The 57,671-nt window shown below is 44.4% G+C and carries 55 protein-coding genes, 1 other RNA gene and 1 pseudogene (2 of these 57 cut by a window edge); 38 read left to right on the top strand and 19 right to left on the bottom strand.

Translation table 11 applies throughout. The features are described 5' to 3' along the window. Both adh and WCV65_RS20405 read right to left on the bottom strand, forming a co-directional pair. Positions 1–1,334 carry the 5' portion of an aldehyde dehydrogenase gene (adh, locus tag WCV65_RS20410; RefSeq protein ID WP_338778999.1) on the bottom strand. It extends 184 nt beyond the left edge of the window, so the window shows 1,334 of its 1,518 coding nt (coding positions 1–1,334); the start codon lies at positions 1,332–1,334; its stop codon lies beyond the left edge, outside the window. Positions 1,335–1,483: 149 nt separating this feature from the next. Then, positions 1,484–2,947, bottom strand: a complete 1,464-nt coding sequence (locus WCV65_RS20405; protein WP_338778997.1) for an aldehyde dehydrogenase family protein — start codon at positions 2,945–2,947, stop codon at positions 1,484–1,486. Positions 2,948–3,110: 163 nt separating this feature from the next. Here WCV65_RS20405 and WCV65_RS20400 point away from each other — a divergent pair, with 163 nt between their 5' ends. Then, positions 3,111–3,770, top strand: a complete 660-nt coding sequence (locus tag WCV65_RS20400) for a TetR/AcrR family transcriptional regulator (RefSeq protein WP_338778995.1) — start codon at positions 3,111–3,113, stop codon at positions 3,768–3,770. 26 nt (positions 3,771–3,796) lie between these two features. Here the strand turns inward: WCV65_RS20400 and WCV65_RS20395 are convergent, their stop codons facing one another. Continuing rightward, on the bottom strand, positions 3,797–3,973 hold the full coding sequence (locus tag WCV65_RS20395; RefSeq protein WP_338778993.1) for a hypothetical protein: 177 nt from the start codon (positions 3,971–3,973) through the stop codon (positions 3,797–3,799). A gap of 357 nt (positions 3,974–4,330) precedes the next feature. Between WCV65_RS20395 and WCV65_RS20390 the strand changes: the two genes are divergently transcribed. The 3 genes from WCV65_RS20390 to WCV65_RS20380 all read left to right on the top strand — a co-directional run bounded on the left by WCV65_RS20390 (position 4,331) and on the right by WCV65_RS20380 (position 6,996). Continuing rightward, positions 4,331–5,176 (top strand): YitT family protein, encoded by an 846-nt coding sequence (locus WCV65_RS20390; protein WP_035410337.1) that lies wholly within the window; start codon positions 4,331–4,333, stop codon positions 5,174–5,176. A 96-nt stretch (positions 5,177–5,272) separates the two neighbouring features. Continuing rightward, the gene (locus WCV65_RS20385) at positions 5,273–5,962 is read left to right on the top strand and encodes a GntR family transcriptional regulator (RefSeq protein ID WP_035410334.1); all 690 of its coding nucleotides are present in this window, start codon (positions 5,273–5,275) and stop codon (positions 5,960–5,962) included. Between the two features lie 167 nt (positions 5,963–6,129). Beyond that, positions 6,130–6,996, top strand: coding sequence for an AraC family transcriptional regulator (locus WCV65_RS20380; protein WP_338778990.1), 867 nt, complete (start codon positions 6,130–6,132; stop codon positions 6,994–6,996). A gap of 218 nt (positions 6,997–7,214) precedes the next feature. Here the strand turns inward: WCV65_RS20380 and WCV65_RS20375 are convergent, their stop codons facing one another. Continuing rightward, positions 7,215–7,832 carry an NAD(P)-binding oxidoreductase gene (locus WCV65_RS20375; protein ID WP_338778988.1) on the bottom strand — a complete coding sequence of 206 codons (618 nt, stop codon included), beginning with the start codon at positions 7,830–7,832 and terminating at the stop codon, positions 7,215–7,217. 135 nt (positions 7,833–7,967) lie between these two features. Between WCV65_RS20375 and WCV65_RS20370 the strand changes: the two genes are divergently transcribed. The 6 genes from WCV65_RS20370 to WCV65_RS20345 all read left to right on the top strand — a co-directional run bounded on the left by WCV65_RS20370 (position 7,968) and on the right by WCV65_RS20345 (position 14,155). Then, positions 7,968–8,951 carry a DUF3231 family protein gene (locus WCV65_RS20370; RefSeq protein ID WP_338778985.1) on the top strand — a complete coding sequence of 328 codons (984 nt, stop codon included), beginning with the start codon at positions 7,968–7,970 and terminating at the stop codon, positions 8,949–8,951. A gap of 620 nt (positions 8,952–9,571) precedes the next feature. Next, the gene (locus tag WCV65_RS20365; protein WP_338778983.1) at positions 9,572–10,741 is read left to right on the top strand and encodes an ABC transporter substrate-binding protein; all 1,170 of its coding nucleotides are present in this window, start codon (positions 9,572–9,574) and stop codon (positions 10,739–10,741) included. Positions 10,742–10,831: 90 nt separating this feature from the next. Beyond that, entirely contained in the window at positions 10,832–11,710 is an 879-nt protein-coding gene (locus WCV65_RS20360; RefSeq protein WP_035410320.1) for a branched-chain amino acid ABC transporter permease, read from the top strand. A gap of 9 nt (positions 11,711–11,719) precedes the next feature. Next, a complete protein-coding gene (locus WCV65_RS20355; RefSeq protein WP_035410317.1) occupies positions 11,720–12,694 on the top strand; it encodes a branched-chain amino acid ABC transporter permease in 975 nt (324 codons plus the stop codon). Further along, positions 12,669–13,448, top strand: coding sequence for an ABC transporter ATP-binding protein (locus WCV65_RS20350; protein ID WP_035410313.1), 780 nt, complete (start codon positions 12,669–12,671; stop codon positions 13,446–13,448). The genes WCV65_RS20355 and WCV65_RS20350 overlap by 26 nt, the downstream gene beginning before the upstream one ends. Then, positions 13,448–14,155: an ABC transporter ATP-binding protein gene (locus WCV65_RS20345; protein WP_338778977.1), complete on the top strand. Its 708-nt coding sequence runs from the start codon at positions 13,448–13,450 to the stop codon at positions 14,153–14,155. Before WCV65_RS20350 ends, WCV65_RS20345 begins: the two co-directional genes overlap by 1 nt. A gap of 61 nt (positions 14,156–14,216) precedes the next feature. Here the strand turns inward: WCV65_RS20345 and WCV65_RS20340 are convergent, their stop codons facing one another. Continuing rightward, positions 14,217–15,758, bottom strand: a complete 1,542-nt coding sequence (locus WCV65_RS20340) for a cation acetate symporter (protein ID WP_035410307.1) — start codon at positions 15,756–15,758, stop codon at positions 14,217–14,219. Between the two features lie 9 nt (positions 15,759–15,767). Next, positions 15,768–16,106, bottom strand: a complete 339-nt coding sequence (locus WCV65_RS20335; protein ID WP_338782386.1) for a DUF485 domain-containing protein — start codon at positions 16,104–16,106, stop codon at positions 15,768–15,770. Positions 16,107–16,435: 329 nt separating this feature from the next. On the opposite strand from WCV65_RS20335, the gene WCV65_RS20330 reads away from it, so the two are divergent. Then, positions 16,436–17,566 carry an endonuclease gene (locus WCV65_RS20330; protein WP_338782384.1) on the top strand — a complete coding sequence of 377 codons (1,131 nt, stop codon included), beginning with the start codon at positions 16,436–16,438 and terminating at the stop codon, positions 17,564–17,566. A gap of 39 nt (positions 17,567–17,605) precedes the next feature. Here WCV65_RS20330 and WCV65_RS20325 read toward each other — a convergent pair whose 3' ends face one another. Further along, positions 17,606–18,460, bottom strand: a complete 855-nt coding sequence (locus WCV65_RS20325) for a helix-turn-helix domain-containing protein (RefSeq protein ID WP_338778974.1) — start codon at positions 18,458–18,460, stop codon at positions 17,606–17,608. A 131-nt stretch (positions 18,461–18,591) separates the two neighbouring features. Between WCV65_RS20325 and WCV65_RS20320 the strand changes: the two genes are divergently transcribed. Together WCV65_RS20320 and WCV65_RS20315 are read left to right on the top strand one after the other, a co-directional pair. After that, positions 18,592–21,819, top strand: a complete 3,228-nt coding sequence (locus WCV65_RS20320; RefSeq protein WP_338778972.1) for an efflux RND transporter permease subunit — start codon at positions 18,592–18,594, stop codon at positions 21,817–21,819. Between the two features lie 57 nt (positions 21,820–21,876). After that, positions 21,877–22,206: a hypothetical protein gene (locus tag WCV65_RS20315; protein ID WP_338778971.1), complete on the top strand. Its 330-nt coding sequence runs from the start codon at positions 21,877–21,879 to the stop codon at positions 22,204–22,206. On the opposite strand, the gene WCV65_RS20310 is transcribed toward WCV65_RS20315, so the two are convergent. From WCV65_RS20310 to WCV65_RS20300, 3 genes are all read right to left on the bottom strand, one after another. After that, on the bottom strand, positions 22,173–22,964 hold the full coding sequence (locus WCV65_RS20310) for an endonuclease/exonuclease/phosphatase family protein (protein WP_338778970.1): 792 nt from the start codon (positions 22,962–22,964) through the stop codon (positions 22,173–22,175). The two genes, WCV65_RS20315 and WCV65_RS20310, sit on opposite strands and share 34 nt — an antisense overlap. 1 nt (position 22,965) lies before the next feature. After that, positions 22,966–24,603, bottom strand: a complete 1,638-nt coding sequence (locus WCV65_RS20305) for a PTS transporter subunit IIBC (RefSeq protein ID WP_338778969.1) — start codon at positions 24,601–24,603, stop codon at positions 22,966–22,968. 489 nt (positions 24,604–25,092) lie between these two features. After that, positions 25,093–25,308 carry a hypothetical protein gene (locus WCV65_RS20300; RefSeq protein WP_338778968.1) on the bottom strand — a complete coding sequence of 72 codons (216 nt, stop codon included), beginning with the start codon at positions 25,306–25,308 and terminating at the stop codon, positions 25,093–25,095. 378 nt (positions 25,309–25,686) lie between these two features. Between WCV65_RS20300 and qoxA the strand changes: the two genes are divergently transcribed. The 4 genes from qoxA to qoxD are packed head-to-tail and all read left to right on the top strand — an operon-like array spanning position 25,687 to position 29,626. Then, complete coding sequence (gene qoxA / locus WCV65_RS20295) at positions 25,687–26,640, top strand: cytochrome aa3 quinol oxidase subunit II (RefSeq protein ID WP_338778967.1); 954 nt, start codon at positions 25,687–25,689, stop codon at positions 26,638–26,640. Positions 26,641–26,656: 16 nt separating this feature from the next. Next, the gene (gene qoxB, locus WCV65_RS20290; protein ID WP_051860776.1) at positions 26,657–28,609 is read left to right on the top strand and encodes a cytochrome aa3 quinol oxidase subunit I; all 1,953 of its coding nucleotides are present in this window, start codon (positions 26,657–26,659) and stop codon (positions 28,607–28,609) included. Between the two features lie 14 nt (positions 28,610–28,623). Continuing rightward, positions 28,624–29,238, top strand: coding sequence for a cytochrome aa3 quinol oxidase subunit III (gene qoxC / locus WCV65_RS20285; RefSeq protein WP_035410281.1), 615 nt, complete (start codon positions 28,624–28,626; stop codon positions 29,236–29,238). Between the two features lies 1 nt (position 29,239). Next, positions 29,240–29,626 carry a cytochrome aa3 quinol oxidase subunit IV gene (gene qoxD, locus WCV65_RS20280; RefSeq protein ID WP_035410278.1) on the top strand — a complete coding sequence of 129 codons (387 nt, stop codon included), beginning with the start codon at positions 29,240–29,242 and terminating at the stop codon, positions 29,624–29,626. 801 nt (positions 29,627–30,427) lie between these two features. Here qoxD and WCV65_RS20275 read toward each other — a convergent pair. Beyond that, positions 30,428–30,718 (bottom strand): spore morphogenesis/germination protein YwcE, encoded by a 291-nt coding sequence (locus WCV65_RS20275; RefSeq protein WP_035407889.1) that lies wholly within the window; start codon positions 30,716–30,718, stop codon positions 30,428–30,430. A gap of 212 nt (positions 30,719–30,930) precedes the next feature. On the opposite strand from WCV65_RS20275, the gene WCV65_RS20270 reads away from it, so the two are divergent. Further along, the gene (locus WCV65_RS20270; protein ID WP_338778964.1) at positions 30,931–31,554 is read left to right on the top strand and encodes a flavodoxin family protein; all 624 of its coding nucleotides are present in this window, start codon (positions 30,931–30,933) and stop codon (positions 31,552–31,554) included. 88 nt (positions 31,555–31,642) lie between these two features. On the opposite strand, the gene WCV65_RS20265 is transcribed toward WCV65_RS20270, so the two are convergent. Continuing rightward, positions 31,643–32,155, bottom strand: a complete 513-nt coding sequence (locus WCV65_RS20265; RefSeq protein WP_338778962.1) for a DinB family protein — start codon at positions 32,153–32,155, stop codon at positions 31,643–31,645. A 210-nt stretch (positions 32,156–32,365) separates the two neighbouring features. Here WCV65_RS20265 and WCV65_RS20260 point away from each other — a divergent pair, with 210 nt between their 5' ends. The 3 genes from WCV65_RS20260 (at position 32,366) to nfsA (ending at position 35,520) form a co-directional block, all read left to right on the top strand. Beyond that, positions 32,366–33,577, top strand: coding sequence for an MFS transporter (locus WCV65_RS20260; protein ID WP_338778960.1), 1,212 nt, complete (start codon positions 32,366–32,368; stop codon positions 33,575–33,577). Positions 33,578–33,748: 171 nt separating this feature from the next. Next, positions 33,749–34,585, top strand: a complete 837-nt coding sequence (locus WCV65_RS20255; RefSeq protein WP_338778958.1) for a YitT family protein — start codon at positions 33,749–33,751, stop codon at positions 34,583–34,585. A 188-nt stretch (positions 34,586–34,773) separates the two neighbouring features. After that, positions 34,774–35,520, top strand: coding sequence for an oxygen-insensitive NADPH nitroreductase (gene nfsA, locus WCV65_RS20250; protein ID WP_338778956.1), 747 nt, complete (start codon positions 34,774–34,776; stop codon positions 35,518–35,520). 1,598 nt (positions 35,521–37,118) lie between these two features. On the opposite strand, the gene WCV65_RS20245 is transcribed toward nfsA, so the two are convergent. Continuing rightward, the gene (locus WCV65_RS20245) at positions 37,119–37,931 is read right to left on the bottom strand and encodes a bifunctional hydroxymethylpyrimidine kinase/phosphomethylpyrimidine kinase (RefSeq protein ID WP_338778954.1); all 813 of its coding nucleotides are present in this window, start codon (positions 37,929–37,931) and stop codon (positions 37,119–37,121) included. A 164-nt stretch (positions 37,932–38,095) separates the two neighbouring features. Between WCV65_RS20245 and WCV65_RS20240 the strand changes: the two genes are divergently transcribed. The 4 genes from WCV65_RS20240 (at position 38,096) to WCV65_RS20225 (ending at position 41,911) form a co-directional block, all read left to right on the top strand. Next, the gene (locus WCV65_RS20240; protein ID WP_338782383.1) at positions 38,096–38,677 is read left to right on the top strand and encodes a TetR/AcrR family transcriptional regulator; all 582 of its coding nucleotides are present in this window, start codon (positions 38,096–38,098) and stop codon (positions 38,675–38,677) included. Between the two features lie 75 nt (positions 38,678–38,752). Then, the gene (locus WCV65_RS20235; protein WP_338778952.1) at positions 38,753–39,688 is read left to right on the top strand and encodes an NAD(P)H-binding protein; all 936 of its coding nucleotides are present in this window, start codon (positions 38,753–38,755) and stop codon (positions 39,686–39,688) included. Positions 39,689–39,989: 301 nt separating this feature from the next. Continuing rightward, positions 39,990–41,582: a solute:sodium symporter family transporter gene (locus WCV65_RS20230; RefSeq protein WP_338778950.1), complete on the top strand. Its 1,593-nt coding sequence runs from the start codon at positions 39,990–39,992 to the stop codon at positions 41,580–41,582. Positions 41,583–41,677: 95 nt separating this feature from the next. Beyond that, positions 41,678–41,911 carry a hypothetical protein gene (locus WCV65_RS20225; protein WP_035407915.1) on the top strand — a complete coding sequence of 78 codons (234 nt, stop codon included), beginning with the start codon at positions 41,678–41,680 and terminating at the stop codon, positions 41,909–41,911. 2 nt (positions 41,912–41,913) lie between these two features. Here the strand turns inward: WCV65_RS20225 and WCV65_RS20220 are convergent, their stop codons facing one another. Then, positions 41,914–42,795: an AraC family transcriptional regulator gene (locus tag WCV65_RS20220; RefSeq protein WP_338778947.1), complete on the bottom strand. Its 882-nt coding sequence runs from the start codon at positions 42,793–42,795 to the stop codon at positions 41,914–41,916. Positions 42,796–43,029: 234 nt separating this feature from the next. Between WCV65_RS20220 and WCV65_RS20215 the strand changes: the two genes are divergently transcribed. From WCV65_RS20215 to WCV65_RS20190, 6 genes are all read left to right on the top strand, one after another. Further along, positions 43,030–44,202, top strand: coding sequence for a galactokinase (locus WCV65_RS20215; RefSeq protein ID WP_338778945.1), 1,173 nt, complete (start codon positions 43,030–43,032; stop codon positions 44,200–44,202). A gap of 12 nt (positions 44,203–44,214) precedes the next feature. Then, a complete protein-coding gene (gene galE / locus WCV65_RS20210; protein WP_035407921.1) occupies positions 44,215–45,198 on the top strand; it encodes a UDP-glucose 4-epimerase GalE in 984 nt (327 codons plus the stop codon). A gap of 33 nt (positions 45,199–45,231) precedes the next feature. Beyond that, positions 45,232–46,767 (top strand): UDP-glucose--hexose-1-phosphate uridylyltransferase, encoded by a 1,536-nt coding sequence (gene galT, locus WCV65_RS20205; RefSeq protein WP_338778941.1) that lies wholly within the window; start codon positions 45,232–45,234, stop codon positions 46,765–46,767. Between the two features lie 20 nt (positions 46,768–46,787). Beyond that, positions 46,788–48,782 (top strand): beta-galactosidase, encoded by a 1,995-nt coding sequence (locus WCV65_RS20200; RefSeq protein WP_338778939.1) that lies wholly within the window; start codon positions 46,788–46,790, stop codon positions 48,780–48,782. 136 nt (positions 48,783–48,918) lie between these two features. Continuing rightward, a complete protein-coding gene (locus tag WCV65_RS20195; protein WP_035407927.1) occupies positions 48,919–49,176 on the top strand; it encodes a GlsB/YeaQ/YmgE family stress response membrane protein in 258 nt (85 codons plus the stop codon). Between the two features lie 364 nt (positions 49,177–49,540). Then, entirely contained in the window at positions 49,541–49,810 is a 270-nt protein-coding gene (locus tag WCV65_RS20190) for a GlsB/YeaQ/YmgE family stress response membrane protein (protein WP_035407930.1), read from the top strand. Between the two features lie 81 nt (positions 49,811–49,891). Here WCV65_RS20190 and WCV65_RS20185 read toward each other — a convergent pair whose 3' ends face one another. Continuing rightward, a complete protein-coding gene (locus WCV65_RS20185; RefSeq protein WP_338778936.1) occupies positions 49,892–50,215 on the bottom strand; it encodes a general stress protein in 324 nt (107 codons plus the stop codon). A gap of 139 nt (positions 50,216–50,354) precedes the next feature. On the opposite strand from WCV65_RS20185, the gene WCV65_RS20180 reads away from it, so the two are divergent. Both WCV65_RS20180 and WCV65_RS20175 read left to right on the top strand, forming a co-directional pair. After that, on the top strand, positions 50,355–51,176 hold the full coding sequence (locus WCV65_RS20180; protein WP_035407934.1) for a glycosyltransferase family 2 protein: 822 nt from the start codon (positions 50,355–50,357) through the stop codon (positions 51,174–51,176). A gap of 17 nt (positions 51,177–51,193) precedes the next feature. Next, a complete protein-coding gene (locus WCV65_RS20175; protein ID WP_338778933.1) occupies positions 51,194–51,862 on the top strand; it encodes a uracil-DNA glycosylase in 669 nt (222 codons plus the stop codon). 54 nt (positions 51,863–51,916) lie between these two features. On the opposite strand, the gene WCV65_RS20170 is transcribed toward WCV65_RS20175, so the two are convergent. Continuing rightward, positions 51,917–52,264 carry a general stress protein gene (locus WCV65_RS20170; protein WP_035407938.1) on the bottom strand — a complete coding sequence of 116 codons (348 nt, stop codon included), beginning with the start codon at positions 52,262–52,264 and terminating at the stop codon, positions 51,917–51,919. A gap of 165 nt (positions 52,265–52,429) precedes the next feature. On the opposite strand from WCV65_RS20170, the gene ssrS reads away from it, so the two are divergent. The 4 genes from ssrS to WCV65_RS20150 all read left to right on the top strand — a co-directional run bounded on the left by ssrS (position 52,430) and on the right by WCV65_RS20150 (position 54,843). Beyond that, positions 52,430–52,626, top strand: a non-coding RNA gene (gene ssrS / locus WCV65_RS20165) — 6S RNA. Positions 52,627–52,746: 120 nt separating this feature from the next. Further along, positions 52,747–53,046: a YwdI family protein gene (locus WCV65_RS20160; RefSeq protein WP_035407940.1), complete on the top strand. Its 300-nt coding sequence runs from the start codon at positions 52,747–52,749 to the stop codon at positions 53,044–53,046. A gap of 42 nt (positions 53,047–53,088) precedes the next feature. Beyond that, entirely contained in the window at positions 53,089–54,378 is a 1,290-nt protein-coding gene (locus WCV65_RS20155) for a purine/pyrimidine permease (protein WP_338778929.1), read from the top strand. A 93-nt stretch (positions 54,379–54,471) separates the two neighbouring features. Continuing rightward, complete coding sequence (locus WCV65_RS20150) at positions 54,472–54,843, top strand: DUF423 domain-containing protein (protein ID WP_035407945.1); 372 nt, start codon at positions 54,472–54,474, stop codon at positions 54,841–54,843. A 351-nt stretch (positions 54,844–55,194) separates the two neighbouring features. On the opposite strand, the gene gerQ is transcribed toward WCV65_RS20150, so the two are convergent. Together gerQ and WCV65_RS20140 are read right to left on the bottom strand one after the other, a co-directional pair. After that, positions 55,195–55,671, bottom strand: coding sequence for a spore coat protein GerQ (gerQ, locus tag WCV65_RS20145; RefSeq protein WP_338782381.1), 477 nt, complete (start codon positions 55,669–55,671; stop codon positions 55,195–55,197). A gap of 161 nt (positions 55,672–55,832) precedes the next feature. Beyond that, a pseudogene (locus WCV65_RS20140) lies at positions 55,833–56,242 on the bottom strand (cell wall hydrolase). 136 nt (positions 56,243–56,378) lie between these two features. On the opposite strand from WCV65_RS20140, the gene WCV65_RS20135 reads away from it, so the two are divergent. Continuing rightward, positions 56,379–56,996, top strand: a complete 618-nt coding sequence (locus tag WCV65_RS20135) for a hypothetical protein (protein ID WP_338778927.1) — start codon at positions 56,379–56,381, stop codon at positions 56,994–56,996. A 35-nt stretch (positions 56,997–57,031) separates the two neighbouring features. Here WCV65_RS20135 and hemQ read toward each other — a convergent pair whose 3' ends face one another. After that, positions 57,032–57,671, bottom strand: the 3' portion of a protein-coding gene (gene hemQ / locus WCV65_RS20130; protein WP_338782379.1) for a hydrogen peroxide-dependent heme synthase. 110 nt of this gene lie beyond the right edge of the window; only the last 640 of its 750 coding nucleotides appear in the window; its start codon lies beyond the right edge, outside the window; the stop codon is at positions 57,032–57,034.

Here is a 57,671-nt window from a genome sequence, read left to right as displayed (position 1 = left end):
CCAAAATGGAAGGCAGTGTTCATATCGCGGGTCCAGACACCAGCCCCAAGGCCATATAATGTGTCATTCGCCATGGACAGGGCATCATCTGCGTCCTTAAACGTCGTGACGGATAGGACCGGTCCGAAGATCTCTTCCTGAAAAATTCTCATTTTATTATTTCCTTCAAAAATTGTCGGCTGAATATAGTACCCCTCAGAAAGGTCGCCATCCAGCTGATTCCGTTCGCCCCCGACCAGGCACTTGGCTCCCTCCGACTTCCCGATTTCCAAATAAGAAAGGATTTTTTCCATTTGCTCTGAGGAGGCCTGGGCTCCCATCATAACGCTTGGATCGAGAGGGTTGCCCGTTTTAATCGCTTTTACCCGCTCAATAGCGCGTTCGATGAATTTATCATAGATGGACTCCTGTACGAGAGCACGGGAAGGGCAAGTACACACTTCGCCCTGATTCAGGGCAAACATGACGAAGCCCTCTACGGCTTTATCGAGAAAAGCATCATCTTCCCTCATGACGTCTTCAAAGAAGATGTTTGGAGACTTTCCTCCAAGTTCGAGTGTAACAGGTATAATATTTTGGGATGCGTACTGCATGATTAAGCGGCCTGTAGTAGTTTCGCCGGTAAAGGCAATTTTGCTGATTCTCGGGTTAGACGCAAGGGGTTTTCCGGCTTCCAGTCCATAGCCATTCACAACGTTCAATACTCCATCAGGCAGAAGATCGCCGATCAGGTCCAGCATAAACATAAGGGAGGCAGGAGTTTGTTCTGCAGGTTTTAAGACAATGGTGTTTCCGGCAGCAAGTGCAGGAGCGATTTTCCAAGTGGCCATCAGAATAGGGAAGTTCCAGGGGATAATTTGTCCGACCACGCCGAGCGGCTCGTAAAAATGATAGGCAACCGTATCCTGATCGATCTGGCCGATGCTGCCTTCCTGGGCGCGGATGACGGAAGCGAAATAACGGAAGTGATCAACGGCTAACGGAATGTCTGCGTTCAGTGTTTCTCTAACCGCTTTCCCGTTTTCCCACGTTTCGGCAAGGGCAAGCTTTTCAAGATTTTCTTCCATTCGGTCTGCGATCCGGTTAAGAATGAGAGAGCGCTCCGTTACAGACGTTCTGCCCCATGAATCCTTGGCTTTGTGCGCAGCATCGAGAGCAAGCTCAATATCCTCTTCAGTCGAACGGGCCACCTGACAAAAAACCTTGCCGGTTACAGGCGTAATATTTTCAAAATACTCTCCCTTTACAGGAGGTGTCCATTTTCCTCCGATAAAGTTGTCATAACGGTCTTTGAACTGAATAATGGATCCTTCCGAATTTGGAAATTTGTACATGCTTCATTTCTCCTCCCGTATATGTAGTTTAACGGACTGTAATCGCTTACAACCTAACTTTAGAGAAACATGTATTTGTAAAATTGTCAATTATTAGACTTATAGAAAATACCGGCTCCACTAAGGAGCCGGTACCCGGTTCATTTCTATTATGATTTAAAGAATGGACCATAGTTTCTGCGGTTATGCTGCACGGATACCCATTTAACCGTTGTGAATTCTTCTAAAGCCCATTCGCCATTGAATCGGCCAATCCCGGAATCCTTCTCTCCTCCGAATGGCATGTGCGGTTCTTCATTTACTGGCTGGTCATTGACGTGAATCATGCCAGTGTGAATTTCATGGGCAACAAGTGTTGCATGCTCAATGGAAGAAGAGTGCACAGCACCGCTTAATCCGTATGGCATTGCATTTGCCATTTCAATTACTTCCTCTTCTGAATCAAAGGAAATTAAAGCGGCTGCCGGTCCGAAAATTTCGTTCACGGCAATCGGCATATCATTTGTAACGCCTGTCAAAACGGTAGGTTCAAGAACATTTCCGTCCGCTTTACCGCCCAGACGCAACTCTGCACCTTGTTTCACGCTCTCGTTTACATCTTCTAAAATGCGGTCAACCTGGCCGCGGTTAATCAGCGGACCAACTTTTGTATCGGCTTCAGCAGGGTTTCCATATTTCAATTCTTTTGCTTTTTCAATGAAACGCTCAGCAAATTGATCATAAATGCTGCTGTGAACAAAAATACGGTTGATGGCCATGCAAATCTGCCCTTGGTGATAAAATTTTCCAAAGACAGCCGACTCTGCTGCCTGCTCAATGTCCGCATCTTCAAGCACGATAAATACATTGTTTCCGCCAAGCTCAAGAGCAGTTTTTTTCAATTCGCCGCCAGCAAGCTTGCCGATCCGGCGCCCTACTTCTGTGGAACCGGTAAATGAAATGAGGCGGGGTGTTTTATGTGTCACCATATCATCCCCGATTTCTGAACCGCGTCCTACAACCGTGTTAACCAATCCTTTAGGCGCACCTGCCGCTTCGAAGAGACTTGCGAATATAAGCCCTCCTGTAACGGGAGTTTCAGTAGCCGGTTTAATGACTACACTATTGCCAGTAGCAATGGCAGAAGCGATGGATCTCATCGCTAAGTGAAGCGGGAAATTCCAAGGGCTGATCACTCCGACTACACCAAGCGGTTCGCGGTACACCCGATTCTCCTTGCCAGGCGTTTGTGAAGGGAGAATTTTGCCTTCCATTCTGTAAGGGAAGGTCGCGGCTTCCTTCAGTACGTTCATGGCTGCACGGTATTCTGCTTCTGCTTTAAAAACAGTGCTGCCTGATTCTTTAACAAGCCAATCTGTGAAGATCTCCTTTTGTTCATCCATAATTTGGACAGCCTTTTCAAGCAAAGCCCGTTTCACTTGCGGCAATTCTTTAGCCCATTTTACTTGAGCCAGCTCTGCCGCTTTATACGCATCGTCCAAATCCTGTTTTAAAGCTGGCTTAATCTCTAAAATGTCCTCTTGATTGAAAGGATTTATATTTTTAATCGACCGGTCGCCGGAACCTGATTTCCATGCTCCATTGATATAAATTTTGCTGAAATCTGTATTCATCTAAAACCGCTCCTTTATTTTGTACTATTTTTTTGAAACTAGTCTAAAATGTTGATGCCCTCACTCTACCATTGATGAGGAAACATTGTAAACTAACTAGACTTATATGGTCTAAAATGTTGTAATAGGAACAGCTCACTTTTACAGAAAGGCGTGTGGAAGAATGCGAAAAATAGATGACGAACAGCGCGATGTAATGAGAACGTCTTATGCAAAGAAGCTGATGAACGTGATGCGGACACAAGGCTTCAGCAAGATGACCATCCAGGATATGGCTCAGCTCATGAATGTCAGCAAAGCCACTTTGTACAATTATTTCTCATCAAAGGAAGAAATTATTCAAAAGGTAGGGGAAGTGTTCACCGATTATATGCAAGAGGTGGATGAAACCCTTCTAAATATAGAGTTCAGCTACACATACCGGTTTCAGAAAGTATTTCAGCAGGGAGCACTTTCTGCTATTTATACTTCCGGAATCTTCATGAGGGATTTAAGACAAAGCTGTCCGGATATTTATGAGGAGATTACAGCTGGAAGAAAACGGAGACAGGGGCACATAAAGAAATTTTACGAGGAGGGAATAAAGGAAGGCGTTTTCCATTCCATCAATCCTGCGCTTCTCATTATGCAGGATGAAACGGCCTTTAAACGCCTGCTCGATCCAGCCTTCCTTATGGAAGAAGGATTATCGGTTAAGAAAGCCTTGTATGATTATTACGAAATGAAAAAAATCCAGCTCGTTAAGCCGGAAATCCTTCAGACAATGGATGATGGTCCGATGGAGGAATTGATCGGGTACATTTTGAAAAAGATGCAAGCGTAAGAAGCTGCCTGTGATGGGCGGCTTTTTTAATTGAATAAAAGTCCAATCAAAGATACAGCCAGCGGGCCAATGATCATAAAACCGAGAATGAGAGCGAGTATTTTCATAGGAGCGGATAATCCTTTTCCACTTTCCAGCTTCTCAATCCTCTCATTCATACTCTTTAATCCCCTTAAAACTTCTTGATTGATGTCATCCGGCAATTTAATCCCCCCATATTGGCCTGTTATGTTAGCGCAGCCGGCAATCCATAAGGTCTGTTCTTCACTTATTTAAATACCAGCTGGAATTCTGGGATAAATCAACCTGAACTTTGATTATGGCTACATATACTCATTGCATTGCATGCTGCATTTATTTTCAACAGAACATAGCTTCCATTTTCTACTAATACCATTCGTCAGGGGGGTTAACGGTTCCTTTTTTCTTTTTCAAAAAATAAATTTCCCAATGTAAGGGCTTAACCGGGAAATTATCATTTACATCCTGGTTTCAGGCCGATATAATCTGGATTGTTGAACAATTTCGAACGACAATAATCCTGAAAAGGAGGTCTCCGAATGAGTCCAAAAATCTTATCATTTTTGAAAATAAATATCGGATTGATCTTTGTAGCCATTAATATTCATTTCTTTTTGTCTGCCAATAATATTGCTGCTGGAGGGACAGGCGGTTTATCGATTGTCATTCAGCACTTCCTGCCGCTTCCTGTAGGCCAAATAATGCTGATGCTGGATGGCATTCTGTTTGTGATCGGATTTCTCATTATTGGGTCTGCATTCGGAGCCGTATCCCTTTATTCAAGTATTACCCTGAGCCTGCTCGTTTGGGGTTTCAGTATATTTTTCCCGATGGACAAGCCGATGAGCGATGATGCTTTGATCGAGCTGATTATAGGCATGATTATCGGTTCATTCGGAAGCGCTCTTGTTTTCAGCCAAAACGCATCCACCGGGGGAACAGACATTGTTGCCAGGATCATTAATAAATTTACTCATATGGAGATGGGCAGGGCCGTTCTGCTTGCAGATATTTCGATTGTTGCCTCATCTGCGGCCGTTTTTGGCATTCAAACCGGGATGTATGCCTTGCTGGGCCTTTTAATAAAAGGCTTTTTAATCGACTATGCCATGCAGATGATGAACGAAAATAAAGAAGTGGTGATTATCAGTGCGGAAAGTGAAAAAATTAAGCAGTTTATTCTCCTGAACCTGAACAAAGGAGCGACTGTGCATACAGCAAAAGGGGCTTTCTCAAACGATGAAAAGGAAGTCATCACGACGATCCTGGCCAGAAGAGAGTTCCATCGTTTGAAAGTGTATATTCAATCAGTTGATGAGGATGCTTTCGTGACCATCCACAACATGAATGAAATCATGGGCCGGAATTTCAAATCGTTTGCTTAATATGCCAGGACCTCTTTTGCCCCATCGGTTTTTCGTTTATGATGAAAGAAGGAAAATTATTCTATGTGCGGTAATTAAGGCTGAAGGGTGAGGGATTTGAAAGAAAAACAAACAACAGAGCAGCGGGTGTACAGCAATCTCAAAGAAGCGCTATTGGCCAGAAAAATTGCCCCCGGAACCCAGCTTGTGGAACAGACGATTTCGGAAACTTTGAAAGTAAGCAGAACGCCAATCAGACAGGCATTCCAAAAGCTGGAGGCAGAAGGGTTAATCGAAATCATCCCCAATAAAGGATCCTATGTTGTCCATCCATCTAAAGATGAGATTCTGTCTTTTTTTGATATGAGAAGAGAATTTGAGCATATGGCTGTGAAGTACGGACTCGACAAACTGGAAGCTGCCGATATTGAAAAATTGAAAAATCTGCTTGAAAGAGAGCAGGAGACCTATAAAAGCAAGGATTTGAACGGATATGTTCATTTGAACAAAGAGTTTCATTTGTATTTGGCAAGAAAAAGCGGAAATAAGTTTCTTATACGCTACATGGAACAGCTGTTGAATCAAAACAACGTGTACTTATTTTTACTTGATGTGTTTTATCAGGTTGAGACGGAACACAATGCGCGGGCTGCCGAACATGAAAAAATGGTCCAGGCTATGGAAGAAAAGAATGCAGAAGACCTTCACATTCTGATTGATCAGCATATGAAGAGAAGCATAAATGACCTGCGCCTGGAGGATGAAGGGTTTAAGCCATTATCAAAAATATTATCTGCAGAAAAATAGATCAGCAAAAGGCTGGTCTTTTTTGCGTTTGTCATTTTTCATTTCAGAAGGGTCTCTTTCTTAAAGAACGGATGTATAAGAAGCTGAACGGGTTACTTAAGAGCAAGAAATGACAGGCAGGAACAATTCCCGGCTGATAAAATCAATAGAGAGAAGGAGGTACGGGGATGGAAGCATTGAGCCGAATGAACGACAGTATCGATTATCTGGAAAAGAGATTGGATTCCGTTATCAGTATGGAAGAAGCAGCGGCGGCTGCCTGCATGTCCAAATTTCATTTTCACCGGATGTTTCAAATGGTCACAGGGGTTACCCCGGGTGAATACGTAAGAAAGCGAAGATTGACTTTGGCTGCACAGGAGCTTACCCATTCTCAAGCGAAGGTCATAAATATTGCCTTGAAATATGGCTACGAAACGCCAGAATCGTTCTCAAAAGCGTTCCGGAAAGCACATGGAATGAGTCCCACTGAAGCTAGACAGACCGGCCGCATCCTTAAAGCCTATCCCCGGCTTTCGTTTCAAATTCAGCTGAAGGGAGAAAAAGAAATGAACTATCATATTGTAGACAAGGAAAGCTTTAAAGTGGTTGGAAAATCAATCAAGGCATCAATGGTAAATGGAGAGCAGCATGGGGCTATCAGCCAGTTTTGGGAAGAATCCAATCAAATCAACGGGCTGAGTGAGAGACTGGCTCCTTTAACCGGGCCTATGGGCTTTCTCGGTATTTGCTTGGATTTTGACCAGGAAAAAGAAGAAATGAGATACATGATTGGAGCGGAGAATCCGTCGCATGCTGAAGCAGAGGATCTAGAGGTCCGTACGATTCCTTCTCTCACATGGGCAGTGTTTGAATCGATCGGACCGATGCCGGGGGCGATTCAGGAGGTTTGGTCGAGAATTTACACGGAATGGTTCCCCTCCACTGGATACGAGCATGCAGCGGGTCCTGAAATGGAAGTTTACCCTAAGGATGGAAATCCCTTTGCCGCTGACTACAGGTCAGAGGTATGGGTGCCGATTATTAAAAAGTAGGGCTTTGCAAATAATGAAATTTACACATAAGTTTATAGAGAAGGGCAGTTGGGAATGGTATAGATAAATGAGGAGGGATCCACATGGGTAAACTAATTAGACGAGTAATGAAATGGGCCCCCATTATCTACCCGATTGTAAAGAAAATGATGAATAAACGTAGAAGAAGCGTTCGATAAGACGCTTCTTTTTTTTGTTCCATGTGAAACATTCCCGTTTTAATATGCGAGCCCTGCTGATTCCCGAATGTGGGTACCATTATCAATTGAGGAGAGGATGAAATGAGCGACATCCGCCCGGCTGATTTTTTGGCCGTCTTTCGGCACGCTGTCCATAGATGTGCGGTAGGTTCCGGTAAGCGGTTCGTCCATCAATCGCATCGGACGGGCTATCGTCCATTCTAGATCCGACTCTTTCATGAGCTCAGCAGCTCTAAGGTGATCGTCCAGAACATTTCGAAGAACCATGGCAGCCATTTTTCCTCTTAAACCGGGAATTTCCCGATGTATTCCAGCCGATGCCACGTACCCCAGGCGTTTTACTCCATTCTGTTGCATTGCCCTGATAATATGACCGGTCATTTCTGAAAGTACAGTGGTTTTCCCCAAGCCATCCGCACCAAGACAGGATACAACCGCATCACTGCCGCTAACGGCTTCCATAACAGCGGAAAACTGCAATGCATCTCCAACAATCATCGTTACATTCGGTGTTTGCTGAAAGGGAAATTTGGAAGGAGTTCTGACGAATGCTTTAATTTCATGTCCCTGTTCTGCCGCCTGCCGCACAAATTCTTTTCCGGTTCCTCCGCTTGCTCCAAATACGGTTATCTTCAACTCTCATTCCTCCTTCGTTTATAAGTGAAATTCTAAACAATGATGAAAATGATATCCAGAACAAACACTTTGTCTAATGAATAAAAAAGGACCTTTTGCACATAGTAAGAAAAAAATGGGTGGAGGTACATTCGTTTGGTCCAGCATAATATCAATTTAACCACTCCGGAAATTTCTGCTCTGTGGACAGCCTATATGCAGGAGACTGCCTCTTCCTGTTTTCTCAAGCATTTCCTCATTTACATGGAGGATGAACAGATAAAACCAATCGTGCAGGAAGCTTATGATTTGTCAGTTTCCTCAATCAATCAATTGAAAAAAACGTTCAAAGAAGAGAATTTTCCCATTCCATTTGGTTTTGGTGAGGGAGATCTGGATGAACAAGCACCTCCTCTGTTTACGGATCTATATGCCCTCAGCTATGTATACCGTGTCAGCCAGCTTGGAATGATGGGGTATGCGTATTCATTTATTACAGTGGCCCGGAAGGATTTGCTTGATTTCTTTGAACAAACAAAAGAAGCTGCCACAAAGATTTACAGGAAAGCGGTAGACTTGATGCTCTCAAAAGGAATTTATGACCGCCCTCCCAAAATTCCGTATCCTGAACGGGCTGAGTTAGTTCAAAAAAATTCGTTTATGAACGGTTGGCTGAAGGAGCGGCCTTTAAACGCTTTTGAATTAGGTGAGGCATTTTTCATTATTGAGCGGAATTACATTGGAATGATTCATTTGATCGGCCTCATTCAAACGTGCAAGGATCACGATGTGAAGGAGTTTTTTGTAAAAGGGCGGAAGCTTGCCCAAAAACAAATCGATACCTTTAATGATTTGCTCAAAGAAGAAGGCCATTTAGGAACGCTGCCTGTTTCATTAGAGGTGACGGATACAACGGTCAATCCGTTTTCTGACAAACTTAACATGTTTATGATTACCACCTCTACCTCAACTGCAATATGGCTTTTGGGAAGGTCTCTCTCCGCTTCAATGAGAAGAGACGTCAGTATGCATTACATGCTTCTCATGAAAGATATTCTGCTGTTTGTGGAAGAGGGAGCAAAGCTTATGATCGACCGGGGATGGCTCGAACAGCCCCCTCATGCTCAAAGAAGGATATAGGAATAAGGGATTGTCCGGAGAAGCTCCTTTCTCTTTTTGAAATTGGATTGGTGTTGGCTGGTTTCCGCTCCAATCATCGATTCTTGTTCAAAGTGCCTTATAAACCCCCGGGAATGCACACACAGCTACCCGGGGGTTTCAATTTTAATCATTTCTTTTCAGCAGGACTGTTTGGGCAGCCCATTTTGCTTTATAAAATTAACTCATATTAAAAGGATGGCTTCATTTATAATCGTCTCCTTTTCTGTTTTGTTGATTCTCGAAGAGGGCTTACTTATATGATTTCAAAAGTGATTCTATGAATCTCTTATGAAAGTTAGCGTTCTGTTTGCCTTTTTCTGCGCTAAAAACCGCCTCCTGTTAGCATGTTTTTCCAGTAAAATAGGTCATATTCGTAGAAAAACAGTGAAAATACGTGTAAAACGGTCAATAAGACCTAAAAAATATGTCGTATTTTGTAGGAATAAAGTGGAGGAAAGACGACCAATACTACTAGACGGAATAGAATCTATTATGTAAAATATTTTCAGAATATTAATTTTATTGTAATTATTCGAAATACTAACAGAGAGGGAAAGAATCTACCATTCTAAGCAAGTAAAAACGGGGGGCAATGACTGATGAACAAGAAAAAATTTGCTGGAATTTTTCTATCTTTATCCTTATTAACTGGAATAGCGGCAGGATGCGGTGCGCAGACAGGAGGTTCTGCTGAAGATACGATTAAGATTGGAGCGAATCTTGAGCTTTCAGGCGGGGTGGCTTCCTATGGGCAATCTGTTTCAGAAGGATTGGAGCTTGCGCTGGAAGAAATCAATAAAGAAGGCATTGATGGGAAAAAACTGCAGCTTGTTAAAGTTGATAATAAATCAGAAGCAGCCGAAGCAACTTCAGGAGCGCTTAAACTTGTGAGCCAGGATAAGGTAGCAGCTGTAGTAGGAGCTGCTACAAGTACAAATACACTGGCGCAGGTAGAGATTCTTGCGAAAAATAAGGTTGCTCTTATTACGCCGACCGGCACGAACCCGGCAATCACAAATAAAGATGGCAAGGTTAATGAATACGCGTTCAGAACATGTTTCATCGACCCATTCCAGGGGACGGTGGCGGCTAACTTCGCAGCAGATGAGCTGAAAGCGAAAACAGCGGCCGTATACATCGATTCTGCCAGTGACTATTCTAAAGGTTTGGCTGCTGCTTTTAAAGAGTCCTTTACAAAAGCGGGCGGAAAAATTGTGATTGAGGAAGCGTATATTGCAAAAGATACGGATTTCCGCGCTACTCTTACAAGAATTAAATCATCTAAACCCGACTTTGTTTTCCTTCCGGGGTATTACGAGGAAGTGGGTCTGATCATTAAGCAGGGCCGTGAGCTTGGCATTGATGTGCCATTTATGGGCGGAGACGGCTGGGATTCTCCTAAGCTGGCTGAAATTGCAGGCGGCGATGCTTTGAACAATACATTTATCACAAATCACTACTCAGCTGGAGATCCAGATGAAAAAATTCAGAAATTCGTCAATGCATTCAAAGCGAAATACAAAGATAAATCCCCTGATGCTTTTGCAGCCCTGGGATATGATACGGCTTACTATTTAGCAGATGCTATTAAGCGTGCAGGAAGCGCAGATCCTGTGAAGATTCAAAAGGCGCTGGCAGATACAAAAGATTTGGCGCTTATCTCCGGAAAACTGACGCTGGATAAAAACCATGATCCGGTTAAATCGGCTGCTATTCTTGAATACAAAGACGGACAGCAGCAGTTTAAAACAAACGTAGAGCCGGAATAAGGAGTTCCTTTATGGAACGGGGGTCTGTCCCCCTTTCCTTTTTTCGCTTTTATCCAAACAAAATAAGAAGCACGATAAGGAGAGTTAGCGATGGAATATATCCAGCAGCTGATTAACGGCATATCGCTTGGCAGTATATACGCTTTAATCGCGTTAGGCTATACGATGGTTTACGGAATTGTAAAATTAATTAACTTCGCTCACGGTGATGTTTTCATGGTTGGAGCGTTTGTCGGTTTTTATTCCATTACAGTTTTGAAGCTTCCATTTTTCCCGGCTCTTATTCTTGCTATGACAGTTTGTGCCTTGTTCGGGATGATGATCGAAAGAATTGCGTACAAGCCCCTTCGAAATGCCACCAGGATCGCTGCCTTGATTACGGCCATCGGAGTTTCGTTATTTATTGAATATGGAATGATTTATGTCCGCGGTGCCCAGCCGGAAGCATACCCAGGCACTGTCCTGCCTAAGGAAACGATTGAACTGTTCGGATTAAGCGTAAGCTCGCAATCATTGTTTATTTTAGGCATTTCCGTTCTTTTGATGATTTTGCTTCAATTTATCGTGCATCGTACGAAAATCGGCAAAGCGATGCGAGCTGTGTCCCATGATGCAGAAGCAGCAAAGCTAATGGGGATTAACGTTGATAATACAATATCCGCCACATTTGCCATTGGCTCCGCACTCGCGGGAGCAGCCGGTGTCATCTTTGGGGTGTATTACATAAAAATTGAACCATTAATGGGGATTATTCCCGGGCTTAAGGCATTCGTAGCAGCTGTTCTGGGGGGGATCGGCATTATTCCCGGAGCGATGGTCGGCGGCCTTGTCCTTGGAGTCATTGAATCCTTAGTAAGCGCTATGGGATTCTCGCTTTGGCGCGACGGAGTAGCATTTATCGTTCTCATTCTCATTCTCATTTTCCGTCCATCTGGGTTGTTCGGGAAAAATATGAGAGAGAAAGTGTAGGGGTGAGCCATGGCTAAACAAAAAAACAGATTAGGTTTTTGGCTTTCTATTGGAAGTGCACTCGCTGGTTTTGTCCTCTTTCAAATTCTTATTTCCGGGGGAATATTAAATCCGTTTTACGTGAATGCCATCTACACCATTGCCATCAATATTATTCTTGCAGTCAGCCTGCACTTAATTATCGGGATTACTGGACAGTTTTCCATTGGCCATGCCGGATTCCTCGCAGTTGGTGCTTATGCATCCGCAATTTTTTCGATGAATTTGCAGCTGCCATTCGGTTTAGCTCTGCTGGCTGGAGGACTGGCCGCTGCTGTTGCCGGTTTAATTATCGGGATTCCGACTCTTAGGCTAAGGGGCGATTACTTGGCCATCGCGACACTCGGGTTTGGAGAAATTGTGAGAATTATGCTCTTGAACATGGATTATGTAGGCGGAGCAAGCGGAATGCAGGTTTCCAATTTGACAACATGGCCATGGATTTTCGGCTGCCTCCTTCTGACGATTATCGTGATCCGCAATTTTACAAATTCTACTCACGGAAGAGCCTGTATTTCCATCAGGGAAGATGAAACGGCTGCGGACGCCATGGGGATCAATACGACTTATTACAAAGTCGTTGCGTTTGTCATCGGGTCATTTTTTGCAGGTATCGCAGGGGGATTGTTTGCCCATAATTTCTACATTATTCAGCCATCAAACTTCGGATTTCTGAAATCCTTTGATATTTTAATTTTTGTTGTACTTGGCGGTTTAGGAAGCATGTCGGGGGCGGTAATTGCCGCAATCCTCCTGACGATTGTATCAACCTTCCTTCAGGATTATCCGGAAACAAGGATGATTATTTATAGCCTTGTCCTGATTGTAATGATGCTCTACCGTCCGCAAGGAGTTATGGGGACAAAGGAAATTACATCCTTCTTCAAAAAGCAGAAACCTGCACAAGGAGGCCAAACAGATGAAAAACACAACACCCCTGCTTAAGGTAGATTCGGTGAGCATCCAATTCGGAGGCCTGAAGGCGGTGTCAGGAGTAAATATGGAGCTTCACGAAGGAGAACTGGCTGGCTTAATCGGTCCGAACGGAGCGGGGAAAACTACATTTTTCAACCTGCTTACAGGTGTATATGTTCCAACAGAGGGAAGCATTTCTTTAGAGGGAAAGGTGCTGAAAAATCTGGCACCTTATAAAATTACGAAAAAAGGAATCAGCCGCACCTTCCAGAACATCCGTCTGTTTGGGGAACTATCTGTAATTGATAACGTAAAGGTGGCCTATCATTCTTTATCAAAGCACTCCATTGCTGAATCCATATTCAGGCTGCCGCGCCATTTCACCGGCGAGAAGGAAATGGAAGAAAAAGCACTGGAGTTCTTGAAAATATTTAAATTGGACGGGTATCGGGATGAGAAGGCTAAAAACCTCCCATACGGACAGCAGCGGAGGCTGGAGATTGCCAGAGCCCTTGCAGCCCGCCCAAAGCTTCTTTTGCTCGATGAGCCGGCTGCCGGAATGAATCCGCAGGAAACGAGAGATTTAATGGAGCTAATCCGGTTTATCCGAACAGAATTTAACCTGACCGTTTTATTAATTGAACATGATATGCCGCTTGTGATGGGAGTTTGCGAGCGTATTTACGTACTGGATCATGGTCAAATGATTGCATCAGGAAGCCCGGAAGAAGTTCGGAACAATCCTAAAGTCATCGAGGCCTATCTGGGCGAGGAGGTTTCATAATGCTGAAAGTAGAAGGAATCAACGTGTATTATGGCCACATTCAGGCTCTGAAGGAGGTTTCCCTTGAAATCCGCCAGGGAGAGATTGTGACACTGATCGGAGCAAACGGTGCGGGGAAAAGCACGCTGTTAAAAACCATTTCAGGGCTTTTAAAGGCTAAAAAAGGCGAGGTCCAGTTTGAAGGAAAGAATATTAACGGAAAGGCCGCACAGACCATCGTAAAACAGGGAATATCCCATGTTCCTGAAGGCAGAAGGATCTTTGCCAACATGTCCGTTGAAGAAAATCTCGAGCTTGGGGCTTACCTTAGAAAAGATAAAAAGGGAATTAAAGACGATTTTGACATGGTCTATGACCTGTTTCCGCGTCTGCAGGAACGACTCAAGCAGCAGGCCGGAACACTGTCCGGAGGAGAGCAGCAAATGCTTGCTATGGGACGCGCATTAATGGCCCGCCCCAGACTCCTTCTTCTTGATGAACCCTCTATGGGTCTCGCGCCATTGCTTGTCAAAACGATTTTCCGGATCATTGAAGAGATTAATAAAAGCGGAACGACCATCCTGCTTGTTGAGCAAAACGCCAATATGGCCCTCTCTATTGCTAATATGGCTTATGTATTGGAGACAGGGAAAGTCGTCATTTCCGGTCATCCGGATGAGCTGAATGCGAGCGAGCAGGTGAAAATGGCTTATTTAGGAGGCCATTAGAATCAGGCAAGCCCTATAATTTCAAGAACCCCCCTCAAATTGGTTGAGGGGGGTCTTGCGTTTAGTTATACTCTCCTTTAATCCCGGTATTCGCCCTTACGACAATTTCATCGAATTTCCGCTCCGATTCTTTTTTGCGTGAAATGACGGTCCCCAGGAAAGCGCCAAGGAACCCTAGAGGGATCGAGATAATTCCCGGATTCGTCAGAGTGATCAGCGGAGTGCCGGTAAAAATGGCCGCTCCTGCTTCCGGTGACCATAAATTCGGACTGATGGCGACTAGGATGAGAGAGCTTAATAGGCCGGTCAGCATCCCGGTAATGGCTCCTGCCGTATTAAATCTCTTCCAGAAGATCGTGAGCAGAATCACTGGCAGGTTCGCGCTTGCCGCGACAGCAAAGGCGAGGGCTACAAGAAACGCCACATTCATTTTCTGGGCAAATAACGCAAGGATAATGGATAGAATCGCCACTCCAATGGATGCCCATCTTGCTGCCACAACCTGCTCCTTTTCCGTTGCCTTTCCTTTACGCAGGATATGACTGTAAAAGTCGTGAGCGAATGCGGATGCAGCTGAGAGAACCAGTCCGGCCACTACAGCGAGAATGGTGGCAAACGCTACGGCGGATACAAAGGCAAAGAGGAAGTCTCCCCCAAGGGCTTGAGCAAGCAGCGGCGCAGCCATATTTCCTGCTGCATTCGCTTCTACAATCCGGTCATAGCCTACAAAAGCAGCAGCTCCGAAGCCAAGGAAAATGGTCATAACGTAAAAGATCCCGATGATCCACGTAGCATAAACAACTGATTTTCTCGCAGTAATGGCATCCTTTACTGTGAAGAACCTGATTAAAATATGAGGAAGCCCGGCTGTCCCGAGTACCAATGCGAGATTCAGAGAGATGGTGTCGAGCGGGTTTGTGAATTTGTTTCCAGGGTTTAAAAAGGCTTCCCCAAGAGGAGTAGCAGATTTCATCTCCTCAAACATATTCATTATATTAAAGTCAAACTTCGCGAAAACAATCACTGAAATAATAAAGGTTCCAATCATCAGGAGAAGTGCTTTTACAATCTGCACCCAGCTCGTAGCAGTCATTCCTCCGAACACAACATACACGGTCATTAAGGTTCCTACAATTAATACAGACCATATGTAGTCGATTCCTAAAAGCAGTTTAATCAAGGCCCCAGCTCCTACAAGCTGTGCAATCATATAGAAAATAGAAATCGATATCGTATTGAGCGCAGCTACACCCCTAACTTTTTTATCATCAAAGCGGGCGGCAATCATGTCTGCCATTGTGTATTTTCCGAGATTTCTTAATGGCTCGGCTACAAGGTAAAGCACCACGAGATAAGCGACCAGGAATCCGATACTGTAGAAAAATCCATCGAAACCTGAAAGCGCTACCATTCCGGCGATTCCTAAAAACGAAGCAGCAGACATGTAATCTCCTGCGATGGCAAGACCGTTTTGCCAGCCTGTCAGCGATCCATCGGCTGTATAGAAATCACTCGTTGTCTTTGTCCGTTTGGAAGCAGAATAGGTAATAATCAAGGTTAAGGCAACAATCGCCAGAAACAGAGAAAAGGCTAATAGATTCATATAATCCTCCTATTGTTTTGCTTCCTCGCGGATTTCTTCAACCATTTCGTCGAATGAAGCAGCTTTTTTGGAATAGAGAGAGCATAAAACCCATGTCATAATAAATTGGGCAAAAGCGAATACCCATGCCCAGCTAATCGCTCCGATCGCAGGGTTATTCAGAACTTTTGTATAAGCGGTGAGAACAGGCAGGGTAAAATAAAATGCGAGGAAAAATAAAGATAAGGGCAAAATAAATTGCTTCTTTTTAGCGAGCAGAATCTGGAAGGCTGGTGATTCAGCAATGGCCGTATAGTCAATGCGTGCCCCCTTATTTCTTTCGGCTTGTACTTGAGCCTCTTCTTTTATGTCCAATCCATTTCCTCCTTTTAGACAAGTGTCTATATCCACTTCATTATAATTAATTCAGAAAAATATGTAAATTCTGTATTTTCCTCATTTTCATATCATCTTCGACAGTCTCTGCAAATCCGGGACTTTAGCCTTGAGTGGATTGCTACTATTGGAACTTGTGGCTCCATTCAGAAAAAAGAAATAATAGAAATGAAAAATACTAGAAAAAGAGAAAAACTTTGGCGATTGGATACAGGGAGAACTTAATCTCAGGAGGAACGACGTTGAAAAAAAGAGTAAAGCCACTCATCTCGCTATCTTTTGTCTTTATTTTCATCCTTTCTATGCTGGCGCCTGCACAAACGGAAGCCGTCACTGGAAGCGGTACTTGGGCAAGCCCATTCTCTGTTTCACAGGCAATAAGCAATCAAAATGGTTCTTCCAAAACAGTTCAAGGCTATGTAGTGGGACAGCCCACAGCAGCAGCGACTGTTATAACGAGCAGCTATCCAAATGATTATGCAGTGGCATTGGCGGATTCTCCAAGCGAAACAAACCCGGCCAATATGATTTATGTTCAGCTTTCCACTTCTTACCGCAGTACGTTCGGCCTTCAGTCTAATCCTTCTTTAAAAGGCCAGGCAATAAAAGCAACAGGCAGCCTATCTGCTTATTTTTCCCATGCAGGATTAAAAAGCCCTGTTCAAATGGAAAAAGCAAGCGGGACCGTCCCTACAGATGATGGCGGCGGCTCTGACGGCGGCGGAACAACGACTCCGTCTCCTTATGACGGCACATACTACAATCCGGCCATTGGTAAAACAGGAGCTTCACTAAAATCTGCTTTGCACAATATTATTGATGACCACACGGAGCTTTCTTACGACGCAGTATGGGATGCATTGCGCCATACTGATGAAGACCCGCTTAACTCAAATAATGTCATTCTTTTATATACAGGCCGTTCACAGAGCAAAATGACAAACGGCGGCAATGTAAACGATTGGAACCGCGAACATGTATGGGCAAAATCGCACGGCGACTTTGGAACAGCAATGGGACCGGGAACAGATATTCATCATCTTCGTCCGACAGATGTTTCCGTAAATAGCTCAAGAGGAAACCTGGATTTTGATAACGGCGGATCCCAGCACTCAGAAGCACTTGGAAACTATTTCGACAGCGATTCATGGGAGCCTCGCGACGAAGTTAAAGGTGATGTAGCACGTATGATCTTCTACATGGCTGTCCGTTATGAAGGCGACAGCGGCGAACCGAATCTTGAGCTGAATGAGAGTGTGAACAATGGATCTGCTCCTTATATGGGTAAGAAATCCGTTCTTCTGCAATGGCATCAGCAGGATCCTGTAAGTGATTGGGAACGCCACCGCAATGACGTCATTTACAACGATTATCAGCATAACCGCAATCCATTCATTGATCACCCTGAATGGGCGGCAACGGTATTTAACTAATAGATTAAAAAAAGGAGCCGGCTTTTGCGGCTCCTTTTGCTATAGAATGTACTTTCTGACAGTACCTGCGAATTCTTTAAATGCTTCCTGCTGCTCTAAGTTCGTTAGCATCCCTTTAACAACGGGCTTTCGAAGCTGTTCACTTTGAAGCTCTTCCTCCAGTACATCTAAGGTTACCATGATGTCCTCGTTATCATTGGCCAATTTTCTTGTCTCCTGAAGCTTTTCAAGAACGTATTCAACAGATCCGAGCTTTGCTGTGCGAATGGATTTCCACATGACCTTTATGGATTGTCCGGAAACAATGGGAGCGAGCTCGCTTTTGAAAAAGCCTTTCACAAGGTGATCCATCCGCTCAAGCAGGAAGGAAGCTAATTGAGACCGGTCGAAATGCAGCACGTCAAAGATAATCAGTTCAAGATAAGACCGGACCATTCCTTTTGCAAGGATGATCAAATCTCCCAAAAACGGCCGGATCTCTTCTCCATACATTCCGAGCAGATTTTTTTCGAACATTAAATAGCTTTCCCACTCCTTCTGGCGGAAAAAGTTTTCAATCTCTTTATTAAACGGGACAGTTTGTTCCCTGATCTGGGTAATAATAAATTCGCGGTGTTTGGAGATTTCATCAAAGGTAAGCGACATCCATTCAGTAAACTTCTCCCTTGAATTCAGTTCCTTTTTTTCAATCAGCGCCACCTGTTCTTCAAATTGCTGGTGATGATGCTGCAGGATAGAAAGCAGCAGGGCTTCCTTTGATTTAAAATGCAGATAAAAAGCACCTTTCGAAATGCCGCTTGCTGTAGCAATTTCTTGTATAGAAGCCGCACGGAATCCCTTTTCTGCAAATAATTTAATGGCTTCATCCATAATGATCATTTCTTTTTCATTCATGCTCGTCGCTCCCCGGAGTATATCTGGCAGTTTGTTCATTTGTTCACATCATATCCATTGACTATGACTATTCGGTCAGTTATATTATAGGTGGTTATGACCGACCAGTCAATTTACATAGGAGGACAGCAATGAATCGAATAATCGGCTTTTCATTAAAAAATAAATTTGCCGTATGGCTGCTTACCATTATCGTAACCGCAGCAGGCCTGTATTCCGGGCTGAATATGAAGCTTGAAACGATCCCCAACATTAATACTCCGCTCTTAACCGTTACTGCGGTTTATCCTGGAGCTACTCCCCAGCAGGTGGCTGACAAACTGTCTGAGCCGATGGAGAAAAAGCTTCAGAACTTAAATGGAGTCAGCACAGTCAGCTCGTCCTCCTTCCAGAACGTCTCATCCCTGCAAATCGAATACGGGTATGAAAAGGATATGGACGAAGCAAAGCAGGAAGCAGAGGATGCTTTAAGTTCATTGGAATTGCCCGATGGAGTTGAAGAACCTGAAGTTTCCCGGCTTAGTCTGAACGCATTCCCTGTCATTGTTCTAAGTGCTTCAAGCGACAAAGAATCATTGCAAGAGCTCACGAAAAAGGCAGAGGAAGAAATGCTGCCATCCTTCGAAGGCTTGGAAGGCGTCGGTTCTGTCCAGCTGACAGGCCAGCAGGTAGAAGAGGCACAGCTTGTCTTCAAACAGGATCAGCTTAAAAAATACGGCCTTAATGAAGAAACCGTTCAAAATATGATTAAAGGCTCGGATGTCACATCCCCGCTTGGTCTTTACACGTTTGGAAATACAGAAAAATCGGTCGTTGTTGATGGAAATATATCCACAATCGATGATTTGAAAAATATGGAGATACCAGCTGTCCCTCAAAGCTCGTCCGCCCAGCAAGCTCCAGCACAGCAAGGACCGGGTCAGCAGCAGGGAGGTGCACAGGCATCACCTCAGCAAGGAAATGCACAAACTTCACCTCAGCAGGGCAGCGGCCAAGCTCCGCCGCAGCAAGGTGCAGCAGGACAGCCGCCACAGGCACAGCCTGAAGCTGCTCAGCCCGCCAAGCTTCCTACAGTTAAGCTTAGTGAGCTGGCAGACATTAAGATAGTCGGTAAGGCAGAATCGATTTCACGTACAAACGGTCAGGAATCCATCGGCTTCCAGGTCATCAAATCAGAGGATGCCAATACGGTAGATGTCGTTAATGCTGTTGAAAAACAGGTGAAAGCATTAGAAAAAGACTATCCGGGCGTTCATTTTACATCGACCTTTGACCAGGGAGAACCAATTGAAAAATCCGTTAATACGATGCTGAGCAAAGCATTGTTTGGGGCTGGATTTGCAGTCCTGATCATTCTCTTATTTTTAAGGAATATCCGGACAACCATTATTTCTGTCATTTCCATTCCGCTTTCCTTGCTGATTGCGGTACTGATATTGAATCAGATGGATATTACTCTAAACATAATGACGCTTGGTGCAATGACTGTCGCGATTGGACGGGTAGTCGATGACTCCATTGTGGTTATAGAAAACATCTTCAGAAGAATGTCTCTCAAAGGGGAGCCGCTTAAAGGAGCGGAGCTGATTAAATCCGCTACAAAGGAAATGTTTATCCCAATTATGTCCTCCACAATTGTGACAATTGCGGTTTTCCTTCCGCTTGGTCTCGTAAAAGGAATGATTGGTGAACTGTTCCTTCCTTTTGCGCTTACCATTGTGTTCTCGCTGCTTGCCTCTTTATTGGTGGCAGTCACTCTCGTACCAATGCTGGCTCACTCCTTCTTCAAAAAGGGAGTAAACGAGAAGCATCATAAAGAAGAAGAAAAGCCAGGAAAACTATCAGGCTTTTACAGAAGAGTCCTAAACTGGTCCCTGAATCATAAATGGATCACATCAGGTATTGCCATCCTGCTGCTTGTCGGAAGCCTTGCATTGGTTCCTCTGATTGGAGTCAGCTTCCTTCCGGATGAAGAGGAGAAAATGGTGATGGCGACATACAATCCTGAACCTGGACAAACCCGTGAAGAGTCAGAAAAAATTGCCCTTGATGCAGAAAAATATTTTGACGGTCGCAAAGGGGCAGAGACGATTCAATATTCTCTTGGCGGAGAAAACCCGATGAATCCGGGAGCTCAAAACCAAGCGCTCTTCTTTGTTCAATATAAAGATGACACTGAAAATTTCGAGGCTGAAAAAGAAAAGGTCATCGAGGATCTCCAAAAAAGGACGCCAAAAGGAGAATGGGCTTCCCAAAGCTTCTCCTCAGGCGGCAGCAGCAATTCACTTGAAGTGTCTGTCAATGGCGAAAATATTGATGACATCAAGCCGGTTGTAGCAGACGTTGAAAAAATTCTTAAAGACAATAGCGATCTTGAAAATGTGAAGAGCGGATTGTCCAAGACATATGAAGAATTTACGCTCGTTGCTGACCAGAAAAAGCTTAGCGAGCTCGGCCTCACTGCCGGTCAAATCGGTATGGAGCTAAGCCAGGAAACAAAGCGTCCAATTGTAACCACCATTAAAAAAGATGGAAAAGATGTAAATGTCTATCTGCAGGCTGAAGAAGAAAAGCTGGAAGACATTCAAGATTTGACGAACAAAAAAGTCGCTTCCTCTCTAGGAAAGGAAGTCGCCATTAAAGATGTTGTTGAGGTGAAAGAAGGTTCCACCTCTGATACCATCTCCCGGCGTGATGGAAAAATCAGCGTCTCCGTATCCGGAGATATCAAAGCGGATGATGTAGGGAAGGTATCAGCAGCCGTTCAAGAAAAAATAAATGATGTGAAGCAGCCATCCGGAGTCGATCTTTCAATGGGTGGAGTAAGCGAAGACATCCAGGAGTCCTTCTCCCAGCTTGGACTTGCGATGCTTGCAGCCATTGCGATCGTCTATCTGATTCTCGTCATTACGTTTGGCGGCGGCCTCGCGCCATTTGCGATTCTGTTCTCCCTGCCTTTCACTGTAATCGGAGCACTCGCCGGATTATACATTGCAGGAGAAACGATCAGTATCTCCTCTATGATCGGAGCACTGATGCTCATTGGAATCGTTGTAACAAACGCGATCGTCCTGATTGACCGCGTCATCCATAAAGAAAAAGAGGGAATCCCAACCCGCGAGGCGATCCTCGAGGCCGGAACAACCCGTCTAAGACCAATCCTCATGACTGCCATTGCCACGATTGGAGCACTTGCACCACTGGCACTCGGACTCGAAGGAAGCGGCCTGATCTCCAAAGGACTTGGAATCACCGTTATTGGCGGTTTGACTAGTTCAACACTCCTTACCCTTTTGATTGTACCGATTGTGTATGAGGTCTTTAGTAAGTTTCGGAAAAAGACAGGAATAGAAGAATAAATGGAAAAACCGGTCTTCCTTTTGGGAGCCCGGTTTTTTTTGGTGGTGGTGACTGTGTTGGTTGTTGTGATGCCAGGCAATGTGGGAAAAGGGGTGCGATGCGAGGCAAGAATGCCAGGCAAAATGAAAAAGTGGTGTGATGCCAGGCAAGAATGCCAGGCTAAGATGGAAAAGGGGTGTGATGCCAGGCAAGAATGCCAGGCAAAGATGGAAAAGCGTGTGATGCCAGGCAAGAATGCCAGGCAAAGGTGGAAAAGGAGTGTGATGCCAAGCGAACTACAGCTGCACCAGCCTCCCTTACCCATAAAAAAAAACGGCCCGCAGAACATTCTGCAGACCGCTTTCCTTCTATATTATATTGTGATCTCGATTTCCACTCCAAAATGATCCGATACAACAGCCTTATTCACCCCGTTAAAGATCACGGCAGAACGCATTACCCTGAGTGGCTGATTGGTTAAAATCAAATCGATTCGAAGCGGGTTTTCATTTTCTTCCCATCCGGCTATTTTTCCTGGAACAGTGATGCCGCTGTCTTTTTCTTCAGCGAGTTCATACGTATCCAGGAGGCCCTGGCTTTTTAAGTAGTCATAGCCTTCACCTTCAATGTGGGCGTTATTGTTGAAGTCACCCATCAGGAAGAAACGGTGTTCTTTATGAACCTGACGGAGGAGAGATACAGCCTGCTCTTTAAATGGCTCTTCTGCATCATCCCACCAGCCGAGGTGGCAGGAGTAGAAGGAGATCAGCTCTCCTTCAGCTTCAACCGTTATCCCGACAATCCGTCTCGTCTTCCAATAGGCCGTGTCTGTACTGTTTGTTATAAGGAAGGAATGAGTTTCCCTGATTGGGAATTTCGACAGCATGGCCGAACCTTCCTCATAAATATCGTAGCCGATGTGTGATTGGCCCCAGTGAAGCTCATATCCATGGACACCGAGCTTGTCGAGTTCATCAAGAAGAACGACGGCATAATTATCTTTTTTTACAAGGCCAAATGCCGTTTCTTCATTTATAGACTGATTCACTTCCTGAAGCGCAATAACGTCATAGTCTTTTTCGGCGATTGTTTTCGCTAGAGTTCTTATCTTTTCCATTTGGTTCTCTTCGATCCAGGCATGGCAGTTAAGAGTCAGCAATTTCATATTATGCTCCCAGTAAATCCTGGATATCAGATTTGATGACGTCTGCTTTTGGTCCGTAGATAGCTTGTACACCTTTGTCTTTAACAATCAGGCCAAGTGCGCCTTGTTCTTTCCATTTACCTTCGCCGGCAACAAGAGATGAGTCTTTAACCGTCACGCGAAGGCGTGTCATGCAGGCATCTACATCCGTAATGTTGGATTTTCCGCCTAGTAGCTCGATGATGGCAGGGGCAAGGGAACCTTCTTGTACAGCTCCGCCAGTTTTTTCGCTATCTTCGTTGTCGATGTAGTTTCCGTTGCGTCCCGGTGTAGGGAAGTTGAAGCGTTTGATTAGGAAATGGGCCACTCCGAAATTCAGTCCGAAGAACACAACACATGCAATAATAAAGTTGACGAAATCCATCCATAATCCAGCTTTGAAAATCATCGGCGTACGAGTCAACAGCTCGATGAATCCGAAAGAGTGGACGCGCAGGTTGATGATATCAGCCAGTGCGAATGCAAGTCCTGTTGTAATGGCATAAACAACATACAATAGCGGTGCAGCAAACATGAACATGAATTCAATCGGTTCTGTTACACCAGTAAGGAATACGGCAAGACCTGCAGAAAGGAACATGGATTTATATTTTTTGCGCTTGTCTTTATCAACATTGCGGTACATGGCATAAGCGATACCGATCAAAGAAGCAGTTGAAAGAATCATTTGTCCTACTTTAAAGCGGGCAGGGTGAACGTCGTTCAATAGTTTTTCGTATCCAGCCTGGTTTCCAGCAGCCAGGTAGTTGTTCAAGTCAGCAATCCAAGCAAGCCATAGCGGATCTTGACCGGAAACGACTGTTCCTGCGCTTGATCCAGTCAGAACGGTGTACGTTCCGCCAAGAGCAGTATAGTTCATCGGAACCGTGAGCATGTGGTGCAATCCGAAAGGAAGGAGCAGACGCTCAAGTGTCCCAAAGATGAATGGTGCAATGATTGGTGCAGTATCTTTAGAAGATGCAATCCATTTACCGAAGTCATTCAGCAAACCTTGAACGAAAGGCCATACAAGAGACAGGACGATTGCAGTAATGACAGATCCGCCGATAACAGCGAACGGTACAAAACGTTTTCCGTTGAAGAAAGCAAGAGCATCAGGCAATTTGCTGTAGTTGTAATATTTATTGAACAGGTTCGCTCCGAGGAAACCGGAAATGATTCCAACGAAAACTCCCATGTTAAGGGCCGGAGCTCCAAGTACTGATGTGAAATAATCTTTTACAAGAAGATCTTGTCCAAACAATGAGTTTACTACTGCGTTCGGATCATCGAACATGGCAGCGTTTACTCCGAAGATCGCACCAGTGATCCGGTTAATTAGAACGAATGCGATTAGGGCAGCAAAGGCACCGCCGGCACGTTCTTTAGCCCAGGATCCCCCAATGGCTACTGCAAATAAAATGTGAAGATTCGTGATGATCGCCCATCCGATATCCTCCATTACTCGTGCGATGGTCATGACAAGGGTGACGTCCCCTCCGATCATCGCTACTAATTTCCCTAAAGAAATCATGATTCCGGCAGCAGGCATAACGGCAACCACTACCATAAGTGCTTTACCGAACTTTTGCCAGAAATCAAATGAAAATAAACTCTTCATGACTTGCTCCTCCTCTGTGTATGGGCTTACATTGATAAGAAAATAAAAATGCATGGCTGAAACCGAATACATTTTACTAATAAAGTAAAAAATAAATATGCAACATAAGTGCAACCGTTTGCATTCTGATTATATGAAATATATATGCACAATGCAAGAGTTTCTGGAAAAATATTTTTTGAAGGATATATGACGGCCTTAATGGAAAAGAATGACCTTTATTTAAGACTGGAGCCCTAAAAAAACCGCCTCTTTTTTAAATTTATTATGAGTTTTAAATTGCATTTTTACTAAAAAATATCTAGAACGAGTACAGTCTCTCATCACTATTTGTCATGTTAACTTGGGTATGACGGATATAGATCCAAGAGGTATTTTGACAGATCCTTTTCATCCCTTCACAATAATGCCGAATAGTTTTAATGAAATGCTGATAAAGCAAAAAGAAACGGCGCACCGGCTAATGACTCAGCGGATACGCCGTTTTTCTTATTTTCTCTTTTTAAATTGATCTTCTGAATCAGAATCATCCTTTGTTTTATGCTTCTTTTTCTCATCCTGCATATCTTTTTTCAAATCTTCCAAAGGAATGGAATCAACCGTTTGTTCATTTTCAAATTTATCATGCAAGCTCTCATTATCTGTCGGGACCTGTTCAGGATGTTCATTATGGTGTTTAGTGCTTTCTTTCGACAAAATCTCCACCTCCCTGATATAATTTGTATATTCCACCGTACAAAAAAGTTCAAACGTAAGCCGGGCAAACAATGAAAGCGTTTATCACTTGTTAACGGACAGTAAATTCTGCATCTCGTCACGTACACTCAATAAAATTTTACTTTTCTGCTACTGCCATCCAGATGGTTACAAAGAATGGATTTTCCGCTAAATCAAGATTTATCCAATTGTGTGAACATATTGTGAAAAAATATTGAACAAGATGTGACTTTTGTATGAAAACTGGATGACATTAAAATTTGGAAAGCCATTTTTGTTTGTGGTCTGTTACTATAAGGGTAAAAGTTTAAGTGATTGCTGTGCTTATAGACTTTTTTGTCATTATTTATAGAAGGATTGGGAAGGATGGTGAACCTTTTGGGTAAATATTTGAAACCTATCATTTTATTTGGAGCTTTGATGTCAGTATTTTTGCTTGGCGGCTGCAGCCAGATGGCCGTTCTCGATCCGAAAGGACCGGTTGCCGCGCAGCAAAGAGACCTGATCATGCTCTCTATTGTATTTATGCTGTTTATCATAGCAGTTGTTTTTGTCCTGTTTGTTCTTATCATTATTAAATATCGTGAGCGCCCAACAAACATGGGATATGAGCCGCCTGAAATGGAAGGCAGCAAGTTCCTTGAGATTGTTTGGACGGTTATTCCGATTATTATCGTAATCGCGCTTTCCATTCCAACAGTTCAGGCCATTTACAGCCTGGAGGAAATACCGGAAAGTGAACATGCGGATAAGAAGCCGCTTGTCGTTTATGCAACATCTGTAGACTGGAAGTGGATCTTCAGCTATCCGGAGGAAGACATTGAAACGGTCAATCAGCTTTATATTCCTGAAGATCGTCCGCTGGAATTCCGTTTAACATCTGCTGACACAATGGCATCATTCTGGATTCCTCAGCTAGGCGGACAGAAATATGCTATGTCAGAAATGGAAATGAAGCTTTACCTTCAATCCGATGAGCCTGGTGTATACGAAGGACGCAATGCCAACTTCACAGGTGAAGGATTTACAAAACAGCGTTTTAAAGTCTACTCCCAAACAGAGGAAGATTTCGCTGCCTGGGTGAAGAAAAGCCAAAGTGCTCCTGAACTGAAAGAGGAGCAGTATGAGAAATTAATGTTCCCTGGTGATGCGAAACCGATGACATTCTCCTCAACTCACTTAGGATTTGTAGATCACGCAAAGGACCCTGAATATGCAATCAGAGTCCGTGAGAAATACGGAGTAACTTACCAGGAGCATCATTCAAAGACCGAAGAAAAAGAAAAGAATGATACCGGGGAAGAATTAGGCTCCAAATAGGAAAGGAGGAAATTCAATGTTCGAATTTATCAAGAACAATTTGATTCTTGACGACCCGCTTATTATGGGAGCTCAGGTATCTATTGGTCTTACTACAGTTGCAATTATTTTCGTCCTTTCCTACTTCAAAAAATGGAAATGGCTATGGACGAACTGGCTGACTTCGGTTGACCATAAAAAATTGGGGATTATGTATATCATTGCCGCAATTTTGATGCTTTTCCGCGGAGGGGTCGATGCACTCCTTATGCGTGCTCAGCTCACGGTAAATAATGCAGAGTTCCTGAACTCGCAGCATTACAATGAAATATTCACAACACATGGAACGATCATGATTATCTTCATGGCGATGCCGTTCCTGATTGGACTGATCAACGTTGTTGTTCCTCTTCAAATCGGTGCACGCGACGTTGCTTATCCTTATTTGAACTCATTGAGCTTTTGGACATTTTTCGTCGGAGCGATGCTCTTTAATATTTCATTTGTATTCGGGGGTTCTCCATCAGCAGGCTGGACAGCTTACATGCCTCTTGCCGGTGTTGAAAGCTCTCCTGGACCAGGGCAGAACTACTATTTGCTTGGTCTTCAAGTAGCAGGTATCGGTACATTGATGACCGGTATTAACTTCATGGTTACAATTTTGAAAATGCGTGCAAAAGGTATGACGCTTATGCGTATGCCTATGTTTACATGGACTGCACTTATCACATGCCTAATCATTGTGTTCGCTTTCCCTGTATTGACTGTAGCACTTGCACTTATGACATTTGACCGTTTGTTCGGTTCCCACTTCTTTACTCTTGCAGACGGCGGTATGCCGATGCTATGGGCGAACCTTTTCTGGATTTGGGGACATCCTGAGGTATATATCGTTATCCTTCCGGCTTTCGGTATTTTCTCGGAAATCATTGCTACATTTGCACGAAAAGCACTGTTCGGATATAAAGCGATGGTTGCCGCAATCGTTGTTATTTCCGGTTTGAGCTTCCTTGTATGGGTGCATCACTTCTTTACAATGGGTTCAAGCGCTGGAGTTAACTCTGTATTCTCAATCACAACCATGGCAATTGCCATTCCTACAGGTGTAAAAATATTTAACTGGCTGTTTACGCTTTACAAAGGAAGAATTAAATTCACTGTTGCAATGCTTTGGTCTCTTGCTTTCATCCCGACATTCGTAATCGGGGGAGTTACAGGGGTTATGCTAGCAATGGCAGCAGCTGACTATCAATACCATAATACGTACTTCCTTGTTGCCCATTTCCACTACGTATTGATTGCCGGAACAGTTTATGCATGTTTCGCTGGTCTTTACTACTGGTATCCAAAAATGTTCGGCCACAAGCTGAACGAAAGAATCGGCCGCTGGAGCTTCTGGTTCTTTAACATTGGATTTAACGTTTGTTTCTTCCCAATGTTCTTCTTAGGTCTTGACGGTATGCCGCGCCGTGTTAACACATACGATGCAGCTGACGGCTGGCAGGATCTGAACATTGTTGCTTCAATCGGAGCACTTGGTATGGCTGTTGGATTTATGGTTCTTGTTTACAACATCTATTACAGCTTCCGTTTTGCGGAAAGAGAGCAAACAGGAGATGCTTGGGATGGCCGTACACTTGAGTGGGCGACATCTACAGCAATTCCTCCGCACTACAACTTCGCTGTTATCCCTGAAGTAACTGGCATGGATGAATGGTGGAGAATGAAACAAAGAAATAAAACGACTGGCAAACGCGAAGCAGTTGAATATAAACCGATTCACATGCCGAACTATTCCGGCAGACCGCTTATTATGTCAGTAGCTTTCGGTATCGCAGGATTCGGTATGGTCTTCTCCCTATGGTGGATGGCGATTATCGGATTAGTCGGTGTATTTGCAACAATGATTCTTCGCTCGCTTGAAATTGACGATGGCTACTACGTCAGCGTAGAAGAAATACAAGAAACTGAAAAACGGGCAACCGTTTAAAGGAGGCGTGAAATTTGGGACATTCACACACACATGATGGTTCAAACACGCCGCTGGAATATCAATCTGAAATAGGCAGATTGAATATTGTAGGCTTCTGGATTTTCCTTGGAGCGGAAATTGCGTTGTTCTCTACACTTTTTGCAACGTATTTCGCATTATTTAACCAAACTGCAGATGGTCCGCTTCCTGGGGATATGTTCAAAGTAGAAGGCGTATTGATTATGACATTCCTGCTTTTGATAAGCAGTTTTACAAGCGGTATTGCCATTCATGAGCTGCGCCGCCACAACATGAAGGGTGTATTCATTTGGACGATTATTACCCTTCTTCTCGGCGCCGGGTTTGTTGGCTACGAAGTATATGAGTTCGTCGAGTATGTACATGAAGGCGCTACGCTCCAGACGAGTGCTTTCTGGTCCGCATTCTTTGTTCTTGCAGGGACACACGGACTTCACGTATCCATCGGTATCGCATGGATTTCCTTAATCCTAATCCAGGTTAAAAAGCGCGGTTTAACACCACAAACTGCTACGAAGCTTTTTATCTCAAGTCTTTACTGGCATTTCCTTGACGTCGTCTGGATTTTCATTTTCACTGGAGTCTATTTGATGGGGATGGTGTTGTAATATGGCTGGAAATACTCAAACATCTCATAACACACATTCATCTCATGATAAATTCCCATGGAGCAATGTCATTGGTTTTGCATTATCCATCGTTTTAACATTGCTCGCTCTGTGGGTAGGCTTAGCATCAGGATTCTCTGATACCACTATCCTGATCATCATTTTCGTTTTTGCTTTCTTCCAGGCTGCACTTCAGCTGCTTATGTTCATGCATATGACAGAGAGCAGCAGCGGATGGATTCAAACCCTCAATACTGTGTTTGCAGCATTCATTGCGATTGTAATCGTAGCTGGAACAGTTTGGGTAATGGGATCGCATGGCGGTCACTCAGAACATCAGAAAAACCCGCCTTCTCATGGTGAACATGGAGAACATGAAGGTAAATAAACAATAGTAAACCGGTAATCGCTATCCCAGATGGGGCATCGCTTACCGGTTTTTTGTTTTAATCTAAAGGCAGCTCTGCTGGAAAACTGTACTACATCGCAAATGTCCGATACCGATAAAAGCGTGAGTGTCCGATAAAGTAAGTAAAGTGTCCGATATCCGGAGTGGGCGGGCGATATCCTGACAAGAGTGTCCGATATCCATCCAGGGATGTCCGATAAAACCGAGAACGTCCGATAAATGAGGCAAAGTGTCCGATATCCGGAGCGGAGCGGGCGATATCCTGACAAGAATGTCCGATATCCACCCAGGAGTGTCCGATAAAAGCGAGAACGTCCGATAAATGAGGCAAAGTGTCCGATATCCGGAGCGGAGCGGGCGATATCCTGACAAGAGTGTCCGATATCCATCCAGGGATGTCCGATAAAACCGAGAACGTCCGATAAATGAGGCAAAGTGTCCGATATCCGGAGCGGAGCGGGCGATACCCTGACAAGAGTGTCCGATAAAAGCGAGAACGTCCGATAAATGAGGGGAAGTGTCCGATATCCGGAGCGGAGCGGGCGATATCCGTACTTGAATGTCTGATATCCATTCAAGAGTGTCCGATAAAAGCGAGAACGTCCGATAAATGAGACAAAGTGTCCGATATCCGGAGCGGGCCGGGTGATATCATGACAAGAATGTCTGATATCCACCCAGGAGTGTCCGTGATAATCCTCAACGCCCGATTACAGAGTAAAAGTGAATCTGCAGCAGCCTAAAACAAGAAAAAACCCTGCACCGCGTTCGATGCAAGGCTTATTCAATGATTGGTGATTTTGGAGCGTGTTTCTTCTCATGCTCACGCTTAATGATTGGGAAGGCATAAATTAGGAATGCTGCGATATGGGCAAATACGACATTGCCGACGAAGATCATATTGAGGACGTAGTGGTCGATGAAATTTAAGCTTCCGCTGAGATAGAGGAGAAAGTAAGCCCACATTCCAACAATAAATGGAATATGGATGATTGCTAATCTCTTTCGTTCAGGCCAGAGAAATAAAGGAGTTGCTGTCGCGATGAAAAGATAAACCACGAACACATCCATTTCACTTACCTCCTTGTCAAATTTGATAACGCTTACATAACTTGACCAATTGTGACAGAGAAAAGAACAATTTGTGAACTTTCTGTTACAACTAGTATATCACAAAATTCTGATAATTAAAGGATTTTGTTTGAGAAAATTTGCCTATTTTTACGTTTAGCATTTCTCATTTGTGGAATTTTTAAACTATATACTTTGAGGAGGACAAAAAAATGACATTAAAAGCATTGTTATTGAACTGTTCCCTGAAAAAGGGTGATGAAGAATCAAATACGGAAGCGTTAGTTAAAAAGGTAACCGGCATTATGCAGCGTGAAGGAGTATTTACTGAGACAGTCAGGGTAGCTGATTATAACGTAGCTTTTGGAATCTCCGATGATATGGGCGGAGGAGATGAATGGCCGCAGATTTTTGAAAAAGTGAAAGAGGCGGACATTCTAATTATAGGCACCCCTCTTTGGATTGGGGAGAAGAGCAGCATTGCAGCCATGGTTATGGAGAGGCTGTATGGCGGAAGCAGCCTGACCAATGAAAAAGGACAATCCATCTATTACAACAAAGTCGGCGGAGTTGTTATAACTGGGAATGAGGATGGAGCAAAAGATGCGGCTAAATCCATTTTATACGGTCTTTCGCATATGGGCCTCACCGTTCCTCCAAATGTTGATACATATTGGGTGGGAGAGGCTGGACCAGGACCTTCTTTTATTGAAGCGGAAGGATATAAAAATGAATTTACAAAACAGCATGTGCAAATGCTGGCATTTAACCTGATGCATTTCGCCAGAATGCTGAAAGAAAACCCCATCCCTGCTCAGGGTACGGTTATTCAATAAGGGCTGCTGGTATTGTGAGACGGTTACTAATCCACTTCACTGAAAAACGCTGTATTAGGTAACCAGGCCCGTAAAACGTAATACCTCATTATTTATGAGTCAGCATTTTCCTAATCAGCCTTATTTGACCTCTATGGTTGATTTCATCCTCAAACACGTGAAACCAGATGAAATAATTATTAGACGGGTGGTGATCCCATACTCTATTTTCGTAAAGCCAGTCATCATTTAAAGCAGCAAATTCGCTCATTGTTCTGTTTCTGACATCTTCAAGCTTGGAAATGTAGTATTCCAAAGGATATCCTTTGATACTTTTTCTTCCTTCTGCTCCCAGACTGTACGGTGCACCCCATTCTGCCATCTCTTGCTCATTCGGGCTTCTTCCATCAAAAATCTCTATTTGGAACCCTTTTTCAACTGCTGCTATATGCAGCAGCAGGGCTCCGATACTATTCCCATCCTTGATTGGTAAAAAATCTAATTCGGAGGTTGTTAAACCGGTGACTGCTTCTAATGTTGTTTTTCTGGCATATTCCATTTGTGTGACAAGATGGCCTATTTGGGGAGTATATCCCTCTAATTTTTCTAGTTTAAATTCCATAAGATATGGCACCTCATTCATTCAATTATGATGCTGCTCTTTTTTGAATAGCTTCTTTCCTTGTCAAATAATAGTATCCTTTTCTTATCTGAAAGCAGCATGCTGGAACATGGAAACTTTGAAGGGGAATATTCCGCTGCTATTCTTATTTCCTAAAATATCGGATTGTGACATAATAAAGAAGAATTTTGAAAAAGAAGGGTGTTACATATGAATGATCAAACAAAGCTTTCGAAAAGGAAGCTTTTAGGAATAGCAGGAATGGGATGGATGTTTGATGCAATGGATGTTGGACTCCTCTCATTTATTATCGCCGCGCTTGCGGTGGAGTGGCAGCTGAAACCGGATCAAATGGCTTGGATCGGCTCGGTCAATTCAATCGGGATGGCAGTCGGTGCTCTCATTTTTGGTTTGATGGCGGACCGCATCGGCAGAAAAAACGTTTTTATTATCACTCTTCTGTTATTTTCAGTGGGAAGCGGGTTATCCGCGCTTGCTTGGGCGCTGCCGGTTTTTCTTGTTTTGCGATTTATCATAGGAATGGGTTTAGGCGGCGAGCTTCCGGTTGCCTCGACGCTCGTCTCTGAAAGTGTGAAACCGCATGAAAGAGGCCGCATTGTTGTACTTCTGGAAAGCTTTTGGGCGGGCGGATGGCTCCTTGCAGCCTTGATTGCCTTCTTTATCATTCCGCGTTTTGGCTGGCAGACAGCACTGGTCATCAGTGCACTTCCTGCATTTTATGCTCTATATTTACGATGGAATCTTCCGGATTCCAAAGCGTTTAAGGCTGTTCAGGAAAAAGACCAGGAAACGATGCTGCAAAAAATAGCAAAGGTATGGGGCGGGAAATACAAAAAACGCACCGCTATGCTGTGGATTCTATGGTTTTCTGTGGTTTTTTCCTATTACGGAATGTTTCTATGGCTGCCAAGCGTCATGACCATGAAAGGATTCACCTTAATTAAAAGCTTTGAATATGTCCTTATTATGACTCTTGCTCAGCTCCCAGGTTACTTCAGTGCGGCCTGGCTGATTGAAAAAAAGGGCAGGAAATTTGTCCTGATTGTTTACCTGTCAGGTACTGCTCTGAGTGCCTATTTCTTTGGAAATGCAGAAACACCAGCGCTGCTTCTTGCGTCAGGAATGTTTCTTTCCTTCTTTAATCTAGGGGCATGGGGAGCGCTCTATGCATACACCCCTGAACAGTATCCAACTTCCATTCGGGGAACCGGATCAGGGATGGCGGCCTCGTTCGGAAGAATCGGTGGAATATTGGGACCGCTGCTTGTTGGATATCTGATTAAAATGAATGTTGAAATTGGAACAATCTTTACCATTTTCTGTTTCTCCATCATCATCGGTGTGCTTTCCGTTGCATTTTTGGGGAGAGAAACGAAACAAACGGAAATGGAAGAATTTTAATACCCTTCTGAGTGTTGATAATCGCCTTAGAGGGTGCTATAGTATTGGACAGACTTGAAGCCTGAGGTCTGAAGGAGGCAGGTCTGTTCAGTGATTCCGAAGACCGCTGCACGGAATAGATCTGTTCCGGACACCGGCCTTTTTTACGAAAATCTTCGAGGAGAGACAACTATGCTTACAAATATTAAAGAATACAGCTTGCTCATCATAGGATCTTTCTTTTTTGCCATTGGGGTTAATCTGTTTGCCATCCCAAATGAGCTGGGTGAAGGCGGCGTAACGGGAATTTCGATGCTTCTTTACTATGTGCTTCATTGGTCCCCTGGCATCACCAACTTCATTATGAACGGTATTTTGCTATCAGTCGGCTTTCGCTTACTGAGTAAGCGTGTAACCTATTATTCTATCATCTCCATTGTGTTCACTTCCGTTTTCCTGCATCTAACGGAAGGAATGGCAGCACCAGTTGAAGATGCCATTTTGGGAACTGTTTTTGCCGGCATTTTCATCGGTGTCGGTCTCGGACTCGTTCTTCGCGCAGGCGGTACAACCGGGGGCTCGGCTATTCTTGCGAGAATGACTCAAAAATATCTTGGCTGGAGTGTAAGCAGCTCGATGCTGCTGTTCGATATGATTGTGGTGCTAAGCTCTTATTTTGTCATAGGTGCTGCTAATACCATGTATACCGTAATCTCTATCTACATTAGTACCAAAGTGCTCGATTATATTCTCGAAGGCTTCGATACGAGAAAAGCTGCCACCATTATTTCTGATCATGCGGATGAAGTGGCGAGCCGGGTTAATGAAGATATGGACCGGGGTGTCACGGTCATTTCTGCAAAAGGCAGCTATACGAATGAATCGCGCGATATTCTCTATATCGTCATTAATAAACAAGAGCTTTTTCAGCTGAAAAAAATTGTTCATAAAATTGATGACAAAGCGTTTGTCGTAATTCATGATGTACGCGATGTATTCGGAGAAGGCTTTACCTTCCCGAAAACATAAAGAACCCCTTCGATCTCTGAAGGGGATTTTTTTTTCGGCTCAAATTCAATTGTTTGACGGAGGGCAATCAACTCCGCTACTCTTTAATCAGGAAATTCATGAGGATGCAGCTTTGTTATGGAAGAAAAGCTAAAAATATAAAACAATCTATAGCTCTAACCGACTTGCATGAGAAAGGGTTGAATCAAATGAATACAACCATTGAAACCATTTTAAATCATCGCTCAATACGGAAGTTTCAAGATCGTCCCCTATCGGACGAACAAATATCTCTGCTCGTGAAAGCCGCGCAGGCTGCCTCTACATCCAGCAATATTCAAGCCTATTCGATCATCGGTGTGAAAAATCCCGAAACGAAGCAAAAGCTGGCTGAGCTTGCAGGAAACCAGTCATATGTTGCTCATAATGGTCACTTCTTTGTATTCTGTGCAGACCTGTACCGCCACGAAAAAGCAGGAGAAATGGAGAAACAGGAAGTTACCGAATCCATCGAAAGCACGGAAAAATTCATGGTAGCTATTATAGATGCCGCTCTCGCTGCCCAAAATACAGCAATCGCTGCAGAATCGATGGGACTTGGCATTTGCTACATCGGGGGATTAAGAAACAATCTTCCTGAAGTATCAAGTGTTCTTAAAACTCCTGACCGAGTCATTCCGCTCTTTGGAATGACAATTGGCTATCCTGATCAAAACCCGGATGTTAAACCGCGGCTTCCATTTAACCATGTTTATTTTGAAGACCACTATGACACCGGAGAGCAATACGAAGAGCAGCTGAAAGAATATAACGAAACCGTGTCTGCTTACTATAATGAACGTACAGACGGAAGGCGCTCTGATACATGGACCGGCCAAATGGCGCAAATGCTAGCGCACCCTCAAAGGATGTACATGAAAGAATTTGTGCAAAAGAAAGGCTTTAATAATAAATAAAGAATAAGCCCCCATTTTAACCGGGGGCTTGTTCTTTATTTTCGTCTGGAGAACCACCAAAAAGGAAAAGCTGCCACCAGATACAAAAAGTATAAAATTGAAATCATCCATCCGGCAGGGGTTAAAATGAGAAGATCCACGACATCTTCAGCAGCCTGTCCTAGTGGATTCTTTTTACCTAAGAATACATATAACAAGGAAAACAAAAGTGAAAACAGGATAAAGCAGACTGCATAAGCAATGAGAAATAGTAAGAAAAGTTCTGGCATTGAAGCAGGTTCCCCCGAATTTTTCTATTGTTCTAGCACACCAGCATATGAAAAAAAATGAAAGTTCGCAAAAGTTTTACCCGTCCTTCCCCCATACATTCTCCACAGCCCTTTCCGATTCCTTGTTAATAACTGAAAACCTGTGAACAACTTGTGTATGACTAAAATACCAAGTGCAGATATAGTAGGGAACGCATGTACCCACACAAAATGTGGGTAACTTTTGTGGATATGTTGATAAGTTCTGTGGATAAGATGTTTGTAAAGGCGTTTTCACCTGTGTATATCTAACAATTTACAAAATAATAACGAAAGCTTCATAAATTTGTGGATAACTAGGTGTTTTGTGAACTCGATGTTAATCATGGTAAAAAGGGTTATAGGAAACTTGAAAGGTGAGGTTACTGGGAAGAATGCCAGGCATCAGCCGGGAAAAAGATTCGCTATTCAGCAGCCGGGCTTTTTTATTCAGAATCACGGTAACCTCTTTATGCTCACAGACTTCATGAAGTTTTTAACTGTGTGCAGAAGAAAGGGACGCTTCCTTTTTACCTGCTCATGCTAATCGCTGCGTCTGCGAGATTGAGGTAACCCCTGGTAAATTTCCGGTCTCATGGGTAGAGGGGAATTCTCGGTTGATTGAACGTAGTGTTTACTAGCTAAACGTTTGGCTGGACTTTATTTTGACAGGGGGGAGATTGGCGAAGATTCAAGTTAAGGTAGAACAGGCACATCGATTATAGGGCAGGACTGGAGGGTGTGGGCTGCGGAAGGGGATCCAGCGAAAAGAGGGCACTGCCATCTCTGTCGTATCCTCCCGAAAAGTCGATATCCGCTTATTTTCGTCGATATATCGAAATAATCGTCGATATATTAAAATTTTCGCCGATATATTGAAATAATCGCCGATATATTTAAATTTCGGTCGATATCCGCTCAGAATAGCCGATATCTCATTAGCTGCCCCCCAACTGCGTACCGAAATAACCCAATTCATCCCGATTCTAGCACCAAATTTTCTTATCTGAGCTACGTTGACTAGCCATTGTAGCAGTTTCAAACCAATATATGTGACTTTCGATCATAAATCCGTCATATTAATCCCAGGCAGCACCGTAAAAAGACTCCAATCCCAGGCAAGAATGCCAGGCAAAACCGCAATGCCAGGCAAAACCGAAATCCCAGGCAACACAGGGATAAAAAGCACAATGCCAGGCATCAACCGGAAAAAGCACAATGCCAAGCATCCCTATCCTCACCATAATTCACCCCGCTACACATCCAAACAAAAAAACAGCCCATCCGTCTAACCGGGCTGTTTTTCGTTATTTATTCTCCGTGCAGTCTCAAGCCTGCATGGTTGGTAGGTCCTACGTATTCATTGAGCGGGAAAGAATGCTTAATGGCTGCTGTAATGAATTTTTTTGCTTCGTAAATGGCTTCTTTTACTTCCAAGCCTTTAGCGAGGTTGGCAGTGATTGCCGATGAGTACGTGCATCCTGCGCCATGAGTGTAAGTCGTGTCGATTCGTTCGCTTTCCAGGACTTCAAAATCCGTTCCATCATAAAGCACGTCAACTGCTTTTTCATGGTCAAGCTTTCCGCCGCCTTTAACAAGGACAAAAGGAGCGCCTAATGCATGGATTTTCGCTGCAGCGTCTTTCATCTGTTCTACTGTTGTAATCGTTCCAATACCGCTTAGCTGTCCAGCTTCGAAAAGATTAGGCGTCACAACGGTAGCAGCCGGCGTCAAAATATCGCGCAGTGCTTCCGCAAGCTCAGGGTACAGAACTTCATCTGCTCCTTTGCACACCATAACGGGATCGACTACTACATTTTTTAAACCATGTTTCTTAATTGTGTCGGCTGCAAGGCGGATAATATCCACAGTCGGCAGCATGCCGGTTTTCATTGCATCCGCACCAATGCCTTCGACGATTGTAGAAAGCTGGGGCTTTATCACATCGAGCTCAACTGGGAAGACTTGATGGTGCCATTCGTTATGGGGATCCATCGCGACAATCACAGTTAAAGCAGACATTCCGTATACACCATGCTCCTGGAAGGTTTTCAGATCAGCTTGGATTCCTGCTCCGCCGCTGCTGTCCGAACCGGCAATGGTTAATGCTTTAGGCATATTCATATGTTGTACCTCCATCCAAATTAACCTTTTATCTATCTTGTTTATTATACCAATTGATCGGTCTGTTATAAAGATTCCTGCGTGAGGGAGAAAAGGGGTTGCTATTGGATGGAAAAAAAGGTAAATTTATAATTGAACAGTGGTTAATAAATCGGGGTGTAAAAGTGGCAGCAAGAAAAGCAGTTAAACAGGAATTAACTAGAGACATCATTATTGCTTCAGCCAGGGAACTCTTTGTAGAGGAAGGGTATCAGAATGTTTCCATGAGAAAAATTGCAGCCGAGCTCGGTTACAGCCATGGATCTATTTATTACCATTTCAAAAGCAAGGCCGAACTTTTTTATGCGATGGTGCGTGAGGACTTTCAATTACTAAATGAGGTGCTGGATGGGATCCTTGAGAAGAAACAGTCTTCCAATGAAGAGAAGCTGAGAAGCATATTATTCGGATACATTGAATTCGGACTGACTCATCAAAGCCATTATGAAGTGATGTTCCTCATAAAAGATGAGGAAGTGAAGAGCTATTTTGCGGAGGAGCCAAATTTAAGCTATGAAAAGTTTGCTCAATCCATATATAAGCTTTCTTCAGGCAGCGTCACGGTTTCGCAAATCTGGTCCATTTTCCTTTCGCTTCATGGATTTGTGACTCATTACAGCAAAACGGGCATGGAGTTTGAGGATGCAAGAGAGATGGCCAATCAACATGTGCAGTTTTTAATGAATTCATTAGTTCCGAAATCTTAGCTGCAGATTACTCTGCGGCCTGCTTTTTACTCATTATTGACCACTGGTTAAATAAAAACAAAAGGATGATATTTTATGAAACATGCAGCCATTTTAGGAGCATCAGGAGGAATGGGATACGCCCTTGTTAACGAACTGATTGAGAATGGCTTCAAGGTCACAGCCTTTGCCAGGAATAAAGCCAAATTGGAGCGGCATTTTGGGGGAAAAGATGGAGTGGCGATTGAAACCGGTGATGCATATGCAGAAGGGGATATCCTTAAAGCCTGCAAAGGAGCAGATCTGATTTTTCATACAGTAAGTGTACCTTATCCAGATTGGACAGACGGACACCCAGCTATTATGAAGAATGCAATCAATGCGGCTAAAGCTGAAAACGCTAAACTCATTATTATTGATAATATTTACGCCTATGGAATGCAGAATGGCAAAAAAGTAGAAGAAACAGCGCAAAAAAGTCCTCATACTAAAAAAGGGCAGATTCGCCTTTCGCTTGAAAAAATGGTAAAGGAATCAGGAGTCAGCTATATGATCCTTCATTTTCCGGATTACTATGGACCAAATGCTGAAAATACACTCCTTCATCAAACACTCAAACCGATTTCTTTAAATAAAAGAACCATTTTTATTGGGGAACTCAATAGGAAGAGAGAATACATTTACACGCCGGACGGTGCAAAGGCAGCCGTTGCATTGGCAATGAAGGAGGAAGCCTTCGGTCAGAACTGGAACATTCCGGGTGCAGGTGTGATTAGCGGGAAGGAATGGATGCAGCTATTCCAAAGGGAAGGCGGCTATACAAAATCAGTGATGAAGGTAGGAAAAAGGACCATTTGGCTGATGGGGCTGTTTGATCGGAATATGAAGGAAATGAGAGAAATGATGTATTTATATGAAAACCCAGTCATCCTCTCAGGAGAAAAATATCAAAACTTTATCGGCCCCATTCCAGCTACATCATACGAAGCCGGAATCAGGAGGACACTCGCCTACATGAAACATAATAAATAAGCAGTATACCCGCTATCCAGAGTTGGATGGCTTTTTTTAGCAGAGCTTTGTCTGACAAGTTCGTCAGACAAAGCGGCCTTCCCGCAGCAGCGTCAAACCCAGTATCCTCCGCTCAATAACTCCATGCAGCTTTTCCCCTCAAGCAAAAATGTCCTCTAAACGAGCAATTTTAGCCCGGTTGACGGAATGTGAAAGCGTTTATAAAATGGGAAGCACTGAAGATTATTCATAGTTTATTAATTTAATAAAGTGCGCACAAGTTATTTTGAAAGCGTTAACTACACATCTGGGAGCTGGTTGCATGAATGTATTGACGATATTTTCATTTATCTTTTTTACGGGTTTAGTGGCTGTCATTTCTTATTTCCTTACAAGAAATGAAAAACTGGATACCCAAGATGGGTATTTCCTTGGCGGCCGGAGCCTTGGGGCCTGGGTAATAGCCGGTTCTTTATTGCTGACAAATCTATCAACTGAGCAGCTAGTCGGGCTGAATGCAGACGGTTATAAGTTTAATATGTCAGTAATGGGCTGGGAGGTTGGATCCTCAATCGCGCTTGTTTTAGTAGCCTTTTTCTTGCTCCCGCGCTATTTAAAGGGAGGAATTACGACCATCCCGGATTTTCTTGAAAAACGGTTCGACAGCGGAACAAAGCAGATTGTTACGCTCCTTTTCTTGTTTGGATATGTCCTTAATCTTCTTCCGCCCATCTTGTATTCAGGAGCGACAGCATTAAGCTCGATTTTTAATGTGCAGGAAGTGTTTGGTGTAAGCTATGAAACCTCAATCTGGATAATGGTTTGGGCGATTGGAATTATTGGATCGATTTATGCGATATTCGGCGGTTTGAAAGCGGTCGCAGTGTCCGATACGATAAATGGAATAGGCCTGCTCATTGGAGGACTTCTAATTCCGTTCCTTGGATTGACAATGCTTGGAGATGGTTCACCGATTGCGGGCTTCCAGTCTATTGCTGAAAATACACCGGAAAAATTGAATTCAATCGGATCCAATACGGATCCTGTTCCTTTCAGTACGATGTTTACGGGAATGCTGCTTGTTAACCTTTTTTATTGGGGAACAGCACAGCATATTATTCAAAGGGCGCTTGCCGCCAAAAATCTGAAAGAGGGGCAAAAAGGGCTTGTCATTACAGCATTTCTGAAACTTTTGGGACCTGTCTTTCTAATCCTGCCGGGAATCATCGCTTATAATATTTTTGGTCCTGGACTGGAACCGATGGAGGCTTATCCGAAGCTTGTAAACCATGTACTTCCTACTCCTCTTGTCGGGTTCTTTGCAGCCGTATTGTTTGGAGCGATATTATCCTCCTTTAATTCTGCATTAAACTCATCGGTTACACTTTTTGCGTTAAACATTTACAAGCCTTTTGTTCGTCCGAATGCAACGGATGCACAGGTTGTGAAAAACGGGAAAATTGTCGGTACGTTTCTTGCTATATTTGCCATGTGCGTGGCACCGCTGATCATGTTTGTTCCACAAGGGTTTTTCCAGTATCTCCAGATTGTAAACGGATTCTATAATGTGCCGATTCTGACCATTATCATTGTTGGATATGCAACGAAACGGGTGCCGGCCATTGCTGCGAAAATTTCGCTGGCGCTGTTCATTTCGGTTTATGCAATCACCCAGCTTGTTTGGGATACGGGAATTCATTTCCTTCACATTCTTGCTGTATTGTTTGTTCTGTGTGTCGGACTGATGCTCCTGATCGGAAAGATCTGGCCTAAGGACACGGTCTATGAGCTTGAAGATGAGAAGGTCGTGGATATGACGCCTTGGAAGCTCCTGTATCCAATGGGCTTTGCGGCGGTTGTTGCCATGATTACCGTCTATGTACTCTTCTCATCAGCCGGATTTGCAAATGGATAACGAGGAGTGCCGCCGGACATGGGTCCGGCGGTTTTTTTTCGTCCTCTAAATCATGATATAATAGGCCACAAATGGATGAGAAGCAGGTGAGCGCGATGAAAATTCAAGCCTTATACGATGAAATTTATGAGCGTTTGGAGAAAGACCACGAGCAAGTGCTTTCCGCCCTTCGTCAAAGTGAATTGAACGAAGAAGAAGCGGAGAAAGCGGAACGGATGGAGCTTGCTCTTCAAACGGCCAAGGATATTTTTGAAAATATTATGACGCCTGGGACCAGCATGAAAATTGTCCACTCAAAGGGTTCGCTGACGATTGAAATTGATGCGTAAGTCTATTCCTGAATGAATTTATCCTGCTGCCACCCGGCTTTTTCTTTTCTGAGCTGTCCTGGGGATTTACCTGTAACTTTCCGGCACACCTTATTTAAATAATTTGCGTTCGTATAGCCTACTAGTACAGCAATTTCCTCAATTGTATATTTGGTGTGGGAAAGAAGCTCAAGCGCCTTTGCAATGCGGATATTCGTTAAATACTGAATCGGTGTGAGACCTGTATTTTTCTTAAAGATTCTTGTGAAATGGTAACGGGAGAGCCCGGATGCATCCGCCATTTCATCAGGACCGATGGGATTGTGGTACGAATGTCTGGCAAACAGGACAGCACTGACTATGCTTTCAGGCCAGTCTTCCATTTCCCTGTCCATCGCAGATACATATTCGTAAAGCTCCATTATGAATTGATAAGCAAGACTTGAGCCTTTATAAGCGGACGTTATATTTTTGCTGTTGGCTTCATCATAGATCTGTTTAACAAGCTTGACTGGAACAGATTCAGGATGAAACCGGATGACCTGGTTCGTTTTTTCCTTAATGTGTTCGAAGCAGCGATCCGCTTCCTTGCCAAAAAGCGTTACATACATAAACTCCCACTTTTCGCTTGTTTCAGGCAAATAATAACGGTAATCACTCGGGCTTTTTACAATAAAAGCCTGACCGGGCTGAACACGATGCGTCCTGCCATCTATTTGAATTTCCCCATAGCCGGATAAGGTGACCTGAAAAATGACCTTGCCAAGATCCTTGCGCTCTGTACCGCTCCAGGAATAAATCGGAGATGACTGCAAGTCCCACCCGACTGACCAGAGCTGAGCAAGATGATTGATTGACTCCTCTTTAAAGCGGAAGGCGACCGCTCCGTACTGTGAATCTGACATAATAGATCCCCCTCCAAGCAAAAAAAGATTGTTTTATGGATTGAATGATTATGACGCAAAAGTCAAATATGCGTTGAAGCCATACGAAGCAACAGGATTCCCCGCAAGCAAAAAAATACCTTAAGTTCTTAACTATTTTACCATTGTCATCCCCTGTTCACACCTCTACAATGAAAGTAGATATTGAATACGTTTTCAATGAATAACTTTTATAGAATGTCAGGTGGGTGACGTATGCATACACAGTTAATTAATCAATTTAATGAAGTATTCGGCAAAGGTACAGAACCAAGAATTTTCTTTGCTCCAGGAAGAGTGAATTTAATAGGTGAACATACGGATTATAATGGCGGTCATGTTTTTCCCTGTGCGCTTAATGTAGGGACGTATTGCTTGGTTAGAGAGAGAAGTGATCAGATGATGCGTCTCTATTCCATGAACTTTGAAGATAAAGGCATGATTGAATTTCAGGCGGATGACCTCCTATATAAGGAAGAGCATGATTGGGCGAACTATCCGAAAGGAGTCCTGAAGGAGTTCAGCCTGAAGGGAATCCGGCTGATTCATGGACTGGATGTTCTGTTTTTCGGCAACATCCCGAATGGTGCAGGCCTTTCCTCCTCTGCTTCCATCGAACTTGCTTCTGCTGTCATGATAAACGAGCTGACAAGATCATCGATTGATCGATTAGAGCTTGTCAAAATGAGTCAGCATGCAGAAAATGAATTTATCGGAGTCAGCTGCGGCATTATGGACCAGTTCGCGATCGGCATGGGCAGAAAGGACTCGGCGGTTCTGCTAAACTGCCAGACTCTTGAATATCAGTACAGCCCGCTTGAGCTGAAGGATTCTGTTCTCGTGATTTCCAATACAGGGAAACGAAGAACACTGGCAGATTCTAAATACAATGAGCGCCGGTCAGAGTGCGAGCGTGCACTGAAAAATCTGCAAACTAAGCTTGATATCCATTCACTTGGAGACTTAACAGCAGAAGAATTTGAAGAAAATCAGCATCTCATTGAAAACGAAACAGACCGCAAAAGAGCAAAACATGCGGTGCTTGAAAACATTCGTACATTACAGGCAGTTAAGAAGCTCCATGCTGGCGATGAAGAGGGATTCGGACAATTAATGAATGATTCCCATCTGTCTTTAAGGGATGACTACGAAGTAACCGGGAAAGAACTCGATGCCATGGTCGAAATCGCATGGAAACTGCCGGGTGTAATCGGCTCCAGAATGACCGGAGCAGGATTCGGCGGCTGCACCGTCAGCATTGTTCAGAAATCAGCTGTCCAGACGTTTATCTCAGAGGCAGGCGCTGTCTATAAAAAAGAAACGGGGCTTACCCCAGAGTTCTATGTAGTTGAAGTTGGAGATGGAGCAAGAGAAATTATTCATATTTAAGGAGGAAGAGACATGTCGATTTTAGTTTGCGGCGGAGCGGGTTACATTGGAAGCCATGCAGTGTCAGAGCTGCTGGATCGCGGGGAAAAGGTGATCGTGGCAGACAGTCTGCAAAAAGGGCACATTGAAGCGGTTTTAGACGGTGCGAAGCTTTATACAGGCGATTTGAGAGATGAAGCGTTTTTAAGAAATCTTTTTGAAGAGAATGAAATTGAGGCAGTTATGCACTTTGCAGCGGACTCTTTAGTTGGAGAAAGCGTTGAGGACCCTTTGAAATATTACGATAACAATGTGTATGGAGCTTTGTCCCTTTTAAAGGTTATGAAGGAATTTGGCGTGAAAAAGATTGTTTTCTCTTCTACAGCAGCAGCTTACGGAGAGGCGAAAAATATTCCGATACAGGAAACCGAGCCGACGGAACCGACGAATCCGTATGGAGAAACGAAGCTTGCGATTGAAAAAATGCTGAAGTGGTCCGAGCAGGCTTACGGATTAAATTACATGGTTCTTCGCTACTTTAATGTTGCGGGTGCCCATATGGATGGAAAGCTTGGCGAAGACCATCAGCCGGAAACGCACCTCATTCCGATTATTCTTCAAGTAGCGCTTGGGCAGCGCGAGAAAATCATGATTTTCGGAGATGACTATGCTACACCGGACGGTACATGCATTAGAGACTACATTCATGTGACCGATCTTGCTGACGCTCATTTGCTCGCCCTTGATTCTTTAAGAAAACAGCCTGTGAGCGGTACGTATAATCTCGGAAATGGGAATGGTTTTTCCGTGAAGGAAGTCATCGATGTGGCTCGCGTGGTAACAGGCCATCCGATACCGGCAGAGGTTGCTCCAAGACGGGCAGGAGATCCAGCAAGACTTGTGGCGTCCTCTGAAAAAGCGATTCAGGAGCTTGGCTGGAAGCCGAAATATGCAGATCTGCACACCATCATTGAGAGTGCATGGAACTGGTTTTTAAAGAATCCAAAAGGCTACTAAAAATCTTCAGCTATTCAATAGGGAGGGAATGTCATGCCAAATCCAATTTATGCTCATCTGGAGGAACTGCTTCAATACGGAATCGAGAAAAAGCTCGTTTCAAAATGGGATGTGGATCTCGTCAGAAATAAGCTTTTCGAAGCACTTGATTTGAACGGAGAAAAAACAGCGGCTTACTTTGGTGAGGTTCCGGAAACCCCTGTGCCCATCCTGCAGAAAATCCTTGACTGGGCAGCAGAAAACGGAAGGCTTGAAGCAGACTCTGTCACCTATAGGGATTTGCTTGATACGAAGCTGATGGGCTGCCTGACTCCTTCCCAGTCTGAAGTAATCCGCAGATTCCGGGAAACGGCTGCCCGCGAAGGAATCGAAGCAGCTACAGATGCGTATTACCAGTTTTCACAGGATCTCCATTACATTCGTACAGACCGGATTGCGAAAAATCAGCATTGGTACTCGGACACTCCGTACGGGAAAATGGAAATCACCATTAATCTATCAAAGCCTGAAAAAGATCCAAAAGCGATTGCGGCCGCTAAAAATCTGGCGGTCAGCAGCTATCCTGAATGCTTGCTCTGCAAAGAAAATACCGGGTATGCGGGTAGACTGAATCATCCCGCCAGACAAAATCACCGGATTATTCCTGTGGCGCTCAATCGCGAGGAATGGTATTTGCAGTATTCTCCTTACGTTTACTATAACGAGCATTGCATTGTGCTAGCGGGAGAGCACAAACCAATGCGCATTTCGAAAGAAACCTTTGTAAGGCTCCTGGATTTCACGGATGAATACCCTCATTATTTCCTAGGCTCAAACGCAGATCTTCCGATAGTCGGCGGATCGATCTTGAGTCATGACCATTTTCAGGGAGGCCGTCACGACTTTCCGATGGCGAAAGCGGAAGTGGAAAAGATGTTTACATTCTCAAGTTATCCAGGAATAAAAGCGGGAATCGTCAAATGGCCGATGTCTGTACTGAGGCTGCAGGGGACGGATAAAGAGGAGCTTGTCCGGGCTGCGGAATATTTGCTCAACGAGTGGAAGGGCTATTCCGATCCGGATGCTGACGTCATTGCTGCAACGGGGGATGACCCGCATAATACGATTACACCGATCGCACGGCGAAGGGGAGGACTGTTTGAGCTTGATCTTGTCCTCCGCAACAACCGGACGAGTGACGAGCATCCAATGGGAATCTTCCACCCGCATCAGGAGGTTCATCATATTAAGAAAGAAAACATCGGACTGATTGAGGTGATGGGGCTGGCTGTTCTGCCGGGCAGGCTGACGGAGGAAATGCAGAAGCTGGCTGAGCTGCTGCCATCTGAACTCGCAGCAGAGCAAATCGCTCAGCATCCGGAACTCAACCAGCACCTTGAATGGGCTCTGGAAATAAAGGAGCGCTGCAGCGTGACAAGCGATAACAGCTATGCGGTTCTGCAGGAGGAATTAGGCAGAGTTTTCGCTGTCATCCTCGAGCACGCGGGTGTTTTCAAGCGGAATGAAAAAGGAATGGCTGCATTCACAGCCTTTATTGAAAAAGCGGGGGGAGTTCCCGTCCTACTATAAGCAGACTGGAGTGTTGGAGCATGTATATCGGAGTGGATTACTACCCTGAGCAGTGGCCAGAATCAAGATGGCCTGAGGATGTTACGCTCATGAAGGAGCTTGGCGTCAACGTCGTAAGAATCGCGGAATTTGGCTGGCAGCTGATGGAGCCTGAGGAAGGACGCTATGATTTTTCCCTTTATGACCGTGCAATAAAGCTGCTGACTGAAAATGGAATTAAAGTGGTCCTCGGTACACCGACTGCGACACCGCCGGCATGGCTCATTCAAAAGCACCCCGAAATTTTGCCGACAGATGAGAACGGGGTTCAGATTTCCTTTGGTGCAAGAAGACATTACACGGTGAACAGCCGGATTTTCCATGAATACACAAAGAAGATTGTTACCGAGATGGCAATGCACTACGGGCAGCATCCGGACATCATCGGGTGGCAGACTGACAACGAATACGGACATGAAAAATCGGACCGCAGCTATGGAGAGGAAGACCGTCAATCCTTCCAGGCGTGGCTTGAGAAAAAATACGGAACGCTGGATCAGCTGAACGAAAACTGGGGCACTGTTTTCTGGAGTCAAACATACACAGACTGGTCTCAAATTCCGGTTCCGCGCAAGGTTCTCCAGGAACATAACCCAAGCCTCCTGCTGGATTTTGACCGCTTTTGCGCTGATGCATACACGAGCTACAACAAGCTTCAAACAGATTGTTTACGAGAAAATATCCGTGACGATCAGTTTTTAACCCATAACTTCGTGTATACGGATCAAGCGATTAATCAATGGGATATGGCTGAGGATTTAGATTATGTTTCGTACGACAACTACCCTGTTTGGGGCGGACTCGCAGAACCGGTGTCTCCCTCAGCCATTGCCCATCAGCACGATCTGTGCCGGGGAACGAAAAACGGGAAAGGCTACTGGGTAATGGAAGAGCTGTCCGGTGCACAGGGCTGGAGTAAAATCGGCTACCTACCGAGACCTGGCCATATTAAGCTATGGACCTACCAGGCAATCTCAAGAGGAGCAGAAGCGATTGTTTATTTCAGGTGGCGCGCAGCCCATTTTGGAACAGAGGAATTTTGCCACGGAATTCTCGATCATGATGGCATTCCTAAACGAAAATACAACGAAGTAAAGGAAGTCATTGACTCGCTGAAGGAACACGGCGACGACTGGATCGCTTCAAAATATGAAGCGCAGGCAGCGGTTTACTATGATACAGAAAATGCCTGGGCGTGGAACATTCAGCCGCAAAGCAGCGCGTTCTCCCACCGGCAGGAGCTGCTGAGGCATTATACGCCTGCACACAAGCTCAACGTAGCGACCGATGCGGTAAACAGCCGCAGCAGTCTTGAAGGATACAAGGTTGTATTTGTCCCAATCTATTTCCTTGAGAATCCGATTTTCACTGAAAAACTGAAGCGCTATGCAGAAAACGGAGGAACCGTCGTATTCAGCTACCGTTCAGGTGTAAAAAAACCGAACAATTTCGTTACAGGCCAAACCCTGCCTGGAGAGCTGACGGAAATGACCGGGATTACGATTAACGAATATGAATCCCTGCAAACAGGCCAGCAAAATAAGGTGAATGGGGTAAAAGGAAGTCTTAGCGGATTAGAGTCCGCTGCGACGGTATGGTGTGACCTGATTGATCCGGTGACAGCAGAAGTGCTGGCTGAATATGATGATTGCTTCTATAAAGGTACAGCTGCTGTGACGAAAAACAAGTACGGAAAAGGAACGGTTTATTATATCGGTACCGCCCTTGAAGAAACCATGCTGACAGCCCTTTACAAAGAAATTTTCCAAGAGGCTGGAGCAGAAATAATCGAAACGCAAAATGGAGTGGAAGTGGTTCGCCGCGAAAAATTCCTGAGTGCCATGAACCACTCCGTTGATCGTCCGGCGGAAATCGCCCTTCCTGAAGGAAATTATATCGATTGTGCAACGAATCAAAAAATAAAAGGCGCGTTAAAATTGGCACCGCTTGCGTCTATATTGCTAAAAAAAGAATAAAAAAAGAGCCGCTTCTGCTGCAGGAGCGGCTCTTTTTTATATGGGCAGTATAGCCTGTTTATTATATAAACCGAATGAACAAGGATTATACGGAGTAAGAATAAAGAGTAAGAGAATCTGGAGGTGTGAACAAATTATGAACCTCATCGTTTCTATATTAGTGGCATTAGTGATTGGCTGGATTGGTGACTTGCTTGTTAAAAACACCATGCCCGGCGGCATCATCGGTTCCATCATCGCCGGCTTTGCTGGCGCATGGCTCGGCAGTGCTCTGCTGGGGAGGTGGGGCCCGGAAATTGCAGGGTTTTACATTATTCCGGCAATCATTGGAGCAGCGATTGTTGTATTCCTGACTGGTTTAATCATTAGAGCAACCAGAAGAGGACCATTGTAAACGAGCTGAATATGCAAGCTGATAGACTAATCCGTCAGAGGGTTGGTCTTTTTTTATGAATTTAATGATGGAGCGTTTCTAAAAAGGAAGTGAATTTAGTGAGTCGTAGACCCCCAGTTACATCATCCTTTTCTATAAACTCTTCCCCGGTATGAAAAAAAGCGGACTTCGCAATTGTTCTTCTTATTAATAGCTTGATTATTCAAGTCCTTTTTTTTGAATCTTTCAAACTACGGAAAGGTAATATAAGGAATATGGATGAGGTATTTAGAACCATTTATGCGAAATTCAAGGTTTAATAGGTTTTAAAGTAGTATTTATGAGGAATCTATAGAGTAATAAAACCTAAAGGAGTGTCAATCTTATGAACTTTATCGTATCAATCATTGTAGCATTAGTAATCGGGTGGATCGGAGACCTTCTAGTGAAAGGCTCTATGCCTGGAGGAATTATCGGTTCAATTATCGCTGGTTTTGCAGGCGCTTGGTTAGGTCACGGTCTATTTGGAACATGGGGTCCTGATATTGCAGGATTTGCAATCATTCCTGCCATTATTGGTGCAGCCATCGTTGTATTCATCGTACAGCTCGTTATGAGAAAGATGGGCGGTTCAAGAAGAGCTCACAATCATTAATAGAAGGATTTTGCATAGCAGGAATTCTAATTGGAAGACTAACCCGGTAAAGGGTTAGTCTTCTTTTGTATGCAAAATAAATTAGTCCTTTTCCTTCGCAAGGATCACAATTCGTCCGTTTGCAAGCTCTTCCTCAAATTTTATAGCTTCATTTTGGCTCACTCCGAGAGCAGCCATTTTAGAGGTCAATTCCTCTGTTCTTGATCGGAATGCATTCGCCATTGTATTGAATAAGCCCTTATCGAGTGTATTCATTTTGCTCGTATTTGTGTTTTCTGTCAGGTGCTTTGACCGATCTTCATCCTGAGCGAATAAAAAAATGGAATTTTTGCTGATGCCTTGTTCTTCCAGGTTCTTCACTTTCTCAATGGCCTGAACACCGTTTTCCACAACAAATAATTTCATGCTTATTTCCTCCCCAAGACTTTGTAATATCAACCTTTACCCGATTAAGCAGCTGCAAAAACTAACCGGCTGAAAGGTGATATCAAGCGCAATATATGATTTAATAAAAACATAAGAATCGTAAGTGAGGGATCGCTAAATGAAAATTTCTGTCGTTGTGACCACCTATAACCGTTTATGGGCGCTTGCCGAGTTAATGGAATGCCTATTGCGGCAGACTCTGAAGCCGCACGAAATTATTATTGTGAACGATGCAGGTGAACGAGTGGACAGGCTGAAGGAAATGTATCCTGAACTTCCCATTCATATTCAGCATCTGACGGAAAATGGAGGACATGTTACAGCGAGAAATCTGGGCGTGAGGCAGGCGACAGGAGACGCCATTATGCTGTGCGACGATGATGATTTGCTGATGCCTTCCCATCTGGAGAGAATGTCGCGCTCGCTGGATAAGGCCGACCTTGTGTATTCGGACGCCGAAATCGTCCGCTTTAAATGGCAGCGGTTTATCCGATTCCCTCAGGAGAGGAGACTGTTCGCCTATCAGTATGATCCGCAGAATATGAAGAGGTTCTCCACTTACGTACCGTCCGGAAGTCTGTATAAAAGAAAGCTTCATGAGGAAGTGGGCTACTTTGATTTGGATGTCCATAACTATTGGGATTGGGATTTCATTCTCAGAGTCATGAAGAAACATGTTGTAAAACGGGTTCCTGTTGCCGGAGTCATTTATTCCTTTGATGGCGAGGGAGATAATCAATCGGCCCAGCTGGACTCGGTAAGAGAAGGATTTTTAAATATCTTTGCAGACAAGCACAATCTGGGAGAACTCGAGGTTAAGAACTTTTCCACTCTTCTTGAAGAACCGGAAATTAAAAGTCTTGAATCCTCGAGCGAGATTATTTGGGATGGTATGCCGATCGTCTCCAGGCTCGCCCAGGAGAATTCATTAGCCAAATAGCAAGTCGGGGTGATTACATGAAGCAGCTCATAGAGAATGACTGGTGGAATGAATTAGAAGATGAATTTTCAGCAGAATACTATCTTTCACTTAGGGAAAAGCTCAAGCAGGAGTATGAAAATGGAACGGTTTATCCGGATCCATATGAGCTTTTTAACGCCCTTCATTTAACGCCTTTCAGCCGTGTAAGGGCCGTCATCCTTGGCCAGGATCCGTATCACGGACCGGGACAGGCGCATGGATTAAGCTTTTCGGTAAAGGAAGGTGTCCGAAAACCGCCCTCTCTGAAAAATATTTATAAAGAATTGGCGGAAGATCTTGGCTGTCCCGAACCTGCTCACGGATCCCTCATCAAATGGGCCGAAGAAGGCGTTCTTTTGTTAAATACGGTATTATCAGTTCGAAAAGGGGAAGCGAACTCCCATAAAGGTCTCGGATGGGAGCGGTTTACGGATGAAGTTATCCGGAGTTTAAACAATAAAGAAGAGCCTGTCGTTTTTATCCTTTGGGGAAAACATGCGCAGGCGAAAAAAGAACTTATTGATCTTACGAAGCATACGGTCATTGAATCTCCGCATCCGAGCCCATTTTCAGCAAACCGAGGGTTCTTCGGCAGCAGGCCATTTTCAAGAACCAATGCATGTTTAAGGGAAAAAGGGTTGAGGGAAATTGACTGGTGTATATGAAAAAGAGGAAGACATAAAAAAAGGCTGGCATCGCGCCAGCCTTTTCTGCATCATTTATACCAGTGATTTTGCACGCTCATGATCGGTTACAATCAGAAGGATTTTCCCTTGATCTAATTTTTCTTCATAAGCCTCAGCCTCTGCTTCAGAAAAGCCTACTTCTTGGAGTTTAGCGCGAAGCTCATCGCCTTTTTTGCTGAACATGTTGCCTACTGCGGTGCCAAGACCCATTTCTGAAATTCCGATTGTGTTGGCATCAGCATTGCCTGCTACACGGTTTGTACGCTCATCATCATGAGAAAGTACGTATAAATCTTTCGGATTTACACCTTGTGCTTTTAATTCCAAAACATCATTTTTCAATGTTTCATCATTTGTATATTCTCTAACTACTGGTTTCATTTCTTGTCGCCTCCTGGTTTTGTTGTCCACTATTCATTTAGCACGAATGAGGACAATTAAAACCTCTGAATACTCTTTTGGTGCTTTTGGACTATTTGTTTTGATGATGGTTGGCCGATGGATCAAACCGCTTGTGTTAATGAAAAGAATGATGTACTATATGGTAACTAGCTGCATTGTTCGTAATGATAATAAAGTTTTAACCTTTAAGCTGTAATAGGGAGTTTTACATTGAAGCGAAAATGGCAAGCCTTCGTCTATATGACAGGGAGGACGTCATTTAGCGTTTCTGCGAACACCCACTTGGAGAAGTGGTGGTTTAAAACTTTCTTATAATGAGTTACGGCAAAAGCGGCTACTTCATTTAATTTCTAAACCAGCTTTCTAACGGAGGCTGGTTTTCCTTTTGTTTCCTCTCACCTGCATCCGTACCCCATCCGTGGTAAAATAAAGGAATGTACTTCAAGAGAAGGAGGGTCGATATGGACATTTCGATACACCAGCTGCTGAATAAAATGGAAGCCGAGCTTCGGGAAGCAAGAATATCCGGTTCGGATCAAGCCATCCGCGAAAAGCTTCTCGTGATTAAAAGCCTTTGCGATGTTGTACTGGATCAAGAACCGGTGCGCTATCCTGAAAAGCCTAAGTCAGAGAGCGGAATCAGCGAGTATGAACTTCAGAAAATGATGGGAATTTCCAAGCCTGCCTCTCAGAAGTCCCTTGGAACCGGTGAACGTTTCAAAGATGAAGGAGCCAATGGCTCATCGCTGTTTGATTTTTAATAAGCCGTTTTTTCGGCTTTTTTTAATGGAGGATTCCAAGATATGAAATTGCTATTATCAGCCCTTCAATGGGTGTTCTTTATTATTGCTTCAACAATCGTCGTTCCGATTGCAATCGGACAGCTGTATCAGCTCGATGGCAGCCAGACGGCTATTCTCATTCAAAGCACCTTATTTGTTCTTGGTCTTGCCGGTTTAATGCAGGTTCTTTTTGGACATAAACTGCCGATAAATGAAGGGCCGGCTGGGCTGTGGTGGGGAGTTTATTCCATCTACGCCGGACTGAGCAGCACACTGTTTGCAAGCTACATAGATACGCTTCAGAACCTCCAGGGCGCCCTGCTGATGAGCGGCGGCTTCTTCCTGCTGTTTGCCATTTTCGGACTGATTGATAAATTGGCCAAGCTCTTTACACCGCTTGTTACAGGGACATATCTTCTTCTCCTTGTTTTCCAGCTGAGCGGATCCATTGTAAAAGGAATCATGGGAGTAGGCTACAGAGGGTCAAAGGTGGATCCGGCTGTATTCACAGCCGCAGCGGCAATCCTGCTTTTTACCTTTTTCCTAAGCCGGATGAAGCGGCAATTTTTCAAGCAATATTCCATCCTGATCGGCCTGCTCGCTGGATGGGGAGTTTTTGCTTTGCTCGGCTTAGCCAAGCCGGTTAAAGGGACCACGGATTGGTTCTCCCTGCCCGTCCTGTTTCCATTCGGTGCCCCGGTTTTCAATGCAGGCATGATTGTCACCGCCTTTTTTATCACCCTGCTGCTCATCGCTAATATGCTCGCAAGCATTAAAGTGGCCGAGCAGGCAGTAAAAGCATTAAACAAGGATGAAAAGGATGAGCATGGACGCGGAAGAAGAGCAGGTATTTTTGCCGGAATCAGCCACGGAATCAGCGGTCTTACGGGAGCCGTCGGGCCTGTCCCGATCTCCGGAGCCGCTGGATTCATCACGACTACAGGAAATGGCGCACGGCTTCCTTTTATCATAGCCAACCTGCTTGTCATCGCTCTGAGCATGATTCCACTCGTATTAAACTTGTTTGCTGCCCTTCCTGCACCTGTGGGGTTTGCCGTACAGTTTGTCGTTTTCTCCGGGATGATTGGAATGGCGCTGAGACAGCTGAATGAAACAGCGGATAAAGACCGAATGCTCTATACAATAGGGATAGCTTTGCTGACAGGAACCGGAGCGATGTATGTTCCTCCTGCCGCATTTGAAGGCTTCCCTCCTGTATTAATTTCCATCTTCAACAATGGCTTGATTTTAGGAACCATCATTGCCATTATCGTCGATCAGCTCACAATGAGGTTCGGCAAGAAGGCGTAACCGTCACAAAACGTTCAACAGAGCGGCAGTTGGAAAGTTTTCACCCGTGGGGTAAGATGAAAAGAGACGATTTCATAACAGGAGCTGGTGGAAATGAAGCTGTTTATTATCCTTGCAGCAATTAACGCCTTTTTAGCTGTAGCATTAGGTGCTTTTGGAGCACACGGATTGGAAGGGAAAATCCCTGAAAAATACATCGCCATCTGGGAAAAAGCGGTCACATATCAAATGTTCCATGCAGGCGGCCTGTTCGTTGCTGCGTTTCTCGCAGATAAAATCTCTCAGGCTGGACTGGTCACGTGGGCTGGCTGGCTCATGTTCGCAGGGATCATCCTTTTTTCAGGAAGCCTTTACGTACTCGCTGTCACCCAAATCAGCGTACTTGGCGCGATCACACCGCTTGGGGGACTATGCTTCCTTGCCTCTTGGGTCTTGATTGTCGTTGCTGCATTTAAATTTATGTGAACAGGGAAAGGGCGGTGCATTTGGCACCGCCCTTTTTGTGTGGTTTGGAAATTGTATTTTGTGTGAACGGCGAGTGCACTGACCCCCGCTCAGGTAAAGGACTAAAGCTCCGTCCCCATTCTGTTTAGGCCTTACTCTCCCAAAGGTTTGTCAGGAGCTGTCTTTGGCCCCTTCTGCGGTGAAGCGCTGAGGGTCAGTGCAGTGCACTGACCCCCGCTCAGATAAAGGACTAAAGCTCCGTCCCCGTCCTGTTTCCGCCTTACTCTCTCAAAGGGTCTTGAGGAGGTGCCTTTGCCCCCATTTGCGGTGAAGCAGTGAGGGTCAGTGCAACTGCACCCAGTCAACTTTACATCATCGCGGCGAAGAAGCTGACATTCCAAATGGATATTCATAATTAATCTCTTCGTCAAATGTAATGTAATCAAGGTAGACCATCAGAAGCAGGAACCGTCTGCCGGTTTGCGGATCACTCAAAATAATATGATCGCGGCCTGCGGCTTCAATGGTTCCCTTGAATATCATGGCGTTCCATTCTTTGTTGTTTTCAAACGTCATATAAACAGTGGCTGTCTTTCCGCGGTTCAGCCGCAGGATGTTTTCGATATAGGATTCTTCAAGCGGAAGCATCCCCGGTATGCTTTGCGAGGGGGAGGACTGGGATTGCATAGGCGGAACCTGAAGGCCCTGCTGCCCCTGCATGCCTCCCATACCTCCCATACCTCCCATACCGCCTTGCCCCTGCTGCTGCCCTTGCTGTCCTTGCATACCGCCCATTCCCGGCTGACCCTGTCCTTGCTGCATTTGTCCCTGCCCCTGCTGCCCCTGCATCGCATACGGCTGATAGGCACGGTAATCATAGGAACCATCATATCCGGCCTCATAGCCGTATCCGTATGCGGGATATGGGTAGGGCTCTTGCTGCTGTCCACTATTCCCTTGCTTTTTATTGAATAACATTTAAATCCCCCTTTTCAATCATTCTCATCATCTTAGCGCGTCGAATAAACGGAGGCACAGGCTTCCTGGCTGGGTGTGTAAAAGCAATGTGATTTGCAGCGCCCGGAGTTCGCCTGATTGTACCAGGTGCCAGGGCAGTTACCGCCTGGCCTGAAAAACCAGAGGGAATATTCCCCTGGACGGTAACGGCTGGGCAATGACCTTTTTGGCAAGATCGATTTCACTGGAACGTGCTCTTTGATAAAAGTAGCCTTTCTGAGTTGCTTCAAACCCGCCTGGCCGCTGAAAAATCATTCTTTCAATGGATGAAATTTTTAAAAATCCAGACAATCGGCCCTGACCCGGTTTACCCCCGCATTTCCGGCCAGAAGCATTCCTGTCGGGCCGTCTCCTTGACCTTCCGCCCATTCAGTTCTTTGTCGTTGTAAGGAACAACAGCCATGCCTTCACCCCTAAAAAGAGATTGAAAAAAGACTGAACGCTATTCTCATAGTATGAGAAAAGAAGGGGATTATTCTTTTTTAAAAAGGCAAAAATCGATAAATGCCTCATAGGCTAGGATTAAGGGGGCGTTTAAAATGATGGGATTTTATAGAACCGGAAATTCGCTGGCCTATAGACAGGTCAGGGCAAATATCATTACATTAAGCGAGATTCAGCTGATGGGCTTTGTTTCCGCTGCACCGGTTTTAACCATTACCGGAGATGATGGAACGAGCTTTCGGGCAAGGAGCAGCGGCAATGGAAGCTATCGGCTGACAGGGGATAAGTTTCTTAAAATCGGAGTCAGCTACCGGATCGCGGATTTAAATGTCAGAGCGGCGGTTCCAAAGCTGCTGGAGGCAAGACAGACTGCAGCGAATCAAATTGAAATGGTATATGACCGCCCGTGTGACCTGGCATCTGCTGTAAAGGTGACAAATTACTGGATAAGAGTCAGTCAAGCACAGCCCACGGGAATCGGGACAGTGGGGATGAATGGCCGTTTGCTTCCATCAAACAGTCTAACCCCGCAAAATTCGGTTATTGCCCCGACGGATTCAACGAAAATGAGATTTACCATCCTATTTAAACAAAATGCGGTGCCAGGTATTGTCCACGAAGTTCTGCCATGCTTCGTTAATCAGGAGGGACATACCGGATACCGCGGGGAGAACTGGGATCAGGATAGCCGCAACCAGTTTACTGCGCGTTAAAAAAAGCTCTTTCCGCTGGGAAAGAGCTTTACTCATTAAATATGAAAAAAAGATGGTACTTTCTCAGCGGAAAGAATATTCCCTACATAGAAGGATCCAAATTCGCCGTAGCGTGCGCTGACTTCGTCAAAACGCATTTCATACACTAATTTTTTGAATTGAAGAACGTCATCTGCAAAAAGCGTAACGCCCCACTCATAATCATCGAAGCCGACTGAGCCGGAGATGATTTGCTTTACTTTGCCCGCATATTGTCTGCCGATCATGCCGTGGCTTCTCATCAGGCTTTTGCGCTCGTCCATCGGAAGCATGTACCAGTTGTCATTGCCCTGTCTGCGCTTGTCCATCGGATAGAAGCAAACATGATTTGCTTTCGGAAGCTCCGGATACAATCTTGCCCGGACTTGAGGGTTTTCATAAGGATCGCCATCTCCTGCAAGGTAATTGCTCAGCTCGACAACGGAAACGTATGAAAAAGCCGGCAGGGTGAATTCAGCGAGACGGGATTTGTTAAACTCCATCTCAATCTCGTTTAATTCCTCCATCGTCGGTCTTAAAACCATCATCATGAAATCAGCTTTTTGCCCGACAATGCTGTAAAGGGCGTGACTGCCTTTTCCTGCTTTCTCGACGGCGCCCCATTTTTCAAGAAGGCCTGTGAATTCGCGGATGACC

The organism is Metabacillus sp. FJAT-52054 (assembly GCF_037201815.1).
In the GTDB taxonomy this organism is placed as follows: Bacteria; Bacillota; Bacilli; order Bacillales; family Bacillaceae; genus Metabacillus_B; species Metabacillus_B sediminis.
This window is presented reverse-complemented; position numbering and strand designations above follow the sequence as displayed.

Coding starts and splice junctions, on each gene's coding strand:
- WCV65_RS20405 (WP_338778997.1), bottom strand. CDS start 2,947: ATGAATACAGATTTCAGCAAAATTTATATCAATGGAGCATGGAAATCA.
- WCV65_RS20400 (WP_338778995.1), top strand. CDS start 3,111: ATGCGAAAAATAGATGACGAACAGCGCGATGTAATGAGAACGTCTTAT.
- WCV65_RS20390 (WP_035410337.1), top strand. CDS start 4,331: ATGAGTCCAAAAATCTTATCATTTTTGAAAATAAATATCGGATTGATC.
- WCV65_RS20380 (WP_338778990.1), top strand. CDS start 6,130: ATGGAAGCATTGAGCCGAATGAACGACAGTATCGATTATCTGGAAAAG.
- WCV65_RS20365 (WP_338778983.1), top strand. CDS start 9,572: ATGAACAAGAAAAAATTTGCTGGAATTTTTCTATCTTTATCCTTATTA.
- WCV65_RS20360 (WP_035410320.1), top strand. CDS start 10,832: ATGGAATATATCCAGCAGCTGATTAACGGCATATCGCTTGGCAGTATA.
- WCV65_RS20355 (WP_035410317.1), top strand. CDS start 11,720: ATGGCTAAACAAAAAAACAGATTAGGTTTTTGGCTTTCTATTGGAAGT.
- WCV65_RS20350 (WP_035410313.1), top strand. CDS start 12,669: ATGAAAAACACAACACCCCTGCTTAAGGTAGATTCGGTGAGCATCCAA.
- WCV65_RS20345 (WP_338778977.1), top strand. CDS start 13,448: ATGCTGAAAGTAGAAGGAATCAACGTGTATTATGGCCACATTCAGGCT.
- WCV65_RS20340 (WP_035410307.1), bottom strand. CDS start 15,758: ATGAATCTATTAGCCTTTTCTCTGTTTCTGGCGATTGTTGCCTTAACC.
- WCV65_RS20330 (WP_338782384.1), top strand. CDS start 16,436: ATGCTGGCGCCTGCACAAACGGAAGCCGTCACTGGAAGCGGTACTTGG.
- WCV65_RS20325 (WP_338778974.1), bottom strand. CDS start 18,460: ATGAATGAAAAAGAAATGATCATTATGGATGAAGCCATTAAATTATTT.
- WCV65_RS20320 (WP_338778972.1), top strand. CDS start 18,592: ATGAATCGAATAATCGGCTTTTCATTAAAAAATAAATTTGCCGTATGG.
- WCV65_RS20310 (WP_338778970.1), bottom strand. CDS start 22,964: ATGAAATTGCTGACTCTTAACTGCCATGCCTGGATCGAAGAGAACCAA.
- WCV65_RS20305 (WP_338778969.1), bottom strand. CDS start 24,603: ATGAAGAGTTTATTTTCATTTGATTTCTGGCAAAAGTTCGGTAAAGCA.
- qoxA (WP_338778967.1), top strand. CDS start 25,687: ATGGTGAACCTTTTGGGTAAATATTTGAAACCTATCATTTTATTTGGA.
- qoxB (WP_051860776.1), top strand. CDS start 26,657: ATGTTCGAATTTATCAAGAACAATTTGATTCTTGACGACCCGCTTATT.
- qoxD (WP_035410278.1), top strand. CDS start 29,240: ATGGCTGGAAATACTCAAACATCTCATAACACACATTCATCTCATGAT.
- WCV65_RS20275 (WP_035407889.1), bottom strand. CDS start 30,718: ATGGATGTGTTCGTGGTTTATCTTTTCATCGCGACAGCAACTCCTTTA.
- WCV65_RS20270 (WP_338778964.1), top strand. CDS start 30,931: ATGACATTAAAAGCATTGTTATTGAACTGTTCCCTGAAAAAGGGTGAT.
- WCV65_RS20265 (WP_338778962.1), bottom strand. CDS start 32,155: ATGGAATTTAAACTAGAAAAATTAGAGGGATATACTCCCCAAATAGGC.
- WCV65_RS20260 (WP_338778960.1), top strand. CDS start 32,366: ATGAATGATCAAACAAAGCTTTCGAAAAGGAAGCTTTTAGGAATAGCA.
- WCV65_RS20255 (WP_338778958.1), top strand. CDS start 33,749: ATGCTTACAAATATTAAAGAATACAGCTTGCTCATCATAGGATCTTTC.
- nfsA (WP_338778956.1), top strand. CDS start 34,774: ATGAATACAACCATTGAAACCATTTTAAATCATCGCTCAATACGGAAG.
- WCV65_RS20245 (WP_338778954.1), bottom strand. CDS start 37,931: ATGAATATGCCTAAAGCATTAACCATTGCCGGTTCGGACAGCAGCGGC.
- WCV65_RS20235 (WP_338778952.1), top strand. CDS start 38,753: ATGAAACATGCAGCCATTTTAGGAGCATCAGGAGGAATGGGATACGCC.
- WCV65_RS20230 (WP_338778950.1), top strand. CDS start 39,990: ATGAATGTATTGACGATATTTTCATTTATCTTTTTTACGGGTTTAGTG.
- WCV65_RS20225 (WP_035407915.1), top strand. CDS start 41,678: ATGAAAATTCAAGCCTTATACGATGAAATTTATGAGCGTTTGGAGAAA.
- WCV65_RS20220 (WP_338778947.1), bottom strand. CDS start 42,795: ATGTCAGATTCACAGTACGGAGCGGTCGCCTTCCGCTTTAAAGAGGAG.
- WCV65_RS20215 (WP_338778945.1), top strand. CDS start 43,030: ATGCATACACAGTTAATTAATCAATTTAATGAAGTATTCGGCAAAGGT.
- galE (WP_035407921.1), top strand. CDS start 44,215: ATGTCGATTTTAGTTTGCGGCGGAGCGGGTTACATTGGAAGCCATGCA.
- galT (WP_338778941.1), top strand. CDS start 45,232: ATGCCAAATCCAATTTATGCTCATCTGGAGGAACTGCTTCAATACGGA.
- WCV65_RS20200 (WP_338778939.1), top strand. CDS start 46,788: ATGTATATCGGAGTGGATTACTACCCTGAGCAGTGGCCAGAATCAAGA.
- WCV65_RS20195 (WP_035407927.1), top strand. CDS start 48,919: ATGAACCTCATCGTTTCTATATTAGTGGCATTAGTGATTGGCTGGATT.
- WCV65_RS20190 (WP_035407930.1), top strand. CDS start 49,541: ATGAACTTTATCGTATCAATCATTGTAGCATTAGTAATCGGGTGGATC.
- WCV65_RS20185 (WP_338778936.1), bottom strand. CDS start 50,215: ATGAAATTATTTGTTGTGGAAAACGGTGTTCAGGCCATTGAGAAAGTG.
- WCV65_RS20180 (WP_035407934.1), top strand. CDS start 50,355: ATGAAAATTTCTGTCGTTGTGACCACCTATAACCGTTTATGGGCGCTT.
- WCV65_RS20175 (WP_338778933.1), top strand. CDS start 51,194: ATGAAGCAGCTCATAGAGAATGACTGGTGGAATGAATTAGAAGATGAA.
- WCV65_RS20170 (WP_035407938.1), bottom strand. CDS start 52,264: ATGAAACCAGTAGTTAGAGAATATACAAATGATGAAACATTGAAAAAT.
- WCV65_RS20160 (WP_035407940.1), top strand. CDS start 52,747: ATGGACATTTCGATACACCAGCTGCTGAATAAAATGGAAGCCGAGCTT.
- WCV65_RS20155 (WP_338778929.1), top strand. CDS start 53,089: ATGAAATTGCTATTATCAGCCCTTCAATGGGTGTTCTTTATTATTGCT.
- WCV65_RS20150 (WP_035407945.1), top strand. CDS start 54,472: ATGAAGCTGTTTATTATCCTTGCAGCAATTAACGCCTTTTTAGCTGTA.
- gerQ (WP_338782381.1), bottom strand. CDS start 55,671: ATGCAGGGGCAGCAGGGGCAGGGACAAATGCAGCAAGGACAGGGTCAG.
- WCV65_RS20135 (WP_338778927.1), top strand. CDS start 56,379: ATGATGGGATTTTATAGAACCGGAAATTCGCTGGCCTATAGACAGGTC.